General features: G+C 45.1%; 45 protein-coding genes and 1 pseudogene (2 of these 46 cut by a window edge). 22 read left to right on the forward strand and 24 right to left on the reverse strand.

Going from position 1 to position 57,671, the window contains the following annotated elements; all coding sequences use genetic code 11:
* The 9 genes from GVO63_RS15715 to GVO63_RS15755 all read right to left on the reverse strand — a co-directional run.
* A protein-coding gene (locus GVO63_RS15715; protein ID WP_159494689.1) for an FAD:protein FMN transferase crosses the window boundary here: on the reverse strand, positions 1-559 show its 5' portion. The gene continues 467 nt to the left of window position 1, outside the view; 559 of the gene's 1,026 nt are visible here — the first part of the coding sequence; the start codon lies at positions 557-559; its stop codon lies beyond the left edge, outside the window.
* A gap of 116 nt (positions 560-675) precedes the next feature.
* Complete coding sequence (nqrF, locus tag GVO63_RS15720; protein WP_159494690.1) at positions 676-1,908, reverse strand: NADH:ubiquinone reductase (Na(+)-transporting) subunit F; 1,233 nt, start codon at positions 1,906-1,908, stop codon at positions 676-678.
* Positions 1,909-1,928: 20 nt separating this feature from the next.
* A complete protein-coding gene (nqrE, locus tag GVO63_RS15725) occupies positions 1,929-2,537 on the reverse strand; it encodes an NADH:ubiquinone reductase (Na(+)-transporting) subunit E (protein WP_014950794.1) in 609 nt (202 codons plus the stop codon).
* A gap of 3 nt (positions 2,538-2,540) precedes the next feature.
* On the reverse strand, positions 2,541-3,173 hold the full coding sequence (locus GVO63_RS15730) for an NADH:ubiquinone reductase (Na(+)-transporting) subunit D (RefSeq protein ID WP_014950795.1): 633 nt from the start codon (positions 3,171-3,173) through the stop codon (positions 2,541-2,543).
* A 10-nt stretch (positions 3,174-3,183) separates the two neighbouring features.
* Complete coding sequence (locus GVO63_RS15735) at positions 3,184-3,948, reverse strand: Na(+)-translocating NADH-quinone reductase subunit C (protein WP_159581182.1); 765 nt, start codon at positions 3,946-3,948, stop codon at positions 3,184-3,186.
* Positions 3,938-5,140, reverse strand: coding sequence for an NADH:ubiquinone reductase (Na(+)-transporting) subunit B (locus GVO63_RS15740; RefSeq protein WP_159494692.1), 1,203 nt, complete (start codon positions 5,138-5,140; stop codon positions 3,938-3,940). Before GVO63_RS15740 ends, GVO63_RS15735 begins: the two co-directional genes overlap by 11 nt.
* A 3-nt stretch (positions 5,141-5,143) precedes the next feature.
* A complete protein-coding gene (locus GVO63_RS15745; protein WP_159494693.1) occupies positions 5,144-6,484 on the reverse strand; it encodes a Na(+)-translocating NADH-quinone reductase subunit A in 1,341 nt (446 codons plus the stop codon).
* 511 nt (positions 6,485-6,995) lie between these two features.
* Positions 6,996-8,174 carry an enoyl-ACP reductase FabV gene (gene fabV, locus GVO63_RS15750; RefSeq protein WP_159581185.1) on the reverse strand — a complete coding sequence of 393 codons (1,179 nt, stop codon included), beginning with the start codon at positions 8,172-8,174 and terminating at the stop codon, positions 6,996-6,998.
* A 292-nt stretch (positions 8,175-8,466) separates the two neighbouring features.
* A complete protein-coding gene (locus GVO63_RS15755) occupies positions 8,467-9,087 on the reverse strand; it encodes an FKBP-type peptidyl-prolyl cis-trans isomerase (protein WP_159581187.1) in 621 nt (206 codons plus the stop codon).
* A 233-nt stretch (positions 9,088-9,320) separates the two neighbouring features.
* Here GVO63_RS15755 and ppc point away from each other — a divergent pair, with 233 nt between their 5' ends.
* Complete coding sequence (ppc, locus tag GVO63_RS15760) at positions 9,321-11,942, forward strand: phosphoenolpyruvate carboxylase (RefSeq protein WP_159581189.1); 2,622 nt, start codon at positions 9,321-9,323, stop codon at positions 11,940-11,942.
* A gap of 130 nt (positions 11,943-12,072) precedes the next feature.
* Here the strand turns inward: ppc and GVO63_RS15765 are convergent, their stop codons facing one another.
* Complete coding sequence (locus GVO63_RS15765; protein ID WP_159581191.1) at positions 12,073-13,119, reverse strand: S9 family peptidase; 1,047 nt, start codon at positions 13,117-13,119, stop codon at positions 12,073-12,075.
* Positions 13,120-13,249: 130 nt separating this feature from the next.
* Here GVO63_RS15765 and GVO63_RS15770 point away from each other — a divergent pair, with 130 nt between their 5' ends.
* Positions 13,250-14,056, forward strand: a complete 807-nt coding sequence (locus tag GVO63_RS15770; RefSeq protein ID WP_159581193.1) for a hypothetical protein — start codon at positions 13,250-13,252, stop codon at positions 14,054-14,056.
* A 313-nt stretch (positions 14,057-14,369) separates the two neighbouring features.
* On the opposite strand, the gene mdh is transcribed toward GVO63_RS15770, so the two are convergent.
* Positions 14,370-15,308 carry a malate dehydrogenase gene (gene mdh / locus GVO63_RS15775; RefSeq protein WP_014950802.1) on the reverse strand — a complete coding sequence of 313 codons (939 nt, stop codon included), beginning with the start codon at positions 15,306-15,308 and terminating at the stop codon, positions 14,370-14,372.
* Positions 15,309-15,545: 237 nt separating this feature from the next.
* Between mdh and argR the strand changes: the two genes are divergently transcribed.
* Positions 15,546-16,010, forward strand: a complete 465-nt coding sequence (gene argR, locus GVO63_RS15780) for a transcriptional regulator ArgR (RefSeq protein ID WP_105930397.1) — start codon at positions 15,546-15,548, stop codon at positions 16,008-16,010.
* Between the two features lie 141 nt (positions 16,011-16,151).
* Here argR and GVO63_RS15785 read toward each other — a convergent pair whose 3' ends face one another.
* Both GVO63_RS15785 and GVO63_RS15790 read right to left on the reverse strand, forming a co-directional pair.
* Positions 16,152-16,835 carry a type 1 glutamine amidotransferase domain-containing protein gene (locus GVO63_RS15785; RefSeq protein WP_159581195.1) on the reverse strand — a complete coding sequence of 228 codons (684 nt, stop codon included), beginning with the start codon at positions 16,833-16,835 and terminating at the stop codon, positions 16,152-16,154.
* A 195-nt stretch (positions 16,836-17,030) separates the two neighbouring features.
* On the reverse strand, positions 17,031-20,210 hold the full coding sequence (locus GVO63_RS15790; protein WP_159581196.1) for a TonB-dependent receptor: 3,180 nt from the start codon (positions 20,208-20,210) through the stop codon (positions 17,031-17,033).
* A gap of 423 nt (positions 20,211-20,633) precedes the next feature.
* Between GVO63_RS15790 and GVO63_RS15795 the strand changes: the two genes are divergently transcribed.
* From GVO63_RS15795 to GVO63_RS15815, 5 genes are all read left to right on the forward strand, one after another.
* Complete coding sequence (locus GVO63_RS15795; protein ID WP_236552180.1) at positions 20,634-21,485, forward strand: hypothetical protein; 852 nt, start codon at positions 20,634-20,636, stop codon at positions 21,483-21,485.
* On the forward strand, positions 21,485-22,435 hold the full coding sequence (locus tag GVO63_RS15800) for a hypothetical protein (protein WP_159581200.1): 951 nt from the start codon (positions 21,485-21,487) through the stop codon (positions 22,433-22,435). Before GVO63_RS15795 ends, GVO63_RS15800 begins: the two co-directional genes overlap by 1 nt.
* Before the next feature lie 203 nt (positions 22,436-22,638).
* The gene (udk, locus tag GVO63_RS15805) at positions 22,639-23,262 is read left to right on the forward strand and encodes a uridine kinase (protein ID WP_105930445.1); all 624 of its coding nucleotides are present in this window, start codon (positions 22,639-22,641) and stop codon (positions 23,260-23,262) included.
* A gap of 12 nt (positions 23,263-23,274) precedes the next feature.
* On the forward strand, positions 23,275-24,486 hold the full coding sequence (locus tag GVO63_RS15810; RefSeq protein WP_159494703.1) for a NupC/NupG family nucleoside CNT transporter: 1,212 nt from the start codon (positions 23,275-23,277) through the stop codon (positions 24,484-24,486).
* 169 nt (positions 24,487-24,655) lie between these two features.
* Entirely contained in the window at positions 24,656-25,495 is an 840-nt protein-coding gene (locus GVO63_RS15815) for an isopenicillin N synthase family oxygenase (protein WP_159581202.1), read from the forward strand.
* 55 nt (positions 25,496-25,550) lie between these two features.
* On the opposite strand, the gene GVO63_RS15820 is transcribed toward GVO63_RS15815, so the two are convergent.
* Positions 25,551-26,708, reverse strand: a complete 1,158-nt coding sequence (locus GVO63_RS15820; protein WP_159494705.1) for a lipopolysaccharide assembly protein LapB — start codon at positions 26,706-26,708, stop codon at positions 25,551-25,553.
* Positions 26,709-26,994: 286 nt separating this feature from the next.
* Here GVO63_RS15820 and GVO63_RS15825 point away from each other — a divergent pair, with 286 nt between their 5' ends.
* The 3 genes from GVO63_RS15825 to GVO63_RS15835 all read left to right on the forward strand — a co-directional run bounded on the left by GVO63_RS15825 (position 26,995) and on the right by GVO63_RS15835 (position 29,133).
* Positions 26,995-27,501: a fasciclin domain-containing protein gene (locus GVO63_RS15825; RefSeq protein ID WP_159581204.1), complete on the forward strand. Its 507-nt coding sequence runs from the start codon at positions 26,995-26,997 to the stop codon at positions 27,499-27,501.
* Between the two features lie 148 nt (positions 27,502-27,649).
* The gene (locus GVO63_RS15830) at positions 27,650-28,069 is read left to right on the forward strand and encodes an MAPEG family protein (protein ID WP_159581206.1); all 420 of its coding nucleotides are present in this window, start codon (positions 27,650-27,652) and stop codon (positions 28,067-28,069) included.
* Between the two features lie 122 nt (positions 28,070-28,191).
* Entirely contained in the window at positions 28,192-29,133 is a 942-nt protein-coding gene (locus GVO63_RS15835) for a diguanylate cyclase (protein ID WP_159581208.1), read from the forward strand.
* Between the two features lie 87 nt (positions 29,134-29,220).
* Here the strand turns inward: GVO63_RS15835 and GVO63_RS15840 are convergent, their stop codons facing one another.
* The 4 genes and pseudogenes from GVO63_RS15840 to GVO63_RS15855 all read right to left on the reverse strand — a co-directional run bounded on the left by GVO63_RS15840 (position 29,221) and on the right by GVO63_RS15855 (position 33,855).
* On the reverse strand, positions 29,221-29,901 hold the full coding sequence (locus GVO63_RS15840; RefSeq protein ID WP_159581210.1) for a 3'-5' exonuclease: 681 nt from the start codon (positions 29,899-29,901) through the stop codon (positions 29,221-29,223).
* Positions 29,902-29,906: 5 nt separating this feature from the next.
* A pseudogene (locus GVO63_RS15845) lies at positions 29,907-31,767 on the reverse strand (DUF294 nucleotidyltransferase-like domain-containing protein).
* A 111-nt stretch (positions 31,768-31,878) separates the two neighbouring features.
* On the reverse strand, positions 31,879-33,585 hold the full coding sequence (locus GVO63_RS15850; protein WP_159494711.1) for a sodium:solute symporter family protein: 1,707 nt from the start codon (positions 33,583-33,585) through the stop codon (positions 31,879-31,881).
* A gap of 3 nt (positions 33,586-33,588) precedes the next feature.
* Positions 33,589-33,855 carry a DUF4212 domain-containing protein gene (locus tag GVO63_RS15855; RefSeq protein WP_159494712.1) on the reverse strand — a complete coding sequence of 89 codons (267 nt, stop codon included), beginning with the start codon at positions 33,853-33,855 and terminating at the stop codon, positions 33,589-33,591.
* A gap of 256 nt (positions 33,856-34,111) precedes the next feature.
* On the opposite strand from GVO63_RS15855, the gene GVO63_RS15860 reads away from it, so the two are divergent.
* A complete protein-coding gene (locus tag GVO63_RS15860; protein ID WP_159581212.1) occupies positions 34,112-37,555 on the forward strand; it encodes a PAS-domain containing protein in 3,444 nt (1,147 codons plus the stop codon).
* A 45-nt stretch (positions 37,556-37,600) separates the two neighbouring features.
* Here GVO63_RS15860 and GVO63_RS15865 read toward each other — a convergent pair whose 3' ends face one another.
* Positions 37,601-38,224 carry a mechanosensitive ion channel family protein gene (locus GVO63_RS15865; RefSeq protein WP_159494714.1) on the reverse strand — a complete coding sequence of 208 codons (624 nt, stop codon included), beginning with the start codon at positions 38,222-38,224 and terminating at the stop codon, positions 37,601-37,603.
* 272 nt (positions 38,225-38,496) lie between these two features.
* On the opposite strand from GVO63_RS15865, the gene rimK reads away from it, so the two are divergent.
* From rimK to GVO63_RS15885, 4 genes are all read left to right on the forward strand, one after another.
* On the forward strand, positions 38,497-39,402 hold the full coding sequence (gene rimK / locus GVO63_RS15870; RefSeq protein ID WP_159494715.1) for a 30S ribosomal protein S6--L-glutamate ligase: 906 nt from the start codon (positions 38,497-38,499) through the stop codon (positions 39,400-39,402).
* Positions 39,403-39,448: 46 nt separating this feature from the next.
* A complete protein-coding gene (locus GVO63_RS15875; RefSeq protein ID WP_159494716.1) occupies positions 39,449-40,480 on the forward strand; it encodes a succinylglutamate desuccinylase/aspartoacylase family protein in 1,032 nt (343 codons plus the stop codon).
* A gap of 17 nt (positions 40,481-40,497) precedes the next feature.
* Complete coding sequence (locus tag GVO63_RS15880) at positions 40,498-40,932, forward strand: RimK/LysX family protein (RefSeq protein WP_159494717.1); 435 nt, start codon at positions 40,498-40,500, stop codon at positions 40,930-40,932.
* Positions 40,933-41,038: 106 nt separating this feature from the next.
* On the forward strand, positions 41,039-41,980 hold the full coding sequence (locus tag GVO63_RS15885; RefSeq protein WP_236552181.1) for an amino acid ABC transporter substrate-binding protein: 942 nt from the start codon (positions 41,039-41,041) through the stop codon (positions 41,978-41,980).
* On the opposite strand, the gene GVO63_RS15890 is transcribed toward GVO63_RS15885, so the two are convergent.
* The 4 genes from GVO63_RS15890 to GVO63_RS15905 all read right to left on the reverse strand — a co-directional run bounded on the left by GVO63_RS15890 (position 41,940) and on the right by GVO63_RS15905 (position 47,692).
* Positions 41,940-42,584 carry a response regulator transcription factor gene (locus tag GVO63_RS15890; RefSeq protein WP_159494718.1) on the reverse strand — a complete coding sequence of 215 codons (645 nt, stop codon included), beginning with the start codon at positions 42,582-42,584 and terminating at the stop codon, positions 41,940-41,942. The two genes, GVO63_RS15885 and GVO63_RS15890, sit on opposite strands and share 41 nt — an antisense overlap.
* Positions 42,585-42,602: 18 nt before the next feature.
* Positions 42,603-44,549, reverse strand: coding sequence for an acetate--CoA ligase (gene acs, locus GVO63_RS15895; protein ID WP_159494719.1), 1,947 nt, complete (start codon positions 44,547-44,549; stop codon positions 42,603-42,605).
* A gap of 227 nt (positions 44,550-44,776) precedes the next feature.
* Entirely contained in the window at positions 44,777-45,961 is a 1,185-nt protein-coding gene (locus tag GVO63_RS15900) for a hypothetical protein (RefSeq protein WP_159581216.1), read from the reverse strand.
* Between the two features lie 678 nt (positions 45,962-46,639).
* Positions 46,640-47,692: an aldo/keto reductase gene (locus GVO63_RS15905; protein ID WP_159581218.1), complete on the reverse strand. Its 1,053-nt coding sequence runs from the start codon at positions 47,690-47,692 to the stop codon at positions 46,640-46,642.
* A gap of 586 nt (positions 47,693-48,278) precedes the next feature.
* Here GVO63_RS15905 and GVO63_RS15910 point away from each other — a divergent pair.
* The 6 genes from GVO63_RS15910 (at position 48,279) to GVO63_RS15935 (ending at position 57,305) form a co-directional block, all read left to right on the forward strand.
* Complete coding sequence (locus GVO63_RS15910; protein ID WP_159581220.1) at positions 48,279-50,756, forward strand: S8 family serine peptidase; 2,478 nt, start codon at positions 48,279-48,281, stop codon at positions 50,754-50,756.
* Between the two features lie 92 nt (positions 50,757-50,848).
* A complete protein-coding gene (locus GVO63_RS15915; protein WP_159581222.1) occupies positions 50,849-51,694 on the forward strand; it encodes a DUF6689 family protein in 846 nt (281 codons plus the stop codon).
* 177 nt (positions 51,695-51,871) lie between these two features.
* Positions 51,872-52,711 (forward strand): GAF domain-containing protein, encoded by an 840-nt coding sequence (locus GVO63_RS15920; protein ID WP_159581224.1) that lies wholly within the window; start codon positions 51,872-51,874, stop codon positions 52,709-52,711.
* A 118-nt stretch (positions 52,712-52,829) separates the two neighbouring features.
* Entirely contained in the window at positions 52,830-55,997 is a 3,168-nt protein-coding gene (locus tag GVO63_RS15925) for a serine/threonine-protein kinase (RefSeq protein WP_159581226.1), read from the forward strand.
* A complete protein-coding gene (locus GVO63_RS15930; RefSeq protein WP_159581228.1) occupies positions 55,990-56,679 on the forward strand; it encodes a sensor histidine kinase in 690 nt (229 codons plus the stop codon). Before GVO63_RS15925 ends, GVO63_RS15930 begins: the two co-directional genes overlap by 8 nt.
* A complete protein-coding gene (locus tag GVO63_RS15935) occupies positions 56,676-57,305 on the forward strand; it encodes a response regulator transcription factor (protein WP_159581230.1) in 630 nt (209 codons plus the stop codon). Before GVO63_RS15930 ends, GVO63_RS15935 begins: the two co-directional genes overlap by 4 nt.
* Before the next feature lie 206 nt (positions 57,306-57,511).
* On the opposite strand, the gene GVO63_RS15940 is transcribed toward GVO63_RS15935, so the two are convergent.
* Positions 57,512-57,671: the final stretch of a S8 family serine peptidase gene (locus GVO63_RS15940; protein ID WP_159581232.1), read on the reverse strand. It continues 2,288 nt past the right edge of the window; only the last 160 of its 2,448 coding nucleotides appear in the window; its start codon lies off the right edge, out of view; the stop codon is at positions 57,512-57,514.

Here is a 57,671-nt window from a genome sequence, read left to right on the forward strand (position 1 = left end):
CCACTTCATCAACGCCAAAACCTTTAGCAATGGTCGACAAGTCGACATAAAGCATTGGGTGACTTTTCTTTAAACCTGTGGGCGTGGTTGACAGCTTTTTATAACCCACATATTCGCGAATATCGTCGATGTCTGTCTGGCTTGGTACTTTCTCAGGGCGCTTAGTTGGGCCAAACCCCCACAAATTAACCAATGGGCCAACGGTAACATCAAGCACACCGCCACTCAGATTTGCCAAGCGTAGCGCCTCGTTTACTACGGTTAGCGTATCTGGCGACACCGCAAAGTTATCGGTATAACGATATTGGTTAAACCTTGAAAGCTCTGACGTTGGGTCGTAGGTAGACATCATCTTGTTTACCTCAACAAGACGGGCGTCTATTTCAGCTTGTAAGCCTTCCACCGGCGCTTCTGCTACAAGATATTTCACATTGTAGGTTGTGCCCATGGTTTGCCCTTGAAGGTGCACTACAGGCGTTTTTTCGTCGCTACAGCTTGCGAGTACAAGAATACTGATCGCAAAAAAAGCGAGAAAAATTCGAATACCAAATCGAATCACGATGTTGTCCTTAGCTAATATGCACGAAACTAAATTATGTGCATCATACGTTCTGCTTCAACGAAAAAGGGGCTTACGCCCCTTTTTATATGCTCAATAACTTTTAAACCAGCAGCTTAGCCACCGAAGTCATCTAGCATGATGTTTTCGTCCTCAACACCCATATCTTTCAGCATGTTGATTACGGCCGCGTTCATCATAGGTGGCCCACACATGTAGAACTCACAGTCTTCTGGAGCAGGGTGATCTTTCAAGTAATTCTCAAGAAGTACTTGGTGAATGAACCCTGTGTAACCTTCCCAGTTGTCCTCTGGCTGAGGATCAGAAAGTGCTACGTGCCACTCAAAGTTGTCATTTTCTGCCGCTAGCTCGTCGAAGTCTTCAGTATAGAACATTTCACGAAGTGAACGTGCACCGTACCAGAAGCTCATCTTACGCTTAGACTTCAGGCGACGAAGCTGATCGAAAATGTGTGAACGCATTGGCGCCATACCAGCACCACCACCAACGAATACCATTTCATTTTCAGTTTCTTTCGCGAAGAATTCACCGAATGGACCAGAAATAGTCGCTTTGTCACCTTCTTTAAGGCTCCAAATATACGATGACATTTTACCAGCAGGTAGACTTAGGTTATTAGGTGGCGGCGTAGCGATACGCACGTTCAACATAATAATGCCTTCTTCTTCTGGGTAGTTCGCCATTGAGTATGCACGAATAGTTTCTTCGTCTACTTTAGACTCGATGTCAAAGAAGCCAAAACGCTCCCAGTCACCACGATACTCTTCAGGAATATCAAAGTCTTTGTACTTAACATGGTGCGCTGGCGCTTCAATCTGAATATAACCACCTGCACGGAAAGGTACACTTTCACCGTTAGGAATTTTAAGCTTAAGTTCTTTGATGAAGGTTGCTTTGTTATCGTTAGAGATAACTTCACAATCCCACTTCTTAACACCAAATACCGACTCTTCAAGTTCGATTTCCATGTCTTGCTTGATAGCAACCTGACATGAAAGACGGCAGCCTTCGCGTGCTTCACCTTTCGTGATGTGGTCTAGTTCAGTTGGAAGAATTTCACCACCACCTGAGTGTACATCTACACGACACTGGCCACATGAACCACCGCCACCACAAGCAGAAGATACGAAGTAACCTGCGTCAGCTAGTGCACCAAGAAGTTTGCCACCCGGTGCCGTTTTGATTGCCTTGTCTGGGTCGCCGTTGATAGTGATAGTAACGTCACCACTTGGTACCAATTTAGACTTAGCAAACATGATAATAAATACCAGCGCCAATACGATGGCAATAAACATGCCGACGCCAAGAAATATTTCTACATTATTCATTTATATGCTCCCGAGCTCTATTACAGCTGAATACCAGTGAATGACTGGAAGCCAAGTGCCATTAGGCCAGCGATCATGAATACAGAACCAAGACCACGAACACCATCAGGCATATCAGCATACTTCAGCTTTTCACGTACTGCCGCTAGCAACACAATTGCTAGTGCCCAGCCCATACCGCTACCTACGCCGTATACAATGCTTTCAGTAAAGTTGTATTCGCGCTGAACCGCAAATGCCACACCACCAAAGATTGCACAGTTAACGGTAATTAGCGGAAGGAAGATACCGAGTGCGTTGTATAACGCAGGGAAGAACTTGTCTAAGCTCATCTCTAGAATCTGTACCAACGCCGCAATAACACCGATAAACGTTAGGAAGTTAAGGAAGCTTAGGTCAGCTTCAGGGAAACCTGCCCATGCTAGTGCGCCTGGAGCAAGAATATTTACATAAATAACTTGGTTAACCGGTACAGAGATACCGAGTACCACGATAACGGCAACACCAAGACCCATAGCAGTTTTAACTTTCTTAGATACCGCTAGGAATGTACACATACCTAAGAAAAGTGATAACGCCATGTTCTCAACGAAAATTGAGCGAACAAATAACGACAAATAATGTTCCATGACTTACTCCTTAGGCTCTACTTGCTCTGGACGGATAGTACGGATAAACCAAATCATACCGCCGATTAAGAAGAATGAGCTGAATGGTAGGATTAACAAACCGTTACCCTGATACCAGCCACCGTTTTGAACCAGTGGAAGGATTTCGAAACCTAAAATAGTACCGAAACCAAATAGCTCTTTAATTGTACCAATAACAATTAGAATGAAAGAGTAACCCAAGCCGTTACCAATACCATCAAGGAAGCTCATCAAAGGTGGGCTCTTCATGGCGTAAGCTTCAGCACGACCCATTACGATACAGTTAGTAATAATCAGACCAACGAAGACCGACAGCTGCTTCGATATTTCATACGAATACGCTTTCAGTATTTGGTCAACAACGATTACCAACGACGCAATGATGGTCATCTGGATAATAATTCGAACGCTAGATGGGATCTGGTTGCGAATTAGTGAAATAAACAAGTTTGAGAACGCTACAACGCTTGTAAGCGCAAGTGACATTACCAATGCTGTCTCCAGCTTAGTGGTAATTGCCAGTGCTGAACAGATACCCAATACCTGTAGGGCGATCGGGTTGTTGTCCAGGATCGGCCCAAAGAGGGCCTTTTTCATTTCTTTAGTATCTGCCATGAGACTTCCCTTATGAACGCCATGCTTGGTTCTTCAGGAACTGGCCGAAGCCTTGCTCGCCTACCCAGTAACGTACTGTGTTTTCAACACCGTTGCTGGTTAGGGTTGCACCTGAAAGCGCATCGATAGTGTGAGGATTGCTAGGGTTAGCATTTTTCACTACGCGAATAGCAACTTCGCCATTCTCGTAAAGCTCTTTGCCGTCCCATTTGTCCTGCCAAGCAGGGTTTTGCACTTCACCACCTAGTCCTGGCGTTTCTTTTTGCTGATAGTAAATAAGCTCGCGAACCGTTTGGCCGTCTGCGTCTACCGCTAAGAAACCGTACATAAGATCCCAAAGGCCGCTGCCGTGTACAGGAAGAATGATACGAGATACATCACCTGCGTCATCGCGAACTAAGTAAACACTAGCCACGTTAGGGCGGCGTTGAAAACCAACATTGCTGTTAGTGACCTTAGTGCTGTACTCAGTCTCTTTGGCTGCTTTATACATATCGTAATCTGGCTTAGGCGCTTCTACGAAAGTACCTTCGTCAAGATTTACATAACGCTGCTCTACTCGCTCGCTGTACGTGCTTTCAATTGCGCTATTGCTCATGCCCATTTCATAAAGGCCTGCAGCATTAAGAATGTTGCTCTTTTTATCGAGAGCAGCGTTTGTTTGTTGTAGAGAGCGAAGGCCAACCGCCGCGCCAGAAACAACAATTGAACAAACTAAACATACGGCAACAACAATACCTACCGTTTTGCCTAAAGATTCTTTCTTAGCCGACACGTGCTACCCTCCGCTTGATATTGCTTTGTGCGACGAAATAGTCGAACAGTGGCGCCCACAAGTTAGCAAACAGAATTGCTAGCATTACACCTTCAGGGAAGGCTGGGTTTAGGACGCGGATTAGTACCGTCATGAAACCAATGAAGATACCGTAAGCCCACTTGCCCTGGTTTGTGAACGACGCAGAAACTGGGTCTGTCGCCATAAAGAACATACCAAAAGCAAGACCACCAACAACAAAGTGCCAATGAGCAGGCATTGCAAACATAGGGTTAGTATCGCTGCCGATTAGGTTTAGCAAGGTTGCGAAGAACGCCACACCAATTGCTACACCAGCAACAATGCGCCAGCTTGCTATACGCATGTACATGATGAACAAGCCACCAAGAATAATAGCAAGTGTAGACACCTCACCCGCTGAACCTGAGATAGTACCGATGAAGCTGTTCATCCACTGATCCATGTTCGCGTAATCAAGGTTGCCAGAAGCCGCTTGGCTTAGAGACGTTGCACCAGAATAACCATCTGCCGCTACCCATACTTGGTCACCTGAAATTTGCGCAGGATACGCAAAGTAAAGGAATGCACGACCAGACAATGCTGGGTTAAGGAAGTTGCGACCTGTACCACCGAATACTTCTTTCGCAATAACAACACCGAAGGTAATACCTAGTGCGACTTGCCATAGAGGAATCGTGGCTGGAAGTGTTAGTGCGAACAGTACCGATGTAACGAAGAAACCTTCGTTAACTTCGTGTTTGCGCACAGAGGCAAACAATACTTCCCAGAAACCACCTACTGCGAACGTTACCGCGTAGATTGGCAACCAGAAACATGCGCCATAAAAGAATAGACCTAATGTGCCCGCATTTGCCAAGTCACCGCCAAGAGCAGCATACAGGCCCGCTTGCCATGTATCAGGTAGAGTTCCTGCACCAGCTGCAATTGCTTCTTGCGCTTGGAAACCGATGTTATACATACCAAAGAACATAGCTGGGAATGTTGCCATCCATACCATGATCATGATGCGCTTAAGGTCAATGCTGTCACGCACGTGCGTGTTAGCTTTGTTTACTTTACCCGGGGTGTAGAAAATGGTCGCCGCAGCTTCGTAAAGCGCATACCACTTTTCATGCTTACCACCTGGTTCGAAGTTTGGTTCGATTTTTTCTAAATACGCTTTTAAACCCATGACTTAACCCTCTTTCTCTATCGTGGTCAAACAGTCGCGTAAAATAGGAGCATAATTGTATTTGCCAGGGCATACATAAGTACACAATGCCAAATCTTCTTCGTCCAACTCTAAGCAACCCAACGTCTGAGCACCGTCAGTATCACCAGAAATCAGGTCCCTAAGCAGAAGCGTAGGAATGATATCTAGGGGCATAACGCGTTCGTAATTACCAATTGGAACCATAGAACGTTCAGAACCATTGGTAGTTGTTGTCATATCAAATGTCTTGCTGCTACTTAGGTGACCTAAGTAAGCACGAGTCACTGAGTGCTTATCTGAACCTGGAGTAATCCAGCCAAATAGCTTTTTCTCGCGACCTTCTTTTAGTAGTGAAACTTGGGTGTGGAAACGACCTAGGAAGCCGTGAACGCCCATCGCTGTCGTACCGCTAAGTACAGAACCAGAGATAACACGTACTTCACCGTCTACTTGCTCGTTCGCAGTTAGCTCGGTCAAGTCTGCGCCAATAACCGTGCGCACTAGGCGTGGATTGGTTGCTGCAGGCCCTGCAAGTGAAATAACACGACGGTTATCTAGCTCACCAGAGGTTAGCAATGCACCAATGGCCATGACGTCTTGGTAGTTGATGTGCCAAACCGTTTTGTTCATGCCAGCAGAATCAAGGAAGTGGATGTGAGTACCCGGTAGGCCCGCAGGGTGAGGACCGCCAAATTCTTCAACATCAACTGCCGCATCGCCAGTAGCAACAGAAGCACCTGCCGCTTTACAAACGTAAGTCTTGCCGCCGCTCAATTGCGTTACCGCTTTAAGACCATTTACGAAATCGTCTTGGCGCTCAGCAATAATCACAGCAGGATCTGCTGCCAGTGGATTGGTATCCATTGCTGTAACGAAAATTGAACTTGGAACAGAGTCTAGCTTTGGAGATTTGCTAAATGGACGCGTACGGAACGCTGTCCACATGCCAGACTCTACAAGGATTGACTGAAGCTGCTCACGTGAAGCGCTCGCGATCTGGTCAGCTGCAATTTTATCGAAGGTTACAGCATCGCTGCCGTTTACTTTGATAACTACAGACTGAAGAACACGTTTTGCACCACGGTTAACCTCTACCACTTCACCCGCTGCTGGGGCAGTGAATTTAACGCCAGGGTTCTTTTTGTCTTCAAAAAGCACCTGACCTTTCTTCACTACATCGCCAACTTGGACGTGCATGGTAGGGCGCATACCCACATATTCTTCTCCCAGAATGGCAACGCGCGTTGCAGCAGATGCATCAGCAATCTCCTGCTTTGGCGCTCCCTCAATTGGGAGGTCGAGACCTTTCTTGATTTTTATCATATGTAATCGCACTACTCTAATAGAAATACCCTTTTGCATGACCGCAGGAAACCTGCCTGTCAGCATGCAAAAGCGCACTATTAACAGGTGTAAAACACCTTTTCGTTGTTGATTGATGGAACTTGCTGCAATTGCTACGGTCAGCCTGTTATGAAGCCGTAACGCATAATTCCTTTTGCGGACGTCTAATTCGCCCTTTCTTTATAGACCACCAGCAGAAATTAGCACTTATTAATATTGTGATATTGCTGCAATCGCTACTGCTGTTTTGGTAGAGGCAGAAAAGACCCCTACTTAATTTCGGGATTTTAGCATTAACCCATACGTTTGTGCCACGCTATTTAAAGATAAAGACAAATTTTTCTACAATTTAATGTAAACCACTGGCCTTACTCGTTTACACAATGTCTTTGTTATACTTATAGCAGCGTGTAAATCAGCGTAAAAAAGCCGTCGAATCAGACGGCTTTTTATACATACACGAAAAGTTAAATGTTAGTAATATCAGATTTTACCACTTAACTAATGGCTCAACATCGCTGTCATAATCGACGCTTTCTATATCAAAACCAAACAACTTTAAAAATTCGTGGTGGTAACCTTCGTAGTCACTTAAGTCATGAAAGTTCTCTTGTGTCACCTGGTCCCATAACGCTTTAATTTTCGCTTGGGTCGCGTCGTTCGTTTCTTTGCCATCCATTCGATAACGGTTTGATTCATCTAATGTTGGGGTATTGCCAAACAGACACTGAGTGAACAAGCCGTATATCTGTTCAATACAGCCTTCATGCGTTCCTTCCTCTTTCATGACCTTATAAATAAGTGAAATATAAAGAGGCATTACAGGAATAGCCGAGCTTGCTTGCGTGACCAGCGCTTTTAACGAGCTCACATTGGCTTGCACAAGTAACTCGCTGTTTTTACCAATGATGGCCGCGGCGGCACGGTCTAAGTCTTCTTTCGCTTTTCCTATGGTCGCCTGCCCATAGATAGGCCATGTCAACTCTTTACCGATATAGGTATATGCAGTGGTTTTACAGCCTTCAGCAAGTACATCTGCGTCACGTAGAAAGTCCATCCAACGCTCCCAATCCTCGCCCCCCATCACTTTGATGGTGTTAAGGATCTCTTCGTCGTTAGCTGGCTCTAGCGACACTTCGTGTACTTTATCTTTATCGGTATCGTAAGTTTTGGTGGTATACGCCTCACCCACCGGCTTTAGGGTAGATTTGTAGGTAATACCTGTTTCAGGATCAGTTCTGCGCGGGGAAGCAAGGCTATAGATAACCAAGTCAACCTTGCCCATTTCACTTTTTATTTTTTCGATGGTTTCATTTTTAATCTCATCAGAAAACGCATCGCCATTGATGGTGTCAGCGAAAAGGCCTTTCGCTCGTGCTTGTTCGTGAAACGCCGCAGTATTATACCAACCCGCAGTACCCGTTTTGCGCTCTGTTGGTTCTTTTTCAAAACACACACCCAGCGTTTTGGCACCGTAGCCAAATGCAGAGGTAATGCGCGATGCTAAGCCGTAACCTGTAGAACTACCAATAACGAGTACATTTTTAGGGCCTTCGCCTAAGTCACCTTTTGCTTCCACATAAGCAATTTGTTCTTCAACCGCTTTTGCGCAGCCTACCGGGTGCGCGTTAGTACAAATGAAGCCTCTCACTTTAGGCTTGATAACCATAATAATTTTCCTTATTTGAGCGTGGGGCTATTGTAATGCCGAAGCCACTGATAACAACTCGGAGCAGATGAAACCTAGCATATCGCAAACGCAAGGCGACACCAATGAAACAACGTACCAAATTGAGGTTTGCTTTGTATTTAAGAGAAAAGACAGAGAAGAAAAGAGAAAGAAACATTAGGCCATAACGCTAAACTTAGCGAAGTGCGGGCTAATATTTAAAGTGCTATGAACTATGAATAAGAAGAGATGGAACACAGGTGTACAGAACTGCACACCTGGGAACAACACATTAACCTAGAACGTCAAGAAGTTCTACGTCAAAGATAAGCGTGCTGTACGGTACGATAGCAGCACCCGCACCTTGCTCACCGTAGGCAAGATCATGTGGTACATACAGACGATATTTAGCACCTACTTTCATAAGTTGAAGCGCTTCAGTCCAACCTTTAATGACGCCGCCTACTGGGAATTCAGCCGGCTGACCGCGCTCATAAGAGCTGTCAAAAGTAGAACCATTGATAAGCGTACCGTGATAGTGAACGCGTACTGTGCTTGACGCAACAGGCGTTTCACCGTCACCTTCAGCAATAACTTCATATTGAAGACCTGATTCAGTAACCGTTACCTCGTCGCGTTTCGCATTTTCTTCAAGGTACTTTGTGCCTTCTTCAATAACCGCTTTGCTTGCTTCTTCTTTGGCCGCCTGCATACGCTTGTGAATTTCGCCGAACGCATCACGTAGTGTGTCGTTATCAACCTGAGGTGCTTGGCCTGCGAAGGCGTCTTTTAGGCCAGCTACAACTGCGTCGATCGCGAGTCCGTCAAACGGATTTGATTGCAATTGTTGACCCATTTGAAAACCAATGCCGTAACTTGCTTGGGTTTCTACTGTATTGAATGTATCAGTCACAAGAACTCCTGAAATTAAATTACAAATGCAGTACAAATTTCAAACAAAACGCGTAGCGCGAGAATGTTTCTGCATTTTCCGGTGCAAGAGTGTACCACACCACAAAATATCTTGCTTTGAGCAATGTTAATTAGGGTGTAAAAGTATCAAAATGTTGTAAATTATAACCGAAAGTGGTTAGACAAGTCGCAAAGGACACAGTATGGTTAAGGCCATATATTTAGGAGGATAGCATGCAAACACACTACGATGCTGAACTGAAAGATACCGTTCGATACCTAGGAAAAACCCTAGGTGAAACAATCAAAAATCAATTGGGTCAAGAGTGGCTAGACCGCATTGAAAAGATTCGTAAAGGCGGCCGAGCGTCTTATCAGGGGGACGCTACATGCAGCGAAGAACTGAAAGAAACTTTCAAAACGATGTCTGACAGCGATTTGCTTACTGTTGGCCGTGCCTTCGCACAATTCTTGAATTTAGGTAACATTGCCGAGCAAGAATACAACGCAGCAATGAATGTTGATGCATCGATTGATGCACTGTTCAAACACCTAGATAAAGCAGAACTGACTGCTGATAAAGTGCAAGACGCGGTAGCAAAACTAAATATCGACCTTGTGCTCACTGCGCATCCGACTGAGGTAACGCGCCGTACACTTATTCACAAACACAAGGAATTGGCGAACTGCCTACAAGCAATTCACCAAGAATCGCTTAATGATGTTGAGCGAAAGAAAATTGAAACCCGCATTGCTGACCTGATTGCCCAGGCTTGGCACACCGAAGAAATTCGTTCTGTACGCCCGACGCCTGTTGATGAGGCGCGCTGGGGATTCTCTGTTATCGAAAACTCTTTATGGGAAGCGGTACCGGACTTCATGCGCGAGCTCGATGATCGCTTGAATGAAGATTACAACGTATCGCTACCACTTGATGCATCCCCTGTTCAGTTTAGCTCGTGGATGGGTGGCGACCGCGACGGCAACCCTTTTGTCACCTCAAAAGTGACTGAACAAGTGCTATTGCTGGCAAGAAAACGTGCGGCCAAACTTTTTGCAATCGACCTAGACCGTCTGCAAGTTGAGCTGTCGATGTACGACTGTAACGATGCCCTTCGCGAAAAGGTAGGCGATGCTAATGAGCCGTATCGTGCCCTATTGCGTCCTCTTGTCGATAAGTTCATCACCACTCGCGACGGAATCAGCGACTACTTAGCGGGTAAAAACCCAGACACGTCTAACTGGATAGAAAGCGATGATGAGCTCATTGAGCCGCTAATGCTTTGCTACCAGTCGCTATTAGACTGCGGCATGCAAGTAGTCGCAAACGGTCTGTTGCTAGACACCATTCGCCGTGCACGTGTATTCGGCATTCACCTACTTCGCCTTGACGTGCGTCAAGATTCTGAACGCCACGCCGACGTATTTAGTGAATTGACTCGCTATCTAGGTCTTGGTGATTACGCACAATGGAGTGAAGCTGACAAGCAAGCTTTCTTACTGCGTGAATTGGGTTCTAAGCGCCCACTATTCCCTTCTCAATGGGAGGCGTCGGACGACGTAAAAGAAGTGCTTGAAACCTGTAAGGTGATTGCTAAACACAGCAAGCATGGCTTCGGTATTTACATTATCTCAATGGCAAGTGAGCCATCAGATGTCATGGCGGTTCAACTGCTTCTTCAAGAAAGCGGCGTAAATTGGCCAATGCCGGTAGCACCACTGTTCGAAACGCTGGACGATTTGAACAACTCACCTGACGTAATGCGTAAACTTCTGTCTATCGACTGGTATCGCGGCTACGTGAAGGGCCGTCAGTTCGTCATGATCGGTTACTCTGATTCAGCGAAAGACGCTGGTGCACTCGCTGCTGGCTGGGCACAGTATCAATCACAAGAAGCGTTGGTTGCCATTGCTGAAGAATTCGATGTAAGCCTAACCCTATTCCACGGCCGTGGCGGTACAATTGGTCGCGGTGGATTACCCGCACATGCTGCTATTTACTCACAGCCTCCAGGCTCGCTAGAAGGTGGCTTCCGCGTAACTGAGCAAGGCGAAACTATTCGCTATAAATTCGGTATGCCAAAACTGGCTAAACGCAGCCTAGGTATTTACGCCAGCGCCATTATTGAAGCCATGTTGTTCCCGCCTCCGGCACCAAAAGAAGAGTGGCGCGAGCTTATTACTGCGATGGCCGCGCAAGGCCGCGATAACTATCGCGCTACGGTAAGACACGATGAAGAGTTTGTGCCTTACTTCCGCGTTGCAACGCCAGAGCAAGAACTGGGTAAATTACCATTGGGTAGCCGACCTGCTAAGCGTAAGCCGCAAGGCGGTATCGAAAGCCTACGTGCTATTCCGTGGATTTTCGCCTGGGCCCAGACTCGCTTGGTTTTGCCGAGCTGGCTAGGCGTAATGCGCGCTATTGATAGCGTGAAGACACCGGAAAACGAAAAAGTAGTTAACGAGATGTTTAGCGAATGGCCATTCTATCGTTCACGCCTTTCTATGCTAGACATGGTGTTCCACAAAGCCGACCCGCGTATCAGTGAAGCTTACGATGAACGCTTGGTGCCAAAAGAGCTCAAGCATTTCGGTGAAGCATTACGTACCGAATTAAAGGAAAGTATTTCATCGTTACTTGCCATTACTGGTGAAGATGACATCATGAAAAACGACCCGCAAGGTAAAGAGTCGATGGAAATTCGTGCCGCGTATCTACAGCCTTTGCATTATCTGCAAATTGAGCTTCTTGATCGCATTCGTAAAGCCGGTGACGAGTCGCAAAATACCAGCTTAGAGCGCGCAATGATGGTGACCATTGCCGGTATTGCTATTGGTATGCGTAACACAGGTTAACAAGCTAAATTTGTGAAGAAAAAAGAAGCCCGCTTCGTTAGAACGTAGCGGGCTTCTTTGTATTTAAGACGCGTATTTAAGGCACGTTGTTAACGCTCGTGTTTACAGCCTAATAGCAAAGCTTTAGGCCTTACATATGGCTAGAAAGCCAGCTGCTTATCTCGGCTTTCATTTCTTTTTGATAAAACGAAAGGCCATGATCTCCATTCTTGTAAATAACGACTTTATGAGGGTGTTTGTTTTTAGTGAGCGCTTCGGCCGCCATTTTTGTGTGCGCAACATCAACACGCACATCAGCATCGCCGTGAATAAGCAAAAGTGGAACTTTAGTGTTAAGTTCATCTGCCCACTTCACAGCGGAACGTGTATTCAAAGCGTTCTCTTGATTGTTCTCAATATCAGGGACCATTTTATACAAGAGTGCTTTCATATCTGAGCGACGGTTAATCGCATAATGTAAATCAGTAGGGCCTGCTACAACTATAGCTGTTTTAATATCATTCGACGCCTTCAACTGGCGCAGGGCTTGCCATGTCATCATGCCGCCACGACTCACACCATAGAGTGCTATTTTCGACGAATCGGCGTGAGGAAGTTGCTTTGCAATGTCGATAAGGGCTACAACATCATTTACGTCCTTACCACCAAATTCATCTTCCCCCTCACTAAAGCGCGAGCCTCGATAATTGCTGGCAAGTACGATGTAACCTTGTGCGGCAAGAGGAAGAAGTCGGTCTACTACAGTAATTCGGCCGACATTGTGCTTATTATTACCGCCGCGATTATAAATAATAACCGGCAGCTTTTTATTACCGGCGTTTGTAGGCGCCACCATTACGCCTGAAATCTTCAATCCGTCAGACTCATACTCAATCCATTGAGCGCTTGTTTGTTGAATTAGCGTATTGAACGCGTTGGGATTAACACCCTTCTGCCATCGGTCGACAAAAGCAACGTCTTGATTGTTACTTTGTGCATGCGCAAGCCACGCCCGATAATTTTCAAAAGGTAATGCATTGCCCTTTAGTGAGAATGTTTTAGGTAATTGAGTAAAAATTTGGTGAACTAATGGTGCTTCACCCTTAGCTTTGTTAGACACCGAATCTGTCGCACTGGCATTAAAACAAAATGCAGAGTACAAAATGGTAAGCAAAACCTTTCGCTTAATAAGGTTCATAACACATCCTTGTTTCTTTTACATAGAGCTAATGAGAGTGACTAGTAAATTATGAAATGCTTTGCGACTCAATGAAATACGCATATGATTGGTAACAAAGTTTGTCACCCCATGTTTTAAAGGACTAAAAATGCGCACATCTTTACTACTATTCTTCGTTATATTGCTGTCTTTAAGCAGCCACTCAAATGCCAGCCAAATGGAATTACCTGCCGGTTTATGGGAAGGCATCAGCGAAGATGAACTTACATTCCGTCTACTTCAAATAAATGAAAACGGCGAACACAGTCTTTTTGAAATAGTCATTCCGGGCGGCTTGAAAAAAGTACGTCGCACCACGTTTACTAATAATGACATTACTTGCGTAGAAAACAGGTGCACAATCAAAACAATTATAAAAGACGACGTTACACGCACACTTACTCTGTCACCCTATCTTGATAGGGGGTTTAAGGTATTGGAGTCGAGCTATCGGGAAGAAGAAAGTTATATTTCCCAAACCTATCTCCTCGTTAAACAAGACGCAACGTCAACGCCACGAAAGTTTCTAGAAAATCGTAAACAGCTAATACTTGATGCAGAACAGAGTTCAGCCAAACACCCTTTTGGTACCTGGATTGGTGTGATGCAGTATTTAGACAGACCGGAATTAGCATTATTGCAATTGAATGAAAACGAACCAGGTTCGTTACGCGTTTATAGAAAAGGGGAAAATACGTTCAATGAAGTTGAATCTCATTTTTCTGCTGACAATATAAGCATTGATGGGCGGCTTATCGACATCAAAGCCTCGCACACAACGTTTGCATCAAACATTATGCTATTTATTCAAACTGAAAACATGATTTCAGGCTTTACCTATGCACTACACAAGGGCTATCCAGCCGCCATGGGCACAATAACGCTTCTGCGAATAGAGCCAGCCAAGCCTCGTTAATTTACTTAGATCACTCGTTTATGTAACGCTGCGAAATAGTGACTTTTTTAAAAGCTCCGCTTTTCTGTGCCCAAAATGCCGTGGCGAAGCCAACAAACACGCAACAAAAAGGCCGGATATGTAAGGTCGTAACAGCCTTTTTACCCTTTATAGAAACGAGGGCTAATAAGATTGCATCTTGGTGTAAGGACTGGGAAGATAATTAAAATGTAGGCTCGCCACCGCAGGGAAGCGGTGGCGAAGCCTACATGGATGTATTCACGGCGGGCCTACGTTTTGATTGCCTTTTCAGGCTTTCCCGCCGAGGGCACTATTAGCCGTTTACGAAGTCAACGCCTAGCTTGATGTCGCCACGTAGGCCTTCAAGCATGTCGTTTTTCGCTTTTTCTTCGAATGCGCTTAGCTCGCCGTATGGCAAGATTTCTTCAACACCGTTTGCGCCTAGGCGAACTGGGTGTGCGAAGAATGCTGCGTCATCGCTGTCGTCAGTCTGTACATAAGTGTACTCAACAACGTTCTCACCTTGCATTGCTGCAACTAGAGATAGACAGAAACGTGCTGCTGCTTGACCCATAGAAAGGGTTGCAGAACCGCCGCCCGCTTTCGCTTCAACAACTTCAGTACCCGCGTTTTGGATACGTGTTGTTAGGCTAGCTACTTCTTCGTCTGTGAACTCTACACCTTCAACTTGTGAAAGAAGAGGAAGAATAGTTGTACCCGAGTGACCACCGATTACCGGTACGTGTACTGAAGATACGTCTACACCTTTAAGTTCAGCAACAAACGTTTCAGCACGGATAACGTCTAGTGTCGTTACACCGAAAAGCTTGTTCTTGTCGTAAACGCCTTTTGCCTTTAGCGTTTCAGCTGCAATAGCAACTGTTGTGTTAACTGGGTTAGTGATGATACCAACACACGCGTTCGGGCAGTTATCAGCTACACCTTCAATTAGGTTTTTAACAATGCCGGCGTTGATGTTGAATAGATCAGAACGATCCATACCTGGCTTACGAGGCATACCAGCTGGAATAAGAACAACGTCTGCTCCAGTCAATGCATCAGCTAGGTCATCTTTACCGTGACCGGTTACTTTTACCGCAGTGGGGATGTGGCTCAAGTCAACAGCAACACCAGGAACAACTGGCGCTACGTCGTAAAGCGCTAAATCTGAACCTGCTGGCAATTGTGTTTTCAACAACAAAGACAGCGCCTGACCAATACCGCCGGCAGCACCTAACACGGCTACTTTCATACCATTTCTCCTATGGGATTACTTCACGTATTTAAACGGAACGTCACACTAATGCAACGCGGGGGAAAACTCAATCACCGGATCGTCTTATTAACGTTATTTATGGCGATTTTTGTTCGATATTCATTATCATGGATGATTATGCAAAGAAATTGCGCAAAGTCCACCTGTACGGCACAATATACGGATACTCAGTACAGTTCCTAATAAAAACCCTCAAAAAAGAAAAGAGCGCTAATGGCAAACGCAAAACAAGAGCAACTCATCAAAGCTTTCAAAGAGATCCTTAAAGCGGAAAGTTACGGTTCGCAGGGCGAAATTGTTGACGCATTGAAGTCACAAAGCTTTGACAACATCAGCCAATCTAAAATTTCAAGAATGTTAAGTAAATTTGGAGCGGTAAGAACGCGTAATGCCCGCGGAGACATGGTTTACTGCCTTCCCCCTGAGTTGGGTATGCCAACCGCTAAAAGCCCGCTCAAACAGCTTGTATTAGACATTGTGCACAACAATGTCATGGTCATAATAAGAACAAGTCCGGGTGCAGCCCAACTTATCGCACGCTTGCTAGATTCATTAAGTAAAAAAGATGGAGTTTTAGGCACTATAGCTGGCGACGATACGATATTCATTGCGCCGGCAGACGTATCTAAAATAGAAGAGTTAAGACAACGGGTTGAAGATCTTTTTGAGAACGTCTAGCCAAAGAACATCTACCTAGAGAGGCAACAAAAAGCCTCGTTTTCGAAAAGATTAGCCGTTATAAACCCTACGTTCTTTACATTGAAAAAACCGCACGTGTAATGCGGTTTCCTATAATTTATACCCGTCCGCATGTACGAATTAAGATAGAAGCTTAATCAGTGCATCGGCAGCAGGACGGGACGACGGTGGGTTTTGACCTGTAACCAACAAGCCATCTGTACAGACTTTTACTGCAAAATTATCAGCAGCCTCATACTTACCGCCTTTTTTCACTAACTCGTCTTCCACAAGATACGGCACTACATCAGTTAACTCCATGGCTGCTTCTTCACTGTTCGAGAAGCCTGTGACAGCTTTCCCGTCCACCAAGTATTTGCCGTCAGGTGTTTTCACGTCTTTGAGCACAATTGGTGCGTGACATACCGCCCCTACAGGCTTATTAGCTGCAATAGTGTCCTCGATTAACTTGATAGAATGAGCGTTATCTGAGAGGTCCCACAACGGTCCATGGCCTCCAGGATAGAAAACCGCGTCGAATTCTTCCGCGCGGACATCTTCAAGGGGAATTGTTGACGATACTGCACTACGTGCCAACTCATCTTTTGTGTAGCGAATTGCATCATCGGTCATGGCATCATCGGCAAGACTATTAGGGTCAATAGGCACCTGCCCACCCATTGGCGAGGCCAATGTGATTGTGTAGCCTTGATCTAAAAATGCGTAGTACGGCGCAGCGAACTCCTCTAGCCACATGCCCGTTTTCTCACCGGTATCACCCATAATTTCGTGAGACGTCATTACCATTAACATACGTTTTGACATAAGCCCTCCTTGCGAGCATTACAAAAATTTGTCGTATGTTTCTTCGGTGAACAGCGATAGATAGATCAATAAAAGCGACTGGAGGTCGATTAAGCGCAGTTGAATAAGATAAGTAACAGACATAAAAAAGTGCCACTTCCTGCAAAGGAGAGTGGCACCTAACACTACAACTTGTCGTTAGTGTCTGTCTACAGCTTAGAAGCGGTAATTAACACCAATACGCATTTCCCATAGAGACGCATCGCGCTGAACGTTTTCTGCTGGCATACCGAAGTTACTGTACTCGTAAACACCGGCATCATTAAGGTCAACATCTACTACATTCAGACGTGTTGAACCTTGGCGGAAATCACCCCATTCGTCATTTAGAAGGTTTGTTACGTTGTTGATAACAAAGAATGCACTAGCTTTGTGCCCTTCCATCAATCCAGGAAGCTCTTGCGAGATGCGAATGTCAGCTTTAAACCACCACTTTGACGTTTCAGAGTTACGTTCTACAACTTCGCCACGAGTAAGTCCGTAAGCCTCAACAAACTCGTTGAATCCTTCACGCGCTTCTTCAGCTGTTTGTAATACGTTACCATCACGATCTACGTTGTCTACGAATGTTACGTTTGCATCATCCGCAGTTGGAACGTAAAGAAGTTGACGGAAATCTGCACTATCCCAACCAAACGCGCCGTTATCACCAAAAACAAACGAATAAGGCTGACCTTCGTTAGCGGTCATGAATAGGTTGAAGCTTGTTTCGTAGCCATCGACGAACTCGTGTGCATACCCAAGGTTAAATGTGAAACGATGCTTAATAGCATAGTCAGACGTTGCCACCCCAGGATTATTAACGTCAGTAACCGCAACGTTTTCGTAGTTTGAGCCCGCTGTTGAGCTAGTCATTGGGTGAGCATCTTCAGCATCTACATAAGAATAACCTAGTGTAGCGTCAATGCCATTGTCCCACTCTTTAGAAATAGCACCAGAAATAAGTACCGTGCTACCGCTATCGCCACGAACGTTACCCAAAATATAATCTTGGCCTAATCGGCGACCGCCGTCGATTGTAGTATACACAGGGCGACCATCAAATGTAGTCTCGCTCGTTCTCTCAAGATTAGCTTCTCGAACAATCGGTGCGTCACGACGGTCTGTATAGATAATGTCTGCAGTAACTAAATAGTCGCCTGGTGCCGTCCACGTTGCACCTAGGTTGTACTTCCACTCTGAAGGAATTTCAAACTCTGGGTCTGTGGCATTTACCTGCGCATCACCATCGGTGATACTAGTGCCAGCCACTAGGTCAACCATAGCTTGAGGCGCATCAAAGATTGGACGACCTTCACCAGAAAGGTCGATGTCCAAAATTGACGTTTCGCCTCGCACATATCCAGGAATATCACTTCCGAAACGGTTTACGACAGTACCTACGTTAGTAACACCGTCGTTAGAGTATGCGTTTGAAATCCAAACGTTCGGGTTACCACCAGAGAATAATCCGAAGCCACCTCGAATTTCTAGGTCGTCATTAACTGTGTAGTTAAAGCCAACACGCGGTTGAATTAGGTCTAGGCCGTCAACATTCATGGTGTTAGGGAAACCATAGCGGTTTGCAAAGTTTTGGTTAGCTGTCGGCGTGTCGTCAGATCCATATCTTTCATAACGCAAACCAGCCATAATCTTCAGATCATCAGTTAGATAGAACTCATCTTGGATGTAGAAGGTAGTGATATCTTGTTTGAATGAAGCTGCTGCGTCATCTGGGTTGTTAGTACCTGCAGAGTTGTTGTAATAAATCTGGTCCGCTAGGCCTGCCTCAAAATCAGCTATGCTAAGAAAGCGATACTCACCTACTGTATGCTGCATGAACAAGTTAAAAACATCTACTTCTTCATATTCAAAACCTGCAGTGATTGTGTGATCGCCGTAATAATATGTACCAGCTAACTTGAAGTTAAATACAGTGTAATCAAGGTTGTTTGACTGACGTGAGTCATCTGGACCGATGTAGATGGTACCGCCGTCTGCTGTGTTTATTTGTGCTTCACCGAATCCAGACGCTGCGTCTAACGAAACCTGACGGTTATCAAGATCGGTGTGTCCGATACGTACTTCCGTCGAGAAATCGTCATTCCAATCAGAGAAAAGTGAGCCCACAATTGTAGTTAATTCAGCGCCACGCTCGTAAAAGTGATTATCTAAAGAAAGTCGAGTTGATCCCCCATCAGACTGGCTAATACTGAAACCATCGTTCCAGTTGTAAACAAGGTTAGCACGGTGCGCGTCAGAGATGTTCCAGTCTAATTTAACAAGAATTTTTTCATCTTCCACTGGTGCTGAACCTGGTAAACCACCAACGTCATAGCCATAGACACGTTGTGCGATTTCAGCTACTTGGTCAACATCACCTTGAGTTACAGTTCGACCCAAAGCGTTGTAGTCAAATAACTGAACACCTTCTAACTTCTCGTAAGCACCGAAGAAGAAAAGTGTGTCTTCAATCAAAGGGAAACCAACGTTAACACCGTAACGACGCTCTGTGTAGTTACCATTGTCGCGCTCAACACCGTTTACCTCTTCACCGCGATATGAATCGCTAGTAAAATCATAAAAGGCACTGCCCTTCACTTCGTTGGTACCAGATTTGGTTACTGCGTTAATGTTACACGCTGTGAAGCCACCGTACTCAACATCAAATGGTGCGAGCTCAACCGCTACTTGGTCGATGGCATCATATGAGAATGGCTGACGTTCAGTTGGGAAACCATTACTGTTTAGACCAAATGCGTCATTGAGACGAATACCGTCAAGCGTTAGGCTGTTAAAGCGTGGGCTTTGACCTCCACAGCTAATCGCATCGTTGCCCGCTTCGTTCAGAAATACACGAGGGTCGGCACGAACAATATCACCAATACTACGGTTGATTGCAGGGGCATTTTGAAGAGACTCGATGTCAAAAACCGTCTGAGGGCCTGTTGCTCCAAACGCTGTTGCAGCAATACTGCTTCCACTCACCGAAATCACTTCGATGTCGCTTTGGTCATCTAAAGTTAGATTAAGTCCAAATGGATTACCTAACTCTAAAAACACGCTCTCTATTGTTGTATCTTGATAGGTGTTTGAGTCAACGACGATTGTGTATGGACCACCAACGCGAAGACCACGAACGTTGAATGCACCATTTTCACCAACGACAACCTCACGAGTTGTACCTGACGGTTCATGAATGACTTTGATAGTTGTACCAGCTGCTGGAGCGCCTGTAGGAGTCAAAATTCGTCCCTGCATTGAAGATGACGTTTCTTGCGCCATTGCAGTTGTCGACAAACCGATTGACAGCGCAACCGCAGCCGCAATGCGACTGAATTTAGCTGATGAGCTCATGTGTGTTTCCCTTTTTGTTTAAAATTCTTTTTTACACGGGTCAGTGTGATGCAAAAATACCACATCTAGCCTGTGCTTATACCCGAACATGACAAATTGTCGTAAAGGTTCGTGTCAGTTTTATTACAGTTCTACATTTTTATTAAGACCAATCGCCCTAGGCTACTGAGTTTACAAATTATTTATTGACCAAACGGTCAAGTTAATTTACTCATTATTATTATTCTCATTTCGTAGCGATTAGCTGGGTTTATTCTTGACACATACACGACTAATAAACAGCGTTTAATAAAAATCAGGTTTACCTATAATAATCACCTATTTATCATGTATTTAACAATTAAAAATAAACTTACCTATTGCAATAAATAACCTTAACTGATGAAATCACCTTATGAATCGTTAATTCATTTGGTCGTTTTTTTGACGAATCTCAGAATTGTAGCCACCGGAAGATGGATAATTTTTATCATTGCCGCCACTATCTGCGGTGCGGTGACCTATTTTCAAAATTTAGTTTCCTATAATTACATTGCACCACAAACCGGTCAACATTTAACCTGTACAACTGATTTGGTAGGAAATCCTGACATCTTTTCTGTATATGTGACCGACGGTAGAATTGCTGAAATGGCAAGAGAAAAACTGTGTAGTGATCAGATAATAAAGCGTCAGTATAGTGAGGTTAAAATAACAATCGGCCAAAGCGATTACGACACGTTTCGTTATATTAACCACGGCGTTGTTGATTTAGCGTTGGTAAAAAGTAATGTAGTCGACGCTTTCGGGGCCGATCAGATTTATGGCCTTACCGAAATTGCATCGCATCCTGATTATTCGGCATTCTTTATTGCTCTGCGGGAGAGACCAGAACTCAATAAAGAGTACCTTTTAGGCAAGCGCATTGGTTTACTCGACTATCCGAGCAGTCGCTCCGGCCACATCGTGCCCAAAACCATTATGCAAAACTTAGGTTTAAGCGACAGCAATGTCGATATCATTTATTACAGTTCCCACCAAGAGCTCAGGCGAGCGCTGCTTGCTGGTGATATCGATATAATTTCTTCCTACTGGGCGGAAGATGATAATAAAAAGTTCTCAAGAAACTATGCAACCCCTTTGCAGGAAAGTGTTAGCGGCATGAAGTGGTATCTTAAAATGCAAACGCAAAATACAGACCTGTTCTGTGCTATGCAATCAGTGGTTCACGATATTGCGATGTCTCACCCTAGGCCATATTACAAAACTATTACATTGGAAGAAGGGTGTAACTAATGGGTAATAAAAAATTTCAATTGAAGCATGCGCCCATCATTGCCCTAAATACGCTCGCATTAATAGTTGCGCTGCAGGTAGTGGCCGTCACTGCGCAATATTTTTCTCTCCAATCTTCTATACACAAAGCTATTGATAACGTAGAGCGACGCATCATCTTAGATAGTGCATTTTTAGATGTTGGCAATAAAACACTTAATACACCCGTGAATCAGTTTGCTATTTACCGTTACTTAGAGAGATTAAACGATACCCTCAAGCAAAAAGGTTATCCGATTTTAGTAAAGGGCGTACAGGGAATAGAAACGAATTCAGAAGACTTTTCATTATATTCCCATGCGATTTCATCTACGTTTATCAATGCAGAGCAAGAAATCACTGTCTCTCTGCGCAGCAAAACCGCATTTAGCTTATTAACTTTCAGTTGGGGCGCTTTTTTAGCTTCATTGCTAATGTCGCCATTATTCTCTATTACAAATAAAAATCCAGCGACAAAAGTGCTTGAAGAGGCTATCCCTCCTACTCCGAAACTTATTATAAATTTACAAGACAAAACCCTATCCAACGGTATTGACGACAAAGTGGTTACGCTTCAAAACAAACCATTATGCTTTTACACTGCGTTAGTGAAGTATTGTATTGAACATCCGGGTGAGCCACTTCCCCCTCATAAAGATGTACCACCGGAACTACTTGCACTTGCAAACAAAAGTTTTGGTCGACTTATCGAGCTTGGACATACCAAGCGTAAGCGACCCGATTTTAACGCGAATCTAGACAAGACATTAAGTGAAATAAGAGCTGCCCTTGACGAGGTGTTCTCATCATTCAACGAAGAGAAAGAAACGTATTACCCCCCTCGTGCACAGGGTGAGGGCTCTCGTTCCAAGCAACACTCTTTTGCTATACCGTTGGTTAAAGACGAGGATATAGAAATTATCGGTAATTAGGGCGTGTTGATCTTACTAAAAACTGACCAGTTGGAGAGCTTTTCATCATTTTTTGCAGGTTGCATAAATTGCCTGCAATACCTTGAAAATACAATAAAGTTCTAGCAAAGACCGATCCAAAAAAAGAGAACTTGTGAATATATCATTGATTCGCGAGGCCTAAACGCGTATCTTTGCACCAACAAAACCAGCTTTATAGTACTATGCAATCGCCACTTATTATTGCCATTTCTGGGGCTTCAGGCTCTGGGAAGTCTCTTTTTACAAAAAATTTGTTTAACGGCTTCAGTGCTCAGGGCCGCCCTGTTCAAGTGCTGCGCGAAGATCACTACTATCGTGCTCAAGATCACCTTCCCATGGAGCAGCGTGAGAAGAATAATTACGATCACCCGAATGCCTTTGAACACGAGCTATTAAAAGCACACTTGCAAGCCTTGCGTGAAGGTCAGCCGATTGACTACCCACATTACTGCTATAAAACGCATACCCGTTTACCTGAAACTGAGCGCCTTAATCCAGCCCCAGTGATCATTCTTGAGGGTATTATGTTGTTAGCACGAACAGATTTACTTCCTCTTTACGACGTAAAGATCTTCATTGATACCCCGCTAGATATTTGCTTGATGCGCCGGATGATGCGTGACCTCAAAGAGCGCGGTCGTAGCATTGAATCTGTCGCTAAACAGTACGAAGAAACTGTAAAGCCAATGTATCATCAATTTATCGAACCAAGCCGTTTCACTGCCGACGTAGTAGTGACACAAGGTGGTAAAAACCAAATTGCATTAGATGTGATCAAATCACACATTCAGCAAGCGCTTCTTTAAGGGAACATTAATATGGTGAGTTTACTGGGCATTGCAGTCCTACTGGCTATTGCCTTCGCTTTATCTTCAGCGAAACGCAGTATTAATTTGCGCACCGTGGGTGGCGCATTTGCTATTCAAGCATCGGTCGGCGCATTTGTCCTGTATTCTGAAACTGGTAAAGAAGTCTTGTTGGGCGCTACGAAGTTCGTCGCCAACATCATTGACTATAGCCAAGAAGGCATTAATTTCTTATTCGGCCCAATCGGCGACAAGTCGATCGCGTTTATTTTCGCGTTCAACGTACTTCCTGTTATCGTTTTCTTCTCTGCTCTCATTGCCGTGTTGTATCACCTTAAGGTGATGGGCGTTATCATCAAGGTTATCGGCGGCTTTTTACAAAAAGCACTTGGCACAAGTCGCCCAGAATCTATGTCCTCTGCCGCCAACATTTTTGTTGGACAAACCGAAGCGCCGCTTGTGGTTCGCCCTTTCATTCCTCATATGACAAGCTCTGAACTTTTCGCGATTATGGTCGGAGGCCTGGCGTCCATTGCGGGCTCAGTAATGGCCGGTTACGCCGGTATGGGTGTAGAGCTGAAATACTTACTGGCGGCCAGCTTTATGGCGGCGCCTGGTGGCTTACTAATGGCAAAAATAATGCTGCCAGAAACCAGTAAGCCCAATGAAGACTTAAATGACGTAGATGCGGAAGATACCGGCTACGCCAATGTATTTGATGCGGCTGCCAGTGGCGCTGCATCAGGCATGCAGCTTGCGTTAAACGTAGGTGCAATGCTACTTGCTTTCATAGCACTTATTGCCATGTTCAACGGCCTTATTGGCTGGACAGCTGGGCTATTCGGTTATGAAAACGTGACGTTTGAAGGGATCCTGGGTTATGTACTTCAACCTCTTGCATGGGCAATCGGCGTACCATGGGAAGAAGCACAACTTGCAGGCAGCTTTATTGGCCAGAAAATGGTAGTCAACGAGTTTGTTGCTTACCTAAATTTCTTGGAGAACCAATCACAGCTGTCTGAAGCATCTCAGGCCATTATCACCTTTGCACTTTGTGGTTTTGCAAACTTCTCTTCTATCGCTATTTTGATGGGTGGAATTGGTGCTATGGCACCAACACGCAGAAAAGAAATTGCGAGACTGGGGTTAAAAGCTGTTATCGCTGCAACGCTATCAAACTTAATGAGTGCCGCACTTGCGGGCTTTTACCTCTCTCTTGGTTAAATTTCATTAATTTGGACCAGTTGGTCAAGATTTTACTAGACTAACTGGTCAGGTTTATGTAAATTACGCGCCAATTCATCGCGGGGTTGATTTGTATCAATTTCTGCGACTTTTTTCTGTAGCCCGTCTACCTTTATAATGCCGCAGTCAAAATATACGGGATAAAGTTATGCAATTAGTTGCTGTTGATTACCAAGCGGAAAACGCTCAAGAAGAATTCGTGAAGTCGCTTCGCGAGACAGGGTTTGGTGTTTTGAAAAATCACCCTATCCAGCAGTCATTGGTTCAAGGTATTTACGACAATTGGCAGGGCTTCTTCGATAGTGAAGAGAAGAATGATTACCTGTACAACAAAGGCAAACAAGACGGCTTTTTTCCTCAGAGCGTTTCTGAGGTAGCTAAAGGCTTTACGAAAAAAGATATTAAAGAATATTACCATTTCTATCCGTGGGGTCAGTGTCCAGACGCACTACGTCCACAGATTTCTCAGTATTATGAGGAAGCGAACACGCTAGCGAAAGAGCTATTGGGTTGGATAGAAACACATTCTCCTTCACAGGTGAGCGATAAGTACAGTCAACCGCTAGGTGACATGATCAAAGATTCTGATCAAACCTTACTGCGTATACTGCACTACCCGCCACTAAAAGGTGATGAAGAAGTAGATGCAATTCGCGCTGCTGCTCACGAAGATATTAATCTCATTACTATCTTACCAGCAGCTAATGAGCCCGGGTTGCAAGTACAAGCTAAAGACGGTAGTTGGATTGAAGTTCCTTGTGATTTCGGGAACTTGATTGTGAATATTGGCGACATGCTTCAAGAAGCATCAGGCGGATATTTCCCATCAACTACTCATAGGGTTGTAAACCCAGATGGCGCTGATATGACGAAATCTCGTATTTCACTGCCATTATTTTTACACCCTAGACCGGATGTTGTTCTTTCAGAACGTCATACCGCAGGGTCATACCTGCAAGAGCGCCTTCGTGAGCTGGGCGTTATATAAATTAAGTTCCTTTTGTAGTGTTATTCTTTTGCCGCAGCTAGTCTGCGGCTTTTTTTTAGCTGCTCGCCAGGGTAGCCAATTTTGATGAATAGCGCTGTTTTTCTTGTTCGTTAGGCGAGTGGGTAACCGCACGCTTGAGATAGCGCTGGGCTTCACTAATATCTCCTAATTCGTGAAACGCTTTTGCCATACCAAATAGTATTTCATGACGACTGTTGTCTAGTTTGAGACCACGTTCGTAATGACTTATTGCTAACTCAACATCGCCGGAATCAAAGGCCTGCTCACCTAAAATATAGTGATAGAAAGGGTTGTTTTTACGCTTCGCTTCCACCATTTGCGTAATACGAGACGCTTCATCATCTCTGTCTTGATAAGTATAAAGAATAGATAAGTTCTCCCACGCGGTTAGATGATCGTCGTTGAGCGCCAGCGCATGTTTGTAGGCTATCTCAGCTTGGTCATATTCATCAACCATGCGGTAAAGAACGCCTAAATTTACCCAGCTCTGCTGCAATTCCGGCGATAGCTTTGCTGCTGCACGAAAATAACTATAAGCTCGCGTATATCTGTTGGCCACTAACGCATCGGCCCCCTTATTGTTGTAGTACATAGATATCACCTTGTTCATAGACACGGCTTTTCTCGGAAAATAATTTCGTATCATCTGAGGGTCGAAATCCACATCAGCCCACGTCCCGCCAACAGCCGCTATCACCCCGTCGTTGGGCACTGATATTCGCAAATTAATATGCCCATTAAGCAGACTATATCCCTCTCGACGAGTCCAGTATTCGGGAATATCTACTTCGTAGAACGTCGCATTGAGACCTACATGGTCAGCAAGCGCATAGGTCATTATTGATAACGAAAGACAATTTGCTGCACGATTATTAAAGGTGGTATCTGCGTTAGTGTTAGCACTGTTTCGATAAAACATACCGCGGTCTGCATGGTCGAAAATTGCCTTTACCAAGCCTTTTACGTTTTTCTTTAAAAGGCTTTTCTCGAAAACCGCTTTTTCTGCAAATCGTTGTGCTTCTTCACCTAAAAAGAAGATCTCTTCCGGTGTTTCGACGGGGAACAAACGATAAGTAGGAAACAGACTATCGTTCAATAACGGGGGGGCAGTGTCTGCTGTTGGTGTGTCAGTAGACTTACATGCGCCTACAGCAAAACAGAACATTGCTATGGCTATAACTCGAGCATTCATTACAGGCACCTTTGTTGTGTACTCGATACAATAAGTATAGCCGCCCGCGTTAATTTTACATTTTATTTACATCTCGATTTTGTATTGATTCACCGCAAAACTTCATTAATCCACGTTTCCATTGCCGATGACGTCTCGTTCAAGGTTAAGGAAAGTTAATCATCAAATATTTCATTTTTACCGTAACCATTAACACTTCAGTAACGCTCGATAACTGAATGGTGCGGTAAGTAAGTCGAGAGCCAATAAATTCGTTGTAAATTTTTAATCATGTATAGGAAATAGTATGAAAAAATTAATGAGTGCGTTTGTTGTTATGCTTTTTAGCGCTTCTGTATTCGCTGGGCATCACAAAGATACCGAAAAAATGGACATAGTAGATACTGCTGCTGGAAATAGCATGTTCTCTACCCTAGTCACCGCAGTGAAGTCTGCTGACCTCGTATCAACCTTGAAAGGCGATGGCCCGTTTACGGTGTTTGCACCCACTGATGAAGCATTCGCAGCACTCCCCGCTGGGACCATCGATATGCTTTTGAAGCCAGAAAATAAGCAGACGCTTGTTAAGATACTTACCTATCATGTGGTAGCAGGTAAAGTAACGGCAGAAGACGTATCAACGCTTTCTTCTGCGACGACGGTAGAAGGAAGCGATGTGAAGGTTTCAAGTGGTATGGGTCATGTCATGATCAACAATGCGAAGGTGGTCAAGGCCGATATTATGACGAGCAATGGCGTAATTCATGTTATCGACACCGTGCTATTGCCCGCAGACGTCGCTGCTGCGCTCTAATAATCAATAACTAACGAAGCACTGATACGTCAGTGCTTTCGTTTAAAAAACCCGATCCTACCTCTCATACCTCACGTACATATTCTCGCTTTAAACGCTAAAACCAACCTTTAACCTTACTTCTTAATTATTATGAAACGGAGTTCTTATGTTTTCAGTGTATAGCTATAGTATTGCGGGTCTACTCGTGATTTGTTTGACCGTCTTTATTCAAAATATCGTCGCAGCAGTCGCGCACAGAAAACAGTCAACTTATGTTCCGGGTAAAGTAAGCGAAGAATTAAGTCACGACAGTTTTGTTTTTAGAAGTCATAGAACCTTTCATAATTCTTTAGAAAACGTCCATCAATTTACCCTTCCGGCTTTATTTTGTATGTTTTTGGGTGCATCTACCGGCATATTAGCCGCGCTTATTTGGGTATATGCACTATGCCGAATTATTCATATGGCACTTTACTATGCTATTGCGACTGAAAAGAATCCGAGTCCAAGAAGCTATTTCTATATGCTTGGCGTTATTTGTAATGTCGCTGTTTTCATTCTCGCATTTTCTCAATTGTTTGCGTAAATCCACGCCGATAATTTGGCAACTAGCGAAATGTTAAAATATTCAACTTATGATTAATCCACAATTGACGATGACAGGAGTAATGTGTGCAGTAGAGGGTTAACCTTCACGTAGGAGTGAATGTGTATATTGAACGGGTTGGCGATCGTACTTTAGATGACTGCAAAGTATTGATTGTCGACGACCAAGCGAGCAGCAGGCTTGTGCTTGAAACATTACTTGAAGATATCGTATCTTGCATTTCCGTTAATTCGGGACAAGAAGCCATTGATTACTGTAAGTTTCGCACACCCGACTTAATCTTAATGGACGTTTCTATGCCCGGATTAGATGGTCATGAAACAACCGCGCTGTTAAGAAAAAAACCTTCGCTTGCAAACATTCCTATTATATTTGTCACCTCCTCTAGTACCGATGAAGAAGAGAGTAGATGCTGGAATTCAGGGTGCGTAGACTTCGTTATGAAGCCGGTGAACGCGTGTACCTTGCGCAATCGGGTTAAGTCACACCTCAACCATAAGTTAAGGTATGATTTACTTGAAAAGCTTATTTATATCGACAAGCTAACCGGTGCGTATAACCGACATTACCTTGATGACTACCTTCCAAGGCTCGTAAAAGACGGGCTTCGCAACGTTTGTCCCCTTTCCTTGATCATTTTCGATGTGGATTATTTCAAATTATACAACGATATGTACGGCCATTTAGATGGTGATAGCTGTCTGTGGAAAGTGAGTAAGACCATTAGTGAAGCATTGCTAAGGCCCATGGATAAGCTTGTAAGAATTGGAGGAGAAGAATTTCTGGTGATTCTGCCTAATACAGATTTAGAGGGCGCTAAATTAGTAACAGAAAGGTTACTCACCACTATTTACGATCTAAATTTGCCCCATGCAGCATCCGAATACGAACGCGTTACATTGAGCGCAGGGTTAGCGGTTAAAAATGCAGATGACAACAAAACCATCGACTACGTGATGCTAGAAGCAGACAAAAATTTATACTTAGCAAAAACCTCTGGCCGAAACCAATTGAAAATGCCGGCTTTAACGAAAAGCTCATAAGTCCTTGTATTTTTTTTGTTACCCGCCAAGCCCGATTAAAACGACAGACAAATCGGTAGCGAAACGTATGGTAACGCTCAACAAGCTTTAGCCTAGCTGATACTTCCCCACCGCTTTAGTATGTAAAAGCGCCTCCAAAGAATCGTCTGGAGTAATACCTAATTCATTCAATTGTGCAAAAAATAACTGCAAAGTCGCCAACGCGTCATCTAATGCGTTGTGGGCCGGAAATGCAGGTAAATCTAAACGCTGTCGGCATACAGTCAGCGTCGCACTATTATTCGGTAGCACCTGATGTTGCTTATTTAACTGGTACAACGCCAGTTGCAAGGTATCAATATACGTAATCTCTATTTGAGGAAGTTGGCATCGCTTAAACGCACTGTTCAATGCCATGAGATCGAGCCTCGCGTTATGGAACAACAAAATATGTTTATCGCACAGCCGCAACAGCGCTGTCAGCCCGTCTTTTAAATCCTCACCTTCTGACAAAATATCTTGCGTCAATCCATGAATAACGGGGCTTTGCCCCAAGTCAGCGTTCGTTTTAATAATGTGATAGCCGCCAGAAGAAAGTGAAATTCGCCCGGCTTTACCCACCACATAACCAATTGAAGTTATTTGCGATGTGGAAGCATCTAAAGACGTGAGTTCTAAGTCCAAGGCCGCAAAAGAGGTATCGCGAACACGCTTGCTTCGTAGGTCATGTCTAAACTTATTTCTGCCGAACATTGCCGATGCAAAAGCCTGAATACATTGTTTCATCATCGCAATCAGCTTATACCACCAGAAAATTTCATCACCATGGCTTGATTAGTACGATCAATCGCTTTAAAGGCCGCCTTTAACTGGTGCTTTTCTATCGAAGATAGCATTGATACGGATACTCTGTTATCCGTCACTTTATTATCTAACTGATGACGCCAGCGCAAACGATTTAAGAAAAGCCAGATATCTCTAAGATTAGCCGCATCTCGCTTAGAAAGCTGAGAGCTTGAAGACAGCGCTTCTAGACGAGCGAGCGTGTTAGGCAGCAATATGCCGTCTGCAAGCGCATAGATTCGGGCAATATTATTAATCAGTGCGACTGCTCGGGTTTTAAGATCGATCACATCCTTTTCCTTACGCTTGTCGTTTTTAGCTTTTTCGTAAATAAACTTCTGAAACATCGATAATGGAACCGAGATCTCATTACTGTGCCTGGCTAATGCGGCCAAAAACATCTTTTGCTGCATTAAAGGCGCTCTGCGCTTTTGTAATTGCTTAAACAAACTGACATCACCAGCCGCACATCGAACATCTAAGAAAATATTGAAGTGCATAATGGCATCTTTTGTAGGCGCTTTGACCCATTGCTTGGCCTCTTCTACCGCCTCTTCCAGCGACAAACGAAGCGCAGGATTACTGGCCATGATGTTGCCATCACACAATTTTATACCGCATTTTGCTAGTCCGTTACAGACATACTCAGCCATTGCAGCAAAGTAGTCTGCCTGGGACTGAGAAGGGCGATTCGCGAGCAACAAACCGTTATCTTGATCAGATCCCATGGTTTGATCTTCCCGAGCCTGAGAACCATAAACCAACCAGGCAAACATCATCGGCGCTTTACCGTTACTCTGCTGGAAAAAACCGACTCTGCTGGAAAAAACCGATCAACTTTCGGGTCATAATGTCTGTTGCCTGAGACAAGATTTTACCCGCAATATCGTAATCGCCCGCTTTTTTGGCGTGCGCTGAGAAATAGTGGGGTAGTTGCCAAGAAAGCCGGGTTAACTCATACAAACTTTCTGCTTTACTCAATTCGCCAATAATGAAAAGCACGTTCCCTCGTTGGTGACGAATAATATCACTTGCTGTAATCATCCCTAATGGCACAAGCGATTGATGATCGATAACGGGCAAATGATGGATATTTCGTTCGGTCATTAGTGCTAACGCATCAAATAATGTTCGGTTTCCCGTTATTTGTGCAGGGTTAGGCGTCATTATGCGGTCAACCGATAACGACGTATCTAAAGAGGTGGCAACCACTCTAGACCGAAGATCTCGGTCGGTGACAATACCAATAAGTTTATCTTCATTCGTGACAAGTAGTGACGACACCTTTTTATTTGTCATCAGCTGCGCTGCCGCAGATATAGAGGTGCCTTGCGCCACTGAAACAGGCGATTTTTCTATAACGTCCCGAAGACCTTTATATAACCACATTGAGTTGGTATCAGAGATTGCATGATTTTGCAGGGCGTTATTTCGAAGCCCATCAAAGAAATGGTGTATCGCCGTTTCTTCCAGTAATGGTTCAATCGCTGATGCATCAAAACGATACACTAACCCCGGACTATCCACACTAACGCTTAATGGAAAGGACCGTTTTTCTATAATACTCGTATAGCCGAAGTAATCCCCTTCACTTAAATGGCGTAGAGGAGCATCCGAATCTTGCACAGAAAATTGACCACTTTGAATTAAAAAAAGTGCTGGGTAGCCTTGCTGGAGTTCACCTACGTTATCAGCCGTAACGTAAATCAGTTCTGCGTGTTTCACTAACTGGAGCTTCTGATCGCTATCGAGCGTGTCGAATGGCGCCGACGTATCAAGAAAATCTTCAACTTGTTTAGCTATTGCAGTCATGGGCTTCATCCAATAGTGGGAATTGTTATACCAAAAGAAAAAACCAACCTACTCACTTTCGCCAATAGGTTGGTTTCATTTAGCTATCGCCTATCTTAAGGCTGCGTCAGGTTAGTGAGCTGAAGCTTCTCCTGCGCCTTTTGGATAGCGAATACTTTCAACTAGCTCTTGGATTTCTTCAGGCGCTTCATCGGTCGCTTTGAACACAAGGAAAGCCACGATAAAGTTAACCATCATACCCAAAGTACCGATACCTTCAGGTGAGATACCGAACCACCAGTTGTCAGGCGTATTAGCCGCGGGGTTTACAAATTTGAAGTAAATAATGTAAGCCGCCGTAAACGCTATACCTGAAATCATCCCCGCAATTGCACCTTTATCATTCATTCGCTTGCTAAAGATACCCATAATAATAGCAGGGAAGAAACTGGAAGCCGCTAAGCCGAAGGCAAAAGCCACCACCTGCGCTACGAAGCCGGGCGGATTGATACCGAAGTAGCCTGCGATAACAATTGCGACCCCCGCTGCAAGCCGTGCATACATAAGCTCCGCTTTATCAGTGATGTTAGGCATAAAGTTTCGCTTCAACAAATCGTGTGACACCGATGTTGAAATAACCAGCAGTAAGCCCGCAGATGTGGACAGGGCTGCTGCCACACCACCGGCTGCCACCAGCGCTATTACCCATGCGGGTAGGTTCGCAATTTCTGGGTTGGCTAATACCATGATGTCGCGGTCAACCTTCATCTCGTTGCGTTCATCACCCGAATAGAACATCTTGCCATCGCCATTTTTGTCTTCAAAAACGATAAGCCCGGTTTGTTCCCAATTTTTAATCCACGACGGCGCTTCTTCATAGCTTGTACCCGTCATCTCTGAACCATTGATGGTTTCAATCATGTTTACGCGAGCGAATGCCGCAAGCGAAGGTGCTGTGGTATACAAGATTGCGATGAATGCCAATGCATAACCAGCAGATTTACGCGCATCATGAACTTTAGGTACAGTGAAAAAGCGAACAATGACGTGAGGAAGACCAGCAGTCCCTACCATCAGCGCGAACGTAATAAAGAATACGTCTATGGTACTTTTTGTACCTGATGTGTATTCGTTAAAACCAAGTTCGACGGACAAATTGTCGAGTTTTTGCAGCATGTGCATCCCCGAACCATCTGCAAGGGTAGCCCCAAATCCGGTTTGCGGCAGAATGTGACCTGTGACCATCATAGAGATGAATACCGCGGGTACGATATAGGCGAAAATCATGACGCAGTATTGCGCGACCTGGGTATAGGTAATACCTTTCATGCCGCCAAGCACAGTGTAGAAGAACACAATAACCATACCGATTACTACGCCTGCTACAATATCGACTTCTAAGAAGCGACTGAATACAACCCCTACACCACGCATCTGGCCAGCGACATAGGTGAAGCAAACAAAGATTGCACAGAATACGGCAACCGTACGTGCAGTTTGTGAGTAGTAACGGTCACCAATAAAATCAGGCACCGTGAATTTACCGAATTTACGTAGGTAAGGCGCTAAACACAGCGCTAATAGCACATAGCCGCCCGTCCATCCCATCAGGTAAACGGCGCCGTCATAACCCATAAACGAGATGAGACCTGCCATCGAAATAAACGATGCTGCCGACATCCAATCTGCTGCAGTAGCCATACCATTCATGACTGGAGGTACGCCGCCACCAGCAACATAGAAATCGTTTGTCGAGCCTGCGCGAGCCCAAATTGCAATTGCGATGTAGAGCGCAAATGACGCGCCAACAATAATAAACGTTAACATTTGAACGTCCATGATTTACTCCTCATCTACGCCGTAGCGTTTGTCCATGGCGTTCATCTTCGCCATGTAGACAAAGATCAATGCAACAAATACGTAAATAGAGCCCTGTTGTGCAAACCAGAAGCCTAATTTAAAGCCAAAAAATTGGATTTCATTTAAGATATCGACAAAGATAATGCCGGCGCCAAATGATACGATAAACCAAATGACTAAGAGCTTAGCGAGTAGAGCGAGGTTTTCGCTCCAATACGCTCTCTTATCATCTTCGTTTCTAAATGCCATAGTTTCACCCTCACACCAGGTTAATTGATTGTTATGATTTTACATATTCCTAACGCCCGGCTTTACTCACGTTGTTGCTGCTAAAATAGCGATTCCCCGAAGATCATCACAAGCAGCAAAGTCAAGCATTTAGGAGGCTGGGTATTACTCTAGACCTGGAAGGTGAAATTCAAAATGAGACCATGGTCGTAGGTAGACTATTGTCGAAATGATTATAATAACAACAATATTGTTAAAACCACGTTAAAGGAATCTTATGGTTTTTGGTTGGGTCACACTTGCTGTTCTCTATCTCTTCTTGCTGTTTTCACTCGCGAGTTGGGGAGAGAAAAACTCGCCCACCGCCCGAGCGCTTACGTCTCACCCTGCGATTTATTCATTAGCCTTAGCCATATACTGCACCGCGTGGACGTTCTTCGGTATGGTAGGTCAAGCAAGCAGAGACACGTGGATTTATCTTCCAATCATGCTGGGGCCTATTCTTGTCTATACCTTAGGTTACAAGTTTATTTATAAGCTCACCTTCGTCAGCAAGAAGCAACACATTACTACCATTTCTGATTTCATTGCCTCGCGCTACGGCAAACGCCAAACTGTTGCGCTTGTGGTTACACTTATCGCGCTACTTGCCACTATTCCCTACATTGCGCTTCAGCTAAAAGCGGTGGGCGCCACCTTTCAGCTACTCACACAACAACCTCATAGCAACGGCATTATCATTACTGCAACCGGTTTTATCGCGGCTTTCGCCATTTATTTTGGTACGCGGCAGACAGATGTCACCGAGTACCGCCGTGGTCTAATGCTCGCAATTGCTTTTGAATCGACCATTAAATTGTTGGCGCTGGTGCTTGTTGCATTCGTTGGTTACAGTACCTGGAAACGCTCACAGTCTGGGCCGTTTTTCGAAAGCTTCACTAACGAAATCGCGCTGGCCCAATTTGGTTCGTTTAGCTTCATTGCACAGACGATTATGGCTGCCGCCGCTATTGTCTGTTTACCTAGGCAGTTTCACGTTGCGATTATCGATAACTTAAGCTTGGGGCACTTAAAAACGGCACGCTGGCTCTTCCCCTTATACCTCGCCATAATTTCTGCGGTGATCCCGGTTATTGCCATTGCCGGTAAATCAATTTTTGCTGAACAAGGCATAGAGCCTGACTCGTATGTCCTGTCATTAGCGATGTTTTCTGAATCAGTCTTGCTCCAGGTCATTGTATTTGTGGGCGGGCTTTCTGCGGCTACGGCCATGATTATCGTAGCAACGTTAACACTCAGCACCATGTTAACCAACGATGTGATTTTGCCTCGCATTTTGGCGTTTACTGGAAGTACTGACGACAAAAAAGACGTCTCGAAAAAAATTCGCGTAATCCGCAGAGTTGTCATTGCCTTTATCTTGCTGATGGCATTTTTGTACCACCAGCAGATGACAAGTAGTCGTTCGCTTCACTCTATTGGCTTAATTGCATTCTCTTTGGTTATACAGCTCATGCCCGCCATTGTTGGCGGGCTCTACTGGAAGCGAGCTCATGCTCACGGGGTGTATGCTGGGCTGATGGTTGGGTTGGTTATCTGGGTGCTATGGCTGGTACTTCCCATTGTCAGCGAACAAGTTTCCCAGATGGAGCAAAATGAACTTATTAGCCAAGGTGCTATGATTAGCTTGGCGGCAAACAGCATTGTCTACGTACTCTTTTCACACTTTGCGCCCCAACGTCTTATCGACCGTATACAAGCTGAAGCCTTTGTTTCTCCGGCCATATCCAACAACAATACGGTTAAAACGCAAGCCACGAGTGTAACCGTATCAGACCTTGTCACCCTACTCTCGACGTTTATGGGCACGGGTCGTTGTGAACAATTGCTTGGACAATACCAGCAGTTAAATCATTGCCATTTAAAACACGAAAATACCCCAGACGAGTCGTTTTTATCTTTTTGTGAGCGCGCTCTGGGAGGAGTTATAGGGGCATCAAGTGCCAAAGTGCTACTGGACAGCGCCCTGCGTGGTAAAAAAATGGACTTTACTGAAGTGATCAACTTCTTTGACGACACTACGCAAGCCATGCAATTTAACATGACTGCGCTCTTAACATCGCTTGAAAATATGGACCAGGGCATTAGCGTTGTTGATAAACACCTGAATCTGGTGGCATGGAACAAGCGATATGCCAATCTGTATACCTACCCGGATAACTTACTCGCTGTCGGCACCCCCATTGAAAAACTCATTCGTTACAACGCCTCTCAGGGGGAGTTTGGTACCGATAATGTGGATGGCGAAGTTGAAAAGCGCCTTGGCCATTTGCGCTCAGGCATGCCCCACCGCTTTACCCGTCAACGCAAAGACGGCCGAGTTATTGAAATGGTGGGCAACCCACTACCCGGTGGGGGCTTCGTAACCAGTTTCAACGATATAACCGGGCACGTCGAAATACAGCAAGCGCTTGAAGAGTCAAACATTGACCTTGAGGCTCGGATCAAAAAACGTACCGAAGAAGTGCATTCTATCAACGCTGAATTGCGTCTTGAAATTGAGCGACGCTCGGAAGCAGAAAAAGAACTCATAAGAGCAAGAAAAGCGGCTGAAGATGCAAACGCAAGTAAAACGCGCTTTCTTGCTTTGGCCAGTCATGACGTGTTGCAACCACTGAATGCAGCCAAACTTTATGTGAGCGCACTAGAAGAGCAAGACCTCTCAGAATCAGCCCACGCCATTATTAAAAAACTTGGGCACAGCGTTACCTCAAGCGAGACGCTTATTGGGACTCTCTTAGATATTGCCCGCTTAGATCAAGGTGAAATGAAGCCCGATTTTGAATCTATTGATGTTCGCGATCTTCTTTCTCCTCTTGTGGATGAAATGGCTATGGGCGCAAAAGAAAAAGGATTGGGTTTTAAAGCAGTCATACGCCCTTGCTGGGTAAGAGCAGATAAAACGTACCTTTATCGAATAACACAAAACTTGCTGTCAAATGCGGTGAAATACACAGAAAAAGGAAGAGTGCTGTTCGTTGTTAAACCCATTAAGAACACCGTTCACTTTAAAATACTCGATACCGGAATTGGGATATCCAGTGATAAAAAAGACAGTATTTTCGGTGATTTCTTCCGCGCCAACGAGAGTAAAGAGCACGGTATCGGGCTTGGCTTGGGCGTAGTACGCCGATTAAGTTTACAGCTAAATAGCGATATAAAAGTAACGTCGCAAATAGGTAAAGGTAGCTGTTTCACGTTTACTCTTGAGAAAGCTGAATCTAAAGAAGTGTTAAACGAGGCAACCAAACCGCGATCTACCACGTTTACTGGCATGGATGTCCTGTGCGTGGACGACCAAAGAGAAAATCTAGATGCGATGCAAACGCTTTTGCAGAAGTGGGGAATTAATGTGGTACTGGCGAACAACTGGGAGGACGCCCTAAAAATATGTGAGACCATTCAGCCTCAAATTTTACTAATGGACTATCAACTCAGTCACGACATGGAAAAAAATGGCTTGGCACTTATTGAAGAAATTAGACATAGGTTAAACATTGTGATGCCGGCGGCTTTAATCACCGCCACGCCGGATGAAAGCTTGGTAACACAATGCAAAGCGCAGGGCGTTAATTTCTTAGCGAAACCGCTTAAGCCCGCAAAGTTACGGGCCTTGCTTCAGAGTATGACACGCTATATCAGGGAAGCGAAAAACGTGTAGCGCCAGTTTGCTTCATGCCCAATTATTTTCAAAGGCATAAGCCGACTAGAGCAGCTCCTCGTGGGGTTTGCTTCCGTCGGTTTTCGCCGCAGAGGCTTCAACACTCGTTTTCGCCACGACTTTCCCCATAGAACCCCATTTTTGTTTAGGGTTTAGCAACACAGGTCGAGTCAGAATTAAATTGTTTGGGTACATCAAGGTTTCACGGTCTGTGGTGACTAATCGGGTGCTGAAAGGCCCTAAATCAGCGATTACCCCTTCAATATAGTTATCGCCGTCGAGAATACGTACATAGTTCCCTCTGCGATACGCCACATTGGTAAGTAGTATAAAGTACGCGGTGATGTTACTGATAAGCGACCAGCTTGCGAAGAGTGCGACGCCAGTTACGGTGATAATAGACGTTGAAAGCACTAAGAGACCTGAGAAATCAATGCCCCATGCAAGCAACAGTAAGGCCACGGTTGCTGTGGCAACAATAACGCGTGCGGCGAATAACCCCTTTAGCGCACTGCTGGATTTAAGCTTGGACTTTTCAATATTGGTTTCCAATTTTGGCAATAGCTTTCGAGACAATGCCAAATAAAACAGCAAAGCCAAACCACTCCACACGACATTTGACTGGTACTGAGTCAACCACGCCAAAAACGTATGCCACCACTCATTCATCAATCTGAATCCTCACTCATTTACAATTTCACCACACTTAACCTGCGGGCTTTTGCAAACAATCGCCCACGCTCGCTAATGCTAACGTGAATAAGAGACAAGTTCATGCATTAAAAGCAATCGCCACAACAAGAAATATTCGTAAGACTCTCTTTACTACATAAATTACTATGCGCGCAAAAATGACTTGTCTAATTCATATTCGCGTTCTAACGTGTTAAAAGACATGTCGATTAAACGACAAAACAAATTCAAACTACAGGCTTTTTATAATGCGCATCGCAATACTTTCCAGAAATCCACGTCTTTACTCTACGTCTCGCTTAGTCGAAGCCGGGCAGGCTCGCGGGCATGAAGTTGACGTTATCGACACCATGCATTGCTACATGGATATCACAAGTGCGCGCCCCTCTGTACGATATCACGGAAAAAAACTTCCTTATTACGATGCTGTAATTCCTCGAATCGGCGCTTCAGTTAGCTTTTATGGCACATCGGTCGTGCGTCAATTTGAAATGATGGGCACTTACAGCCTTAACGAATCTGTTGCAATAAGTCGCTCAAGAGACAAGCTTCGCTCGTTGCAACTGCTCTCGCGCAAAGGCATTGGCATGCCTAGAACGGGCTTTGCTCACCATCCTGACAAAATTGATGATGTTATCAAGACCGTAGGCGGTGCCCCCGTAGTGATAAAACTACTTGAAGGCACGCAGGGAATCGGTGTTGTACTCGCCGATACACAAAAGGCTGCCGAGTCCATCATTGAAGCTTTCATGGGGTTAAATGCCAGCATACTGGTACAAGAGTTCATAAAAGAAGCAGGCGGCGCCGATATTCGCTGCTTTGTGGTTGGCGGGAAGGTTGTAGCTGCCATGAAGCGCCAAGCAGCACCGGGTGAATTCCGGTCTAACCTACATCGCGGGGGGCAGGCAAGTGTGGTCCGTTTAAGCCCAGCTGAACGTAAAACAGCAGTAGATGCGGCTAAAACCATGGGACTTAACTGTTGTGGCGTGGACATTTTGCGCTCAAATAATGGTCCAGTTGTGATGGAAGTAAACTCCTCTCCCGGCTTAGAAGGCATCGAGAAGGCCACCCACAAAGATGTAGCAAGTATGATCATCGAGTTTATCGAAAAAAGCGCTGAGCCGCATAAAACAAAAACCCGTGGCAGAGGCTAGTCCCTTTAACCGTTGCTACACTGAAACCTAGATATGGGAAACGTTAGTGGTAAATAATGTTTTAACAATTGGGGGTGAGAAAATTGCTCCTGGCGAAACGAAAAAGATTGAGCTAGAAATGCCGCCGTTATACACGGCGACCAATATGAGCATACCTGTTTACGTTAAACGGGGAAAACGGCCAGGCCCAACTCTGTTTGTCAGCGCAGCTATTCACGGTGATGAGCTAAATGGGATAGAAATTGTGGGCCGACTCATCCGCTCAAAAGCGATTGAACGTTTAAGAGGGACACTTATTGCTGTTCCCATGGTTAATGTTTACGGTGTACTCAACCAATCTCGTTATTTACCTGACAGACGGGACCTGAACCGCAGTTTCCCGGGTAGTAAAAAGGGCTCATTGGCGGGGCGCTTGGCGAATTTATTTTTCAAGGAAGTCGTGAGTAAATGCGACGTGGGCATTGACCTGCATACAGGTGCCATTCACAGAAGTAACCTGCCTCAAATTCGCGCAGATTTAGACGACGAAGAAGTACTTGAAATGGCAAAAGCATTTGGTGTTCCTGTCTTATTAAATGCAGAGCTACGAGATGGATCTTTGCGAGAGGCGGCAAGCGAAAGCGGCGTTAAAATATTACTTTACGAAGCAGGGCAAGCATTACGCTACGACGAGTTTTCTATTCGTGCAGGCGTAAGAGGTATCATAAACACCATGCGCCACTTAGGTATGCTCAATAAAAGCCGAACTAAAGGGCATAACATTGAGCGCTTTATTGCCAGACAAAGTGGCTGGGTTCGCGCGCCTGAGAGTGGCTTTGTGACACATTTGGCACAGTTGGGCGATCATGTTGCGAAAGGCGATAAGCTGGCCATTATTGCTGACCCGTTTGGCAATTATTTGGACAGTTTAGAGAGCCCAGCAGAGGGCGTTGTGATTGGCAAACAGAACATACCGCTTACGCAAGAAGGCGAAGCGGTTTATCACATTGCATATTTTTCAGAGCCAGACACGGTCGCAGAACACGTAGAACTATTACAGGATAATTTATTGCCACCAGAGCAGACCCCTATTTTATAAAATTGGTAGAGAAACTGATGAACAATAAGAAAATTGTCGGAGCCGTAGAGCTTTGCGATTTACCAAAGCTTGCAATTACGGACTTAAATGTGCGCGTGGATACGGGAGCGGCAACCTCTTCACTACACGTAGATAATATTGAGGAGTTTGAGCAAAACGATGAACTGTGGATTAAGTTTGATATCCATCCTGATATTCACAACGTAGATCGTGTTGTGCGCAGAGAAGCCCGTGTAGAAGGTCAGAAGCGAGTAAAAAGCTCAACAGCGACACGTGAGAGGCGCTATGTGATAATTACGCCTATAATCATGGATGGGTATCAGTGGGATATTCAGTTAACGCTTACCGATCGGTCAGAAATGACGTACCTCATGCTTCTGGGCCGCGAAGCGATGAGCGGACAATTTATTGTGGACCCGGAATATGACTTTCTGCTTACGGGGAAAGATTAAAATAAACGAATTCTAACTTGAGCAATCATGAAGTATCTTCCTAAAAGGCGTGCGTCAATCGCATGAATTAGACTATATGGACGTTAGGGCAAAAAAGCGAGGCATAGTGTTGCTACTGATAAGCGTATTTTCACTTTTCAGTGTTAACGCGGCGGAGCAACTGACTAAAGAAGTGAGCGCAGACTTACCTCATACTCTAATTCGCTTACCGAATGTCCATCCTGGAAGAGATAGCATTTACGAATATGCCAAGGCTTTACTTAATGAAGCGCTTTTAATAACACAACCTCAATACGGTACCTTTAACATTATTGTGAGCGGTCAAGAATCGGCGCAAGAGCGCCAATTACGGAGTCTTGAACACAACTTGTTAGATGTAACTTGGAGCGTGACCTCAATTGAGCGCGAACGACAGTTTCTTCCTATTCGCATACCTATAATGGCCGGCCTTTTTGGCAAGCGCGCGCTCTTTATAAAAGAGGGAGATACGCGTTTTGAACAGGTCAAAACACTTGAAGAACTCAAATCATTTAGAGCAGTTTTAGGCTATGACTGGCCTGACACTAAAATATTCCGCGCTAATAACCTTCCGGTTTTAGAAACTACGTACCGCGCCTCTTTTCGTATTGTCTCCGAAGGATTTGCCGACATATTTCCGCGTAGCGTAATGGAAATCCAAGAAGAATTTGGAGATAAAACGCTGACGCGGGGACTTGCCATTGATGATAACCTCATCATTTCCTACCCCAGCCCCATCTTCTTCTTTGTGAGAAGTGATAACAGTGCGTTAGCGAGCCGGATTGCTGAAGGGCTACTGATGATGTTTGAATCAGGAAAGTTTCAGGAACTGCTGCTCTCTCAAGATAGTTTTCGCCAAGGCATGTCAATGATGGAAGGGCGTACCGAACTGAATATTGAGAACCCGTTTTTAAGTGAACCTAGTCGTATTGCACTTGAAAAGTTTCTACCCGAATTTATCGCGACCAAAACGTTGGAGCCCTCCGACGCTAGTGACTCGGTGGCTCCAGTTCTAACTGAGAAGCAATAAGTACCGCCTGAGTACGGTTATTAATGCCAAGTTTTTTGAAAATTGCCGTCACGTGCGCTTTCACAGTGGCTTCCGCTATGTCTAAATTGAAACCTATTTGTTTGTTTAACAACCCGTCTCGCATATAGCACAACACTTTGTATTGAGAAGGCGTCAATGACGCAACTTTATCGGCGAGCTCAGAGAAAGCCTCATCAACCTCATCGACGTTTTCACTTAGATTATCGGGCAGCCATATATCACCATCCAAAATGGCTTCTACGGCATTAGCAATATCTTGAGCACTTGCCGTTTTAGGAATAAAGCCCAGCGCGCCAACGCTGATAATTTTCGAAATCAGCATGGTATCTTCTGTGCCCGAAACCACAGCAACAGGAAGTTCAGGGAAGAGCTTGCGAATATGCAGTAAACCAAACAAATCATTACTGCCCGGCATATGCAGGTCTAACAACAGCAAGTCGATATCCTCGTTATTGAGAATATCGACTGTCGTCGGTAAATCGCCAGCCTCTTTAAGTGTTAAGGCTGGCAGAGACAAGGACAAAGCGCCTCTCAGTGCATCGCGATACAGCGGATGATCATCAGCGATCAGAAGAGTTATCATTGTCTATGTCCTTCGTTCTTATTTATTAAGACGTTCCTCTATCAGTGTATCAACAACAGATGGATCCGCCAACGTGGATGTGTCGCCCAATTGTTCATGCTCATTTGCAGCAATCTTACGTAAAATTCGACGCATAATTTTACCCGAGCGGGTTTTCGGCAGACCACGCGACCATTGAATCATATCAGGGGTGGCAATAGGGCTGAGTTCCTGACGAACCCATGCCTTGAGTTCCTTAGTGAGTGCCTCGTCGGCCTCTACCCCCTCATTAGGCGTAACGTACACATAGATCCCCTGCCCTTTGATATCGTGAGGGAAACCAACAACTGCCGCTTCAGCTACTTTAGGGTGAGCCACCAGCGCACTCTCGATTTCTGCCGTACCTAGGCGATGCCCTGATACGTTCAATACATCATCGACACGCCCAGTGATCCAATAGTAACCGTCTTCGTCACAGCGCGCGCCGTCACCGGTGAAATAAACCCCTTTGTAGGCGCTGAAATACGTATTAATAAAGCGCTGATGATCGCCGTAAACCGTGCGGGCTTGGCTCGGCCAACTGTCTTTAATAACAAGGTTGCCCTCTGCCACGCCCTCTAACTCATTGCCATCCGCATCAAAAAGAGCAGGCTGAATACCAAAGAAAGGACGACTTGCTGACCCCGGCTTTAACGCTGTCGCACCGGGCAGCGGTAAAATCATATGGCCGCCGGTTTCAGTTTGCCACCACGTATCGATGATAGGACAGCGTCCTTTTCCGATAACGCGGTGATACCATTCCCACGCTTCTGGGTTAATTGGCTCACCAACGGTACCGAGTAGACGAAGCGACGACAAATCGCAGCCTTCTGCCGGTACTTCCCCATGAGCCATAAGCGCACGAATTGCGGTTGGTGCAGTATATAAACTGTTTACTTTGTATTTTTCTACTACCTGCGCAATACGCTTCACATCAGGATAAGTAGGTACGCCTTCAAAAAACACTTGAGACGCAGCGTTAACCATAGGCCCGTAGACCATATAGCTGTGACCTGTTATCCAGCCCACATCAGCTGTGCACCAATAAACATCGTCTTCTTTGTAATCAAACGCATATTTAAAGGTCATTGCAGAATACAGCAAATAGCCACCGGTCGTATGAACAACACCTTTTGGTGTGCCCGTTGAACCTGACGTATAGAGAATGAAAAGCGGATCTTCAGCGTTCATCACTTCAGGTTCGCACTGACCTGACATGCCGTCGATAGCATCATGCCACCATACGTCGTGTTGCGCATTCCAATCGATCTCGCCACCGGTGAGTTTATGAACTAAAACATGTGTGATAGATGGGCACGCGCCGTTTGCTAGCGCTTTATCCACATTGGCTTTTAGCGGAATACTTCTACCCGCACGGCGTCCTTCATCGGCAGTGATCACAACTTTTGCGCTACTGTCGTTGATACGATCAGCAATCGCATTCGGTGAGAAACCACCAAAAATCACCGAGTGAACCGCACCAATGCGAGCACACGCCAACATAGCGTAGGCCGCTTCAGGCACCATTGGCATGTAAATAGCCACACGATCACCTTTTTCGACCCCCATACCTTTAAGCGCATTTGCTAACTTACACACTTCATAGTGCACTTGTTGGTATGTGATATCTTGACTATCTTCTGGCGAATCACCTTCCCAGTGAAAGGCGACTTTAGTGGCGTTCTTGGCCAAGTGGCGGTCGATACAGTTGTAGCTGACGTTTAGCTCGCCATCTTCAAACCATTTAATTGAAACATCGTTCTCACCAAATACCGTATTTTTAATTTTGGTGGGCTTTTGATACCACTCGAGGATAGAGGAATGTTCCGCCCAGAACGTTTCTGGCGACGCTATTGATTGCTTATACATTGCCTCGTATTGCGATGCATTGAGATGCGTAGACTGAAGAATGTTCTCGGGTACAGGATAAGTCTTGCTGGCACTCATTTATGGCCTCCAATATCAATAATGTAAAATTCTTGTTGTATGGTCAAACACTCTAGCCATTCAACCACAAAGCAAAATGAGACTTTGGTCTTAGCCATTCACCTAATGCTGACAGGTCGACGCATTTAATATTGGATTACTCGGTATAAGAAAGGCTAACGTAAGGGCGTAAGACGCGTCCTCACCATATAGTAAGGAGCGCGCCAGATTGTCATTTAATTCAAGGGCTAGAACTTGAACACTACACCCGCGCGACCTACTGATGCATTAAAGCTTTCAAAGTCAACGCCGTATTCTGTATCGAAATGCGTATATTCCGCGAACGCCGTCAAACTGCTTGTCACAGCATAGCCATAGTTAATGTATGCGGTTGTGTTTTTGTTAAGTTCTGTGAGTGAGAGCCTACCGCGATCGTCTGAATCTACAGATGCGCTGGCGTAACCCACTCGGATGTTTTGCTTAGGGCCCATTTTCCAGTTTACAAAAGTAAAGAAGCCGCTCTCGCTGAAACTCTCTCTGATTTGACCTCCACTTAGCCTTGCCGCAGGGGCAATACCTAATGCATTTTGGTTGTTCAGCGCTTCACCAGAGTAATACTCAGCGTTGAAGCTTACGTCACCGAAATTCAAGGTCGTGTACACTTTCATCAGGTTGGCATCTTGGTTTTCACCTCCAGCAAAACCCGGCTCATCTTCATAGTTTAATGTCGCAAAGTGCCCTGCAAAGCCCACAGTGTGCCCTGAGAATTTATAGTTTACGTCTATCGCAAGGCCCGGCATACTGCCTAGTTCGTTAGCGTTAATACCGTTTGCCGTCGCATTTCGCCCTTTACCAGTAAGCGCACCGGTAATAGTAACGTCATCTATTTTATAGGTTGCACCGACTTCCATTGCTAAGAAGCCCGTGTTACCTGCACGGAACGCATTTCCTATCCAGTTGTAACTTCCACTCGATTTAATACCTGCTGCAGTCGACCACTTTTGGCCACCAAACAACGTAAGGTTGTCAGAGTAGTCGTAGTAAAGGGTTGCTAATCTGAGTCTCGGTTCTTGTGCTTGTATTGCGGTTTGGTTAGTAAACCCATCTTCACCATCAATAAAGTCAAATTCTAAAACAGCACGAATATTGTCGTGTTTCATATTTAAAGAAAAACGAGATTGGGCCGCTTGAAATGATGTTGACTCTGATTCTAGATAGTTAGTTTCCTGCTCCGTTGATGGTGCACCGCCGAAAACATCTGTGCGAAGCGCGTTGGTTGGCGCTACATGACTGTAGGCACTGCCATAGCTGGCTACCCCACCATTCGACATGATAACTTCAGGTTTAATCATACCCTTGAAACTAAATTCAAAGGCATCGACAGGGGTGTTTACAAATACCAATGCGCACGATGCTGCAATTCGTTTTAACATGTGATTCTCCCAATTTTTATCAACAATAACAGCTTTAGCTGTTTGAATTATTCTTCTTTAGTGGGAATCATTAGGTAGCAAATAGCCTGTCTCACCCTCAACCCGCTAACGAAAACTTAACATTTTTTAAACAACACAATTGTGAGATAAAAAACCAAAAAATACCCGTTATATATGGCTTGGTGCGACCAAAGTCTTATGAAGATGCGGCCTTTTCCACTGGTTTCTACGACCTTAGCATTAACAAATTAGAAAGAACTCGGTTTTGTATATTTGCCCAAAACGTCACTCTCTGGCTACCTAACCCCATCCACGTCTCTTATCAACCGGTTTACTGGCAATATTTGTTAAACCGTTTTTTAGACCCATGAAGAATAGTTCACCAACCTATGCTGCGCCATAAATTTTCTTTTCGGTAACAGATGCTGACATTTAATATGACTAATTACTTGATATTTGGACAGAAAGGAAAGCCTTGCATGGGCTGGATTAACAAGCGCCGTTGGCGCCCGAACTGTGTTTTTTCTAACACGCGAATTTGAACAAACTGAAGGGTAATCATTGACACAATACGCACACGTTCATACGTAAAAGAGCAAAAAACGACATGCGTTTCACTCACGCGTAACGAGGCGCATTGACTACGCCCCGCCCGTTCATTTAAGCAAGCAATCGTGTTTAAAAGCCCAGAGGATATTGCCTAAACACGTTGTGAATGTCCTCCAATGTCTCACTTGAGAGTGAAATATCAAACGCTTCAATGTTCTCCTTTAGCTGAGGCATTGTTGTTGCGCCTATGATGGTAGACGTCACGCCGGGGACCTGTTTACACCACGCAAGAGCAAGTTGAGAAGGCGTAATCCCGGCTTTTTCAGCAATTTTCATATATTCAGCGGTGGCGGCCTGCGCAGGGGCTTTATCTCTAAAAAGTCCCATGCGCTGTGCCAACGTCCACCGGCTTCCTTCTGGTCGCGCACCATTTTGATACTTGCCACTTAGCATCCCCGTTGCTAAGGGTGACCAAGGTAGGTACGCGATATTTTCCAGTTCACACATTTCAATCAAATATGGCCAGTCTTTCGCGTGCAGTAAACTGAACTCGTTTTGAATTGAAACAGGCAGCGGCATATCAAGCTCTTTACAGAGCATAAGAAAAGCGTGAATACCCCACGGCGTATCATCTGACAGCCCCCAGTGTCGTATTTTGCCTTCGTCTAACGCACGCTTTATTCCTATCAAGATATCGCGCATGCCATCCAACTCTTTTTCTCGATTAGTTTTGGTAGGGTTGGCGCCATCTGGCCAGTGTTTACCGAAATGTGGCGTTACCCTATTCGGCCAGTGAAGCTGATAAACATCGATGTAATCCGTTTTTAAACGTTCTAGCGAGTATGTCAAAGCATTGGCAATCGCGCCTGATGTAATCGGCCCAGCATTGCGAATATATTTCAGTCCACTGCCAGCAATTTTGGTCATTAAGATAATGTCAGCGCGCTTCGCTTGGTTTCGCGAAATCCAGTTGCCTATAATGCGCTCAGTATCGCCATAGGTATCTGCGTTAGGAGGCACCGGATACATTTCAGCGGTGTCTACAAAATTTACGCCTTTATCTAGAGCGTACGCTATTTGTTCGTCTGCGTCTTGCTGGGTATTTTGAATACCCCATGTCATGGTACCTAAACAAACATCTGATACCTGTAAGTCACTATTTCCTAAGCGGTTAAACTTCATTTTTGCTTCTACCCTGGCTAATACCTTTTTAATGCAATAATAAGCTGACCGCTTAAGAAAACATACCTGTCTTACGCTCCACGTTACGAGCAGCGAGGCTTTCTTATTGATCAGCTCGGCTTATCGTCTTGCTAGCCGTGCCTCATAATGTTCATTTGACTCGACCCTTCTTTTCGCAAGCTGGCGGACAGCGTTCAGCTTTCCAATATATACAAATGAATACTGACACTCACAGTAATAAACGAAAATTAGAAAGCTAACAAATGTACGGTGATATGTCGTAAAACGCGTGTTCAGTAACAGAATTAACACGACAAACGTTGGCGTAGCAATGCGTAAGTGACATTTACGTAGTTGGAGTTCTTATCGTTCAATTAGGGTGAAACCCCTATGTTCTACCGCGATTTTAACAGCCACTATTAGTGCGTACTTTGCTGCGATGACGTAACTCGACAAACGCCGCGTTACTCTATATGGCTGGCTCTCAGGCATACACAACGCGTTCGACAGTGCTGATGATAATATTGAAGACAATATTCTCTGTAGTACCAAAGAAAACCGCAGCCTCACGAATTTGGAGAAGAATATGAAGAAGTTCGCCCTATCTACGTTAGCTGCTGCAATGCTAGCAAGCCCGTCGGCACAAACCCTTGCTGACGCATACATTGGCTCTCAGATGGCCGATAAGCTGGTATCGCTGTCCCCTACAGAATCATTAATGGCGGTTGTAACCTACGACCAGATGTCACCACTTGCTGAATCACAAATAACCCAGCTGTTGAACTTGGGTATTACAGAAGGTGTCCAATTTAAAAACCTTCCCATCATCGGTGTTGTGGCCACAAAAGCACAAATTGAAGCTATCGCACAATTCGACGGTGTGCGCTCGGTGTTTGCAAACCGCGAAATGAAGTTGTTTAATGCCGACGCACGTGAGCTCACTGGTGTAGCAGATTTGCAGGGCGAAGCATTCGCATCGCGAAACAACATTGAATTTACCGGTAAAGGCTCAACCGTCTTAGTAATTGATTCTGGGATTGATGCATCTCATCAAGACCATTTCTTTGGCGACACTGTGGTTGAAAACGTACAAGCTCTATTGAACCCAGGTGCCTTATCTATTGTTGGCGTAACAGGCCCTACCCTTTCAAACCAAGTCAATACAGATTTAAACTCAGGGCACGGAACCCACGTGACAGGCACTATTGCCGGTAACGGAGCAATGTCTGGCGGTAAGCACCGTGGTGCGGCACCAGACGCTGATATTATCGGCTATGGCTCAGGTGCAGCGGTACTGCTTCTTGATACTATCGGCGGCTTTGACTACGCCATCAGTAAGCAATACACCTTCGACAACCCTATCAAAGTCATCAGCAATTCATGGGGTTCAAGCGGTAAGTATGAACCACTTGGTCCTGTGTCACTGGCAAGCTACAAGGCTCACACTATGGGTATGATCAGTGTGTTCGCGGCAGGAAATAGTGGTCCGGGTGAAGATTCACATAACCCTTATGCACAAATTCCTTGGGGAATTTCGGTAGGCGCGGGAGACAAATTTGGTAAGCTCGCCGATTTCTCTTCACGTGGTCTTAAGAGCGAGTCTGGCGACTTTACTATGCCTGATGGTACCGAATGGACATACAACAACGAAGTATCGATCGTTGCCCCTGGCGTAGACATTATATCCACTCGCGCAGTGTTAAATGCAGCAGCAAATGGTGGAGATGCCGACCTCGATGCGATTGAGCCCCAAAACCTGCCTTTCTATACCATGATTTCCGGCACATCTATGGCAACCCCACATGTTTCAGGCATTATTGCTCTCATGTTAGAGGCAAACCCGAATCTTGATAACCTAACAATCAAGCGTTTACTTCAAGAAACGGCGACAAACATGCCTGGTTATGAACGTTGGGAAGTAGGCGCGGGCTATGTTAATGCGCGCTCAGCTGTTGCCGCTGCACTAAATGAAGATATGGACCACAAGGTTACTGTTAATAACCTTGAAACAAAGAGCTTTAAAGCCAATGCTCTCGTGACTACCAGTGACCGTGTAGAAAACTTTGACGTGTTTTACTCACCTGTGGGTGCGCCTGAAGTCGCTACATTTGAAGTGGGAACGGAAGAAGTACTGGTTAAGGCGTCTGCCGACAGCCTCGCGAACTTAACCAAACTCGTTCTTGTAGCACCTGACGGTACCGAGTATCGCGGTAACCTGACTACGCCAGTACTGACAACAACCATGCGCGTTGCCGCACCAGCGATGCCCGGTACGTGGGGCGTATATGTGTTTGGTCTAACGTCGCTTTCTGGTGTAGAAGCGGATCCACTGGGTTTAACTAACGGCCCAGGTCTCCCGGAAACATTCAACGTAACGGTATCGTTTGAAAATAGTGGCGGCTTCGAGGGTATGGACGATATTGAAGGCCATCCTCAGCAAAATGCCATTGAATTTGCGGTAAGCGAGCGCCTAATGGACGCTATAAACAGTCGTGGTTTCTCGCCAGATGCACGTTTAAAGCGTAAAGACTTTGCTCGCTATGCTGTAATGGGCGGCGCGGTAAGACAATACCGAGATTTACTTAATGAAGCACGCCCTGACATAGGTTCAGTACCAGGGTTTGACAAAGCATTTATCGAGTCTGTCATGGTAAAAGGTGGCGCACTTAAAGATAAGCTTCGCACCCAAGCGCCCGTACTAAGAAGCGTCGATGGAAGCGCAGACCCGTTTGCAAGCGTAACAAAACTCGACATTGCTTACTCCCTTGTACAAATGCTGGGCCTTGAAGAAGTAGCCCTTAGCTTCGACCCTAATGCCGACATCGTTGTTGACTATAATGGCGAGCAAATTGTGCTAGAGGACCAAGACAGCATTCCAGCTGACATGAAAGGTTACGTACAACTTGCGCTTACCTTGTCGCTGATAAATGCTGAGTTTGGTGTAGAGCAAGGTCCATTCAGCATTATGCCAACGATTACCGCGAGCTTTGCACCAGATACCGTGATAACCAGAGCACATTACGCTGTGTTAGCATCGCGCTTCTTTGTTCAGTACTTTGAATAAAATCGCAAACCACTGAAAACGGTGCCATTATTTGATTTGATAATGGCACCATTTTAGGTTAAATTTTAATCAACACTGAAAGAGGTCATCCTATGATGTATACTGCGATGAAATTCAGACAACTCACCACCGTTGTTGCCACTACTGCATTGCTTTTGCTCTCCACTGCACAAGCACAAGTTGTTACTCCTGCCACACTCACTGTTGATGACAACAAGATTCAGGCGAAGCTTACGCTAAGTAGTTTGATTGAAGTTGATTTGACGGTTGAGTTTGAAAACAGTATTGGGCTAAACGCTAACAATATTGATATTACTGCTGAACTGCTTGACCCCACGGATGTCACCATTACAGAACGCCTGCCTTCCTTATTAACAAGTGCAGTTTCTGGGTTCCCTGTTCTTGTGTCTATTTCTCCGAAAACGGATGCAGGGTTTGGCTTTGAGGGTGTCGCTATGGTTGAACTTTACACCAAAGCCATTCACTACACGCCAACCATTCCATGGCGTTTATTTACCTCACATGATGGCGGAGAGTTTGAAGATATAACGACATTAACGTCATCTGGAAGCTTCAGAGCGCGTGGAAGCACAGGTCAGTTTTCTGATTTTATCATTTTGCTCGACAACCGCTCTGCTACTTCTGTCATCAACGGCAAAGTCTCGTCGTTAAGCGCTACAGTAAATGACAACCGCGACAAAATTGGGGCATTGCTGGAAGCGGCAATAGATTCTGGCGTCAATGACATTCAGTCAGCGCTGGCGGTAAATGATAATGATGCAGCATTGGTTGCTGTAGATAGTCTTATCGCAATTCTTGATAACGCATCAGGAAATGAAATTGCAGACGTATGGCGCTCGAGTGGCGACGTCGTTAATGTCAAAGGTTTACTACTCACACAGCTACAAACATTGCGCTTTAGCTTGAGAGTACTGTAACACGCACCGCTCATCGCTGTTGTAAAGCCGGAATAACGGCGATGAACGTCGCCGTAAAGCGACATAATAGCGTACATCAAATGATAACTACCGTAACGCTAGGTCCATCGAGTCACGTTTGTGTTGTTGTCAGACGGTAGGAAAAATGAGCGACCGTGGCGCGACGAGGGTAATACTATGCCATTACAGTTAGCTTTTACTGAAAACAACGGTAGTGTAAGTGAGCACTTGCTTTTTGAGGGGCGAGAGTATCAAGTCGGTCGTGCTGAGAATGCAGACATTGTTATTGCTCACCCTCAGATTTCTCGTTCTCACGTTGTACTACGGGCAACGAAAAAAGCTGATAACGACCATGTTTGGCAGTTAAGCGATACAAGCTCCACAGGTTGCTACAGCGCAGGTGTTCCCGTTAAACAGCTAACACTAGACAAGCCCCACGTTCTGCAACTTGGTCCCATTCCTTGCCAATTCACACCTGTTGCTTTTAATAATGTGGTTAGGCTTGATAGCCAACGCGAGTGGCGCAAGCAGCAACTCAAACAATATCAGACCCAACTTCAACGCAGTCATAGCAGTACAGCACTCGTTAACTTGGCACGAGAGTGTTTAATACAGTCACTCGGCTGCGAACGAGCGTCACTCATTTTATTGGATAGGATTAATCAATATCAACTTGGCGTAGGTTATGAAGAGTGGATGCAGGGAGAAGACTTTACGGGCAGTCGCACCATCATCAATCAGTGCATGCAAACAAATGGAGTTCGCGCTATCGGCAATATCGTTTGCGACAGCTCACTTAACAATCAACATAGCATAATCAACCACGGTATTCAGGCTGCTATTTGCGTTCCAGTGTGTATAGAGGAAAAACCCGTTGGGGTTTTATATGCAGACTCTACGCTAGGGCGCCGCTACTTTACTCAAACGGACATCGAATTTGCCACCTCTTTGGCAAATATGATTTCGATGCGTTTGTTATTCCACACAATAGAGCATAAACTTTCACTGCTAGGATAAAAACAATAACGGTTAGGTTTATTTATTCTTTTCTAACACAAAAGATACTACGACGCGCGTTGTGCCATCACTAAGTGATTTGTGCCGATGCACTAACCGGTGAAGTGTGGAGAAGGCTTTGAACGAGCCAGAAGTATTCTCGTCGCAAAACAATACCCTAAAAACTGAAGCCTTAGCTTTAGGGCACGCTATTGCGCCAAATTCGCGCTTGGCTAACCGTTTTCGCATTATCGCCCAGTTAGGTTCAGGCGCCCAGGCCAGTGTGTATAGCGCCATGGACGAGCTGCTTGATGTAAAAGTAGCGCTGAAAGTCATTGAGGGTGGCGCCAGCGACCCCGTAAAAATGCAAACTATCCGCAATGAAGTCAACATCGCCAGACAGCTTCAACACCCAAATATTATCCGTGTTCACGATGTGTTCTCAGACGGAGATACCGCATTCTTCACGATGGCCTTTATTGAAGGTGAACCTCTTTACAGACGCATTCAACAACCTATCAGCAACGCTGAATTCGATAAGTGGCAACAACAGCTCATCGAAGCCTTACTAGCGTGTAAAGCGATAGGTATAAAGCACGGTGATATAAAACCAGACAATATTCTTCTTGATCACAACGCAGACATCAAACTCATTGACTTTGGTATTGGTCAGAGCGCGGCTTCTGGCGCTCAAACAAGCGGCCATCAACGTTATACAGCGCCAGAAGTCATCCAAACGGGGAAAGCCACTGAGCATTCCGACACCTACAGTTTGGGCAAAGTGCTGGAAGATATGCTGGAGTGTGTCAAAAAAGACGGGGTTAGCCTTTCCCATTATCTGTGGTTTAAAAAGCGCAAAGCCTGTATTAATCAGTTAACACACCATTTGCCTTCAAAAAGACTCTCGCTGGAACAAGCGCTCAATACCAGTACAATCGATGATGATGGCAGTGCCAAGGTACCTTATAAAACCCTTGTCACCTTTTCCGCAATTGTCGTTTTGGTATTGGTAGTGAGTGCCAGTATATTTCCGTATATTTGGGACCAAAAAGATCAGCCCAAATTAGCGACCGACTCCCCCATTCAGCTTTTAGTATTAAACGACCCCCAGTATCCTCTTTTAGATACCGTTAACACCCTACTTCGCTACCCGTTGTCGACCCATCCGAACATAGTGCTAGACGATAGAGAACAGACTCAAGCCTTAATAGGAAATTTAGCGCTATCACCATTTAACCAAGATAATGATCGCATTGACTTAGCCGCAACACTTGCTGCAAATAGCGTATTACTGCTTGATGCTACGCCCACCAGCAGCAGTTCATACTTGCTTCATGCGAGCATACTTAGTATGCCCGACAACACCCCAATTTTCACCGTCACGCACAGTGTAGATGCAGCCACCCTTTCTGATGATTTAAGTATCTTTGCCAACAACCTTATTGAGTCGCTTTTTGATGCCATCGACACGCAATCACCTCAGCCCCTTCCTGACCTTCGGTATCTTGATGCTTTAGATACTGCATGGCAAAAAGGAGAAACGTTGGACAGTGCAGATACCATCGACGCCATAATAGCAACAACCCCCGATTATCCAGGTGGGTGGGTAGCAAAAGCACGAAACGCAATCAATACGGGTGATTATGACGGCGCAAGGCAAGCGTTAGAGACCTTATCAGCGCTACCTGATTTAGCCGTTTATTGGCGTTTGCAGGGCGAGCTATTAAGAGCAGAGCTCAACGAGGACTTAGCGCTAGCTCAACAATCAATAGATGCATTGGTTTCTCAATTTCCTAACCGACCAGAATTACTATCAATGCGCGCAGACATTTATCAGTGGGCGGGCGAAGATGCCAAAGCGATGGCTGACTATGAAGCCGCATTAGCCCTGCGGCCTAACAGCGGACAACTCTGGTTTGAACTAGCCCGCTTGCAAATTATTAACGGAGACATAGACACCGCTATCAGCAACGCGTTAACACGAGCGCTGGTGTCTTTTCGACAGGCGAAAGATAGCCAAGGCGAAAGCTTGGTATTGAACGCCTTTGGCATTGCCTATTTACGCACTGCCGATAACGCAGCGGCAGCGCGCTATTTTAATGATGCTTTGGCACTGCGCGATGCGAAAACACAGCCATCTCAACGAGCAAAAACCTTAGCGAACCTTGCTATTGCCACCTCTCTCACTGGCGACTATGCCACTGCTGAAGCTTCGTTAGAAGAAGCGATGAAGCTACTTCATGATCTTGGTGATTTAGCCCAAGAAGCCCATGTAAACGATACCTTAGGCTTTATGTTTGAAGAGAGAGGACAGTTCTCAAGAGCCCTCGAGTATTATAAGCGTGGTCTTGATATTCGTGTACAAACCGATGACAAAGTGCTGCAGCCACAAAGCATGAGCAATGTTGCCTACATGCACTTTTTGATTGGCGACCTTTCACTGGCCGAAATTTATTGGCAGCAGGCTAAAATGCTGTTTGAAAGGAACGGAGATGAGTCTCACCTGCTTCGAACATACCAAAATCTCGCCCAGCTTAGTCTGGTTAAAGGGGATAAGAACATCGCCACTAATTACTTAACGAGTGTCGACCAACGACTAAGTGCACAGTACAATCAGGAACAGCTCTATAACCACCTGCTTTTCAGCTACCTACATTTTGCGAACGGAAATTTAGAACAAGCTACACAACACGCCGCAGACTCAAAATCCTTAGCTCAAGCGTCTGAAGATTCAAGAGCCCTCACCGAGGTGCTACTGTGGGAAGGCGAAATTTGTTTACTCACTGCAAACTGGTCATGCTTGGAAAATCGCCTTGAAACCGTATCCCCGACTATCAGCGAAGATAGTCATGAACAATTTGCGGTTTATCAATGGCTAACCCTAGGATTGAAGCATCACCAAGGTGAACTTAACAACGAGAGCACCGAGAGTAACGAGATTTACGATACGCTGTTGAACAACAATAATATACCGGTCATTACCGAGATAAAAATTTTGCTCGATATGCAGCAACGGCTCTCACTCGATGCCACCAGCCGTACTATGGAAAAGCTGTCTTCACTCATCAAGCCCACTTATTATCAGCAGCATTTGCAGTGGCTATATATTAACGCTTCACTGGGTGATGAGGTATCGATTGAAAAGCTTAAGCAAAAGCTCGCACTATACCCTTCCTATTGGCGCAACCACCTTTACTATCGCGCCATTCCGGGCAAAGAAGAAACGGTTGATACGTTAACAGCCCAGTGGCTGTCTCAATTACCTGAAACGCAAGTGGGTAGCTATAGGAACGCCTATTTTGAATGATGTCGCCAAAGAAATAGCCAGTATTAAGGCATTGCAGGCCACGCTTCAAGCGCGTCTGGATGCGGATCAAGAAGTCTTGCAACAGCTTGCAAAGCGTCTATGGGCGCAACAAGAATCTGAAAAAGCGAAGCTTTCTAGAGAGTTACACGACGGGATTGGTCAGTTACTCACAGGACTAACAAGACGGCTGCAGGCACTTTCATCTTCCTCTCCTGAAATAGAAGCATTGCACGGCATTGCCGAAATGGCGCTAAATGATGTCAGACAGCTATCACGGCTAATGAGCCCCACTATTTTAGACGACTTGGGCCTTAAACCCGCACTTAACTGGCTGTGTCGAAACTTGTTGAGTGGCGAAGACATTGAGTATCACACTGATATAAGCTTACCGTCCGAACTTGCGAAAGATATAAGCATATTATTATTCAGAATTGCGCAAGAAAGCTTAGTTAATGCTATAAAACACAGTGAAGCAACCAATCTTACCCTTACGGTTTCTCACCACCACAATGTTATCCGTTTGGATATCATTGATAATGGTGTAGGGTTTGATAGTAAAACAATAGAGCCTGGCATTGGCCTTTCCAGTATTCGTGACAGAGCAAAAGCGTTTAACGCAACGCTGGAAATAGAGTCTGCTGCTGGGCAAGGCACAAGAACAACAGTAACGGTACCCGTATGACAATTCGTGTAGTGCTCGCCGATGACCATGTGCTCATGCGTCAGGGTGTGTCTCAGATGCTAAACGCGACCCCATCTATTACCGTAGTCGGAGAATGTGACGATGGCGTTGAGCTTATTGCTGCTGTACTAAAACTTTCTCCCGATGTCATTTTAATGGACATTTCAATGCCGCGTATGAGCGGACTCGTGGCCATTGATAAAATTTTGGCTCAGCGCAGTGACGCGAAAATACTTGTGCTGTCTATGCATAACGAAGTGGAATACATTGAAGCCATGCGTGATGCTGGTGCGAAGGGGTATATCTTAAAAGAATCGTCTGGAGATAAACTGGTCGATGCAATAAAAAAAGTAGCCGCCAACAAAACTTGTTTCCCCGACGAATTAACCCAGTCATCTAATGAGCAGTGCCAAAAGCACATCTCCCCACTTAGCGTGTTAACGCGCAGAGAAAGGGAAGTTTTTTTCTTAGTTGCAGCAGGCAACACCAGTAAGAAAATTGCAGAGCTATTGGATATGAGCCTGAAAACCGCTGAAAATCACCGCAGTAACATATACAAAAAGCTTAACTTAAGCAGTTCTGCAGAGCTTATCAGAGTGGCCGGAAAAGCAGGCTTACTAGAGTAGTTGGCATTTATTCTCAACGTAGAACTCATCTTCTTCCCCCTCTTCCCATATTCAGGGGATGTTGGTTGCAGTATTTAAAGCCCTAAACAAAAAAGAGGGGCCTTGCTTCATCTGAAACTCTCCACAGCATGGATGCTGTGGCGAAGGCCCCATGGATGGGTTTACGCCGTGTTTCAGATGGAGCAAGGCCCCTCTTATATCAGAAATTAAAGTTCTGCGTATTGCGTTAGGATGAACGCTGCCTCGCCTCGTGTAAGGCCATCTTGCGGGTTGAAGAAAGCTTTAAGCGTAGGCTGCAAATCGAACCGACCCTGTACTACTTTAACTTCCACCTGCATTATCCCTGCAGCCAGTGCCTGCTGAACA

Source organism: Alteromonas sp. KUL106 (assembly GCF_009811415.1).
Lineage (GTDB): Bacteria > Pseudomonadota > Gammaproteobacteria > Enterobacterales > Alteromonadaceae > Alteromonas.

Excerpts from the sequence above, each read along its gene's own strand:
- nqrF (WP_159494690.1), bottom strand. The coding sequence starts at position 1,908 with ATGAATAATGTAGAAATATTTCTTGGCGTCGGCATGTTTATTGCCATC.
- nqrE (WP_014950794.1), bottom strand. The coding sequence starts at position 2,537 with ATGGAACATTATTTGTCGTTATTTGTTCGCTCAATTTTCGTTGAGAAC.
- GVO63_RS15730 (WP_014950795.1), bottom strand. The coding sequence starts at position 3,173 with ATGGCAGATACTAAAGAAATGAAAAAGGCCCTCTTTGGGCCGATCCTG.
- GVO63_RS15740 (WP_159494692.1), bottom strand. The coding sequence starts at position 5,140 with ATGGGTTTAAAAGCGTATTTAGAAAAAATCGAACCAAACTTCGAACCA.
- GVO63_RS15745 (WP_159494693.1), bottom strand. The coding sequence starts at position 6,484 with ATGATAAAAATCAAGAAAGGTCTCGACCTCCCAATTGAGGGAGCGCCA.
- fabV (WP_159581185.1), bottom strand. The coding sequence starts at position 8,174 with ATGGTTATCAAGCCTAAAGTGAGAGGCTTCATTTGTACTAACGCGCAC.
- ppc (WP_159581189.1), top strand. The coding sequence starts at position 9,321 with ATGCAAACACACTACGATGCTGAACTGAAAGATACCGTTCGATACCTA.
- GVO63_RS15765 (WP_159581191.1), bottom strand. The coding sequence starts at position 13,119 with ATGAACCTTATTAAGCGAAAGGTTTTGCTTACCATTTTGTACTCTGCA.
- GVO63_RS15770 (WP_159581193.1), top strand. The coding sequence starts at position 13,250 with ATGCGCACATCTTTACTACTATTCTTCGTTATATTGCTGTCTTTAAGC.
- mdh (WP_014950802.1), bottom strand. The coding sequence starts at position 15,308 with ATGAAAGTAGCCGTGTTAGGTGCTGCCGGCGGTATTGGTCAGGCGCTG.
- argR (WP_105930397.1), top strand. The coding sequence starts at position 15,546 with ATGGCAAACGCAAAACAAGAGCAACTCATCAAAGCTTTCAAAGAGATC.
- GVO63_RS15785 (WP_159581195.1), bottom strand. The coding sequence starts at position 16,835 with ATGTCAAAACGTATGTTAATGGTAATGACGTCTCACGAAATTATGGGT.
- GVO63_RS15790 (WP_159581196.1), bottom strand. The coding sequence starts at position 20,210 with ATGAGCTCATCAGCTAAATTCAGTCGCATTGCGGCTGCGGTTGCGCTG.
- GVO63_RS15800 (WP_159581200.1), top strand. The coding sequence starts at position 21,485 with ATGGGTAATAAAAAATTTCAATTGAAGCATGCGCCCATCATTGCCCTA.
- udk (WP_105930445.1), top strand. The coding sequence starts at position 22,639 with ATGCAATCGCCACTTATTATTGCCATTTCTGGGGCTTCAGGCTCTGGG.
- GVO63_RS15810 (WP_159494703.1), top strand. The coding sequence starts at position 23,275 with ATGGTGAGTTTACTGGGCATTGCAGTCCTACTGGCTATTGCCTTCGCT.
- GVO63_RS15815 (WP_159581202.1), top strand. The coding sequence starts at position 24,656 with ATGCAATTAGTTGCTGTTGATTACCAAGCGGAAAACGCTCAAGAAGAA.
- GVO63_RS15820 (WP_159494705.1), bottom strand. The coding sequence starts at position 26,708 with ATGAATGCTCGAGTTATAGCCATAGCAATGTTCTGTTTTGCTGTAGGC.
- GVO63_RS15825 (WP_159581204.1), top strand. The coding sequence starts at position 26,995 with ATGAAAAAATTAATGAGTGCGTTTGTTGTTATGCTTTTTAGCGCTTCT.
- GVO63_RS15830 (WP_159581206.1), top strand. The coding sequence starts at position 27,650 with ATGTTTTCAGTGTATAGCTATAGTATTGCGGGTCTACTCGTGATTTGT.
- GVO63_RS15840 (WP_159581210.1), bottom strand. The coding sequence starts at position 29,901 with ATGATGAAACAATGTATTCAGGCTTTTGCATCGGCAATGTTCGGCAGA.
- GVO63_RS15850 (WP_159494711.1), bottom strand. The coding sequence starts at position 33,585 with ATGGACGTTCAAATGTTAACGTTTATTATTGTTGGCGCGTCATTTGCG.
- GVO63_RS15855 (WP_159494712.1), bottom strand. The coding sequence starts at position 33,855 with ATGGCATTTAGAAACGAAGATGATAAGAGAGCGTATTGGAGCGAAAAC.
- GVO63_RS15860 (WP_159581212.1), top strand. The coding sequence starts at position 34,112 with ATGGTTTTTGGTTGGGTCACACTTGCTGTTCTCTATCTCTTCTTGCTG.
- GVO63_RS15865 (WP_159494714.1), bottom strand. The coding sequence starts at position 38,224 with ATGAATGAGTGGTGGCATACGTTTTTGGCGTGGTTGACTCAGTACCAG.
- rimK (WP_159494715.1), top strand. The coding sequence starts at position 38,497 with ATGCGCATCGCAATACTTTCCAGAAATCCACGTCTTTACTCTACGTCT.
- GVO63_RS15880 (WP_159494717.1), top strand. The coding sequence starts at position 40,498 with ATGAACAATAAGAAAATTGTCGGAGCCGTAGAGCTTTGCGATTTACCA.
- GVO63_RS15890 (WP_159494718.1), bottom strand. The coding sequence starts at position 42,584 with ATGATAACTCTTCTGATCGCTGATGATCATCCGCTGTATCGCGATGCA.
- acs (WP_159494719.1), bottom strand. The coding sequence starts at position 44,549 with ATGAGTGCCAGCAAGACTTATCCTGTACCCGAGAACATTCTTCAGTCT.
- GVO63_RS15900 (WP_159581216.1), bottom strand. The coding sequence starts at position 45,961 with ATGTTAAAACGAATTGCAGCATCGTGCGCATTGGTATTTGTAAACACC.
- GVO63_RS15905 (WP_159581218.1), bottom strand. The coding sequence starts at position 47,692 with ATGAAGTTTAACCGCTTAGGAAATAGTGACTTACAGGTATCAGATGTT.
- GVO63_RS15910 (WP_159581220.1), top strand. The coding sequence starts at position 48,279 with ATGAAGAAGTTCGCCCTATCTACGTTAGCTGCTGCAATGCTAGCAAGC.
- GVO63_RS15915 (WP_159581222.1), top strand. The coding sequence starts at position 50,849 with ATGATGTATACTGCGATGAAATTCAGACAACTCACCACCGTTGTTGCC.
- GVO63_RS15920 (WP_159581224.1), top strand. The coding sequence starts at position 51,872 with ATGCCATTACAGTTAGCTTTTACTGAAAACAACGGTAGTGTAAGTGAG.
- GVO63_RS15935 (WP_159581230.1), top strand. The coding sequence starts at position 56,676 with ATGACAATTCGTGTAGTGCTCGCCGATGACCATGTGCTCATGCGTCAG.